At 71.3% G+C, this 56,635-nt stretch carries 56 protein-coding genes and 1 tRNA gene (1 of these 57 cut by a window edge); 36 read left to right on the forward strand and 21 right to left on the reverse strand.

Annotated features, from left to right (window positions below):
• Positions 1-269: 269 nt before the first annotated feature.
• Positions 270-731 carry a hypothetical protein gene (locus DEI98_RS18615; protein WP_181422760.1) on the reverse strand — a complete coding sequence of 154 codons (462 nt, stop codon included), beginning with the start codon at positions 729-731 and terminating at the stop codon, positions 270-272.
• On the opposite strand from DEI98_RS18615, the gene DEI98_RS06875 reads away from it, so the two are divergent.
• The 4 genes from DEI98_RS06875 to DEI98_RS06890 are packed head-to-tail and all read left to right on the forward strand — an operon-like array spanning position 723 to position 4,210.
• Positions 723-1,538 carry a carbohydrate ABC transporter permease gene (locus DEI98_RS06875; RefSeq protein ID WP_164941182.1) on the forward strand — a complete coding sequence of 272 codons (816 nt, stop codon included), beginning with the start codon at positions 723-725 and terminating at the stop codon, positions 1,536-1,538. The two genes, DEI98_RS18615 and DEI98_RS06875, sit on opposite strands and share 9 nt — an antisense overlap.
• Positions 1,539-1,587: 49 nt before the next feature.
• On the forward strand, positions 1,588-2,913 hold the full coding sequence (locus DEI98_RS06880) for an alpha-L-fucosidase (protein WP_110865413.1): 1,326 nt from the start codon (positions 1,588-1,590) through the stop codon (positions 2,911-2,913).
• Positions 2,913-3,257: an L-rhamnose mutarotase gene (locus DEI98_RS06885; protein WP_110865414.1), complete on the forward strand. Its 345-nt coding sequence runs from the start codon at positions 2,913-2,915 to the stop codon at positions 3,255-3,257. The genes DEI98_RS06880 and DEI98_RS06885 overlap by 1 nt, the downstream gene beginning before the upstream one ends.
• On the forward strand, positions 3,254-4,210 hold the full coding sequence (locus DEI98_RS06890) for an aldo/keto reductase (protein WP_110865415.1): 957 nt from the start codon (positions 3,254-3,256) through the stop codon (positions 4,208-4,210). The genes DEI98_RS06885 and DEI98_RS06890 overlap by 4 nt, the downstream gene beginning before the upstream one ends.
• 93 nt (positions 4,211-4,303) lie before the next feature.
• On the opposite strand, the gene DEI98_RS06895 is transcribed toward DEI98_RS06890, so the two are convergent.
• The 6 genes from DEI98_RS06895 to DEI98_RS06920 all read right to left on the reverse strand — a co-directional run bounded on the left by DEI98_RS06895 (position 4,304) and on the right by DEI98_RS06920 (position 7,870).
• Positions 4,304-4,579, reverse strand: a complete 276-nt coding sequence (locus tag DEI98_RS06895; protein WP_110865416.1) for a GlsB/YeaQ/YmgE family stress response membrane protein — start codon at positions 4,577-4,579, stop codon at positions 4,304-4,306.
• A gap of 96 nt (positions 4,580-4,675) precedes the next feature.
• The gene (locus DEI98_RS06900; RefSeq protein WP_111092777.1) at positions 4,676-5,353 is read right to left on the reverse strand and encodes a FadR/GntR family transcriptional regulator; all 678 of its coding nucleotides are present in this window, start codon (positions 5,351-5,353) and stop codon (positions 4,676-4,678) included.
• A gap of 100 nt (positions 5,354-5,453) precedes the next feature.
• Positions 5,454-6,227, reverse strand: coding sequence for an SDR family NAD(P)-dependent oxidoreductase (locus DEI98_RS06905; protein WP_220037072.1), 774 nt, complete (start codon positions 6,225-6,227; stop codon positions 5,454-5,456).
• The gene (locus DEI98_RS06910) at positions 6,227-7,075 is read right to left on the reverse strand and encodes a fumarylacetoacetate hydrolase family protein (protein WP_110865417.1); all 849 of its coding nucleotides are present in this window, start codon (positions 7,073-7,075) and stop codon (positions 6,227-6,229) included. Before DEI98_RS06910 ends, DEI98_RS06905 begins: the two co-directional genes overlap by 1 nt.
• Positions 7,076-7,117: 42 nt before the next feature.
• Entirely contained in the window at positions 7,118-7,462 is a 345-nt protein-coding gene (locus tag DEI98_RS06915; RefSeq protein WP_111100313.1) for an amidohydrolase, read from the reverse strand.
• A gap of 138 nt (positions 7,463-7,600) precedes the next feature.
• Entirely contained in the window at positions 7,601-7,870 is a 270-nt protein-coding gene (locus DEI98_RS06920; protein ID WP_017888006.1) for a glutaredoxin family protein, read from the reverse strand.
• 81 nt (positions 7,871-7,951) lie between these two features.
• Between DEI98_RS06920 and DEI98_RS06925 the strand changes: the two genes are divergently transcribed.
• The 6 genes from DEI98_RS06925 (at position 7,952) to DEI98_RS06950 (ending at position 14,131) form a co-directional block, all read left to right on the forward strand.
• Positions 7,952-9,673, forward strand: a complete 1,722-nt coding sequence (locus DEI98_RS06925; protein ID WP_111100314.1) for an adenosylhomocysteinase — start codon at positions 7,952-7,954, stop codon at positions 9,671-9,673.
• Entirely contained in the window at positions 9,670-11,055 is a 1,386-nt protein-coding gene (locus tag DEI98_RS06930; protein WP_258370758.1) for an amidohydrolase family protein, read from the forward strand. Before DEI98_RS06925 ends, DEI98_RS06930 begins: the two co-directional genes overlap by 4 nt.
• The gene (locus DEI98_RS06935) at positions 11,052-11,570 is read left to right on the forward strand and encodes a cupin domain-containing protein (protein ID WP_111100315.1); all 519 of its coding nucleotides are present in this window, start codon (positions 11,052-11,054) and stop codon (positions 11,568-11,570) included. Before DEI98_RS06930 ends, DEI98_RS06935 begins: the two co-directional genes overlap by 4 nt.
• 83 nt (positions 11,571-11,653) lie before the next feature.
• Complete coding sequence (locus DEI98_RS06940) at positions 11,654-12,475, forward strand: ABC transporter substrate-binding protein (RefSeq protein ID WP_111095325.1); 822 nt, start codon at positions 11,654-11,656, stop codon at positions 12,473-12,475.
• Between the two features lie 4 nt (positions 12,476-12,479).
• On the forward strand, positions 12,480-13,358 hold the full coding sequence (locus DEI98_RS06945; protein ID WP_071404033.1) for an amino acid ABC transporter permease: 879 nt from the start codon (positions 12,480-12,482) through the stop codon (positions 13,356-13,358).
• Complete coding sequence (locus DEI98_RS06950; protein WP_111100316.1) at positions 13,355-14,131, forward strand: amino acid ABC transporter ATP-binding protein; 777 nt, start codon at positions 13,355-13,357, stop codon at positions 14,129-14,131. Before DEI98_RS06945 ends, DEI98_RS06950 begins: the two co-directional genes overlap by 4 nt.
• On the opposite strand, the gene DEI98_RS06955 is transcribed toward DEI98_RS06950, so the two are convergent.
• Entirely contained in the window at positions 14,128-15,093 is a 966-nt protein-coding gene (locus DEI98_RS06955) for an NAD(P)H-quinone oxidoreductase (RefSeq protein ID WP_111100317.1), read from the reverse strand. The two genes, DEI98_RS06950 and DEI98_RS06955, sit on opposite strands and share 4 nt — an antisense overlap.
• Before the next feature lie 148 nt (positions 15,094-15,241).
• Between DEI98_RS06955 and DEI98_RS06960 the strand changes: the two genes are divergently transcribed.
• Together DEI98_RS06960 and DEI98_RS06965 are read left to right on the forward strand one after the other, a co-directional pair.
• Entirely contained in the window at positions 15,242-15,649 is a 408-nt protein-coding gene (locus DEI98_RS06960) for a hypothetical protein (protein WP_071404030.1), read from the forward strand.
• Positions 15,649-16,137, forward strand: coding sequence for a hypothetical protein (locus DEI98_RS06965; protein WP_111100318.1), 489 nt, complete (start codon positions 15,649-15,651; stop codon positions 16,135-16,137). Before DEI98_RS06960 ends, DEI98_RS06965 begins: the two co-directional genes overlap by 1 nt.
• 93 nt (positions 16,138-16,230) lie before the next feature.
• Here DEI98_RS06965 and DEI98_RS06970 read toward each other — a convergent pair whose 3' ends face one another.
• The 4 genes from DEI98_RS06970 to DEI98_RS06985 form a co-directional block, all read right to left on the reverse strand.
• Entirely contained in the window at positions 16,231-17,109 is an 879-nt protein-coding gene (locus DEI98_RS06970) for an aldo/keto reductase (RefSeq protein ID WP_071244093.1), read from the reverse strand.
• A gap of 67 nt (positions 17,110-17,176) precedes the next feature.
• Positions 17,177-18,424: an FAD-dependent oxidoreductase gene (locus tag DEI98_RS06975; protein WP_111100319.1), complete on the reverse strand. Its 1,248-nt coding sequence runs from the start codon at positions 18,422-18,424 to the stop codon at positions 17,177-17,179.
• 141 nt (positions 18,425-18,565) lie between these two features.
• The gene (locus DEI98_RS06980; RefSeq protein ID WP_111030703.1) at positions 18,566-19,033 is read right to left on the reverse strand and encodes a DUF6264 family protein; all 468 of its coding nucleotides are present in this window, start codon (positions 19,031-19,033) and stop codon (positions 18,566-18,568) included.
• A gap of 10 nt (positions 19,034-19,043) precedes the next feature.
• Complete coding sequence (locus DEI98_RS06985; protein ID WP_017887994.1) at positions 19,044-19,916, reverse strand: CoA ester lyase; 873 nt, start codon at positions 19,914-19,916, stop codon at positions 19,044-19,046.
• A gap of 185 nt (positions 19,917-20,101) precedes the next feature.
• Here DEI98_RS06985 and DEI98_RS06990 point away from each other — a divergent pair, with 185 nt between their 5' ends.
• Both DEI98_RS06990 and DEI98_RS07000 read left to right on the forward strand, forming a co-directional pair.
• Positions 20,102-23,929 (forward strand): ATP-binding protein, encoded by a 3,828-nt coding sequence (locus tag DEI98_RS06990; protein WP_111100320.1) that lies wholly within the window; start codon positions 20,102-20,104, stop codon positions 23,927-23,929.
• A gap of 302 nt (positions 23,930-24,231) precedes the next feature.
• Entirely contained in the window at positions 24,232-24,816 is a 585-nt protein-coding gene (locus DEI98_RS07000) for a CDP-alcohol phosphatidyltransferase family protein (protein ID WP_051596961.1), read from the forward strand.
• 94 nt (positions 24,817-24,910) lie between these two features.
• Here DEI98_RS07000 and mscL read toward each other — a convergent pair whose 3' ends face one another.
• The 3 genes from mscL to DEI98_RS07015 all read right to left on the reverse strand — a co-directional run bounded on the left by mscL (position 24,911) and on the right by DEI98_RS07015 (position 26,359).
• Entirely contained in the window at positions 24,911-25,405 is a 495-nt protein-coding gene (gene mscL, locus DEI98_RS07005) for a large conductance mechanosensitive channel protein MscL (RefSeq protein ID WP_111092766.1), read from the reverse strand.
• 77 nt (positions 25,406-25,482) lie between these two features.
• Positions 25,483-25,773, reverse strand: coding sequence for an FmdB family zinc ribbon protein (locus tag DEI98_RS07010; protein ID WP_111100322.1), 291 nt, complete (start codon positions 25,771-25,773; stop codon positions 25,483-25,485).
• 1 nt (position 25,774) lies between these two features.
• Positions 25,775-26,359: a 5-formyltetrahydrofolate cyclo-ligase gene (locus DEI98_RS07015; RefSeq protein ID WP_111024332.1), complete on the reverse strand. Its 585-nt coding sequence runs from the start codon at positions 26,357-26,359 to the stop codon at positions 25,775-25,777.
• 114 nt (positions 26,360-26,473) lie between these two features.
• On the opposite strand from DEI98_RS07015, the gene galU reads away from it, so the two are divergent.
• The 5 genes from galU (at position 26,474) to DEI98_RS07040 (ending at position 31,572) form a co-directional block, all read left to right on the forward strand.
• On the forward strand, positions 26,474-27,364 hold the full coding sequence (galU, locus tag DEI98_RS07020) for a UTP--glucose-1-phosphate uridylyltransferase GalU (protein WP_027466560.1): 891 nt from the start codon (positions 26,474-26,476) through the stop codon (positions 27,362-27,364).
• 87 nt (positions 27,365-27,451) lie between these two features.
• Positions 27,452-28,111, forward strand: a complete 660-nt coding sequence (locus DEI98_RS07025; protein ID WP_111100323.1) for a GNAT family N-acetyltransferase — start codon at positions 27,452-27,454, stop codon at positions 28,109-28,111.
• Positions 28,112-28,229: 118 nt separating this feature from the next.
• The gene (locus DEI98_RS07030; RefSeq protein ID WP_111100324.1) at positions 28,230-29,348 is read left to right on the forward strand and encodes a hypothetical protein; all 1,119 of its coding nucleotides are present in this window, start codon (positions 28,230-28,232) and stop codon (positions 29,346-29,348) included.
• 73 nt (positions 29,349-29,421) lie between these two features.
• A tRNA-Ala gene (locus DEI98_RS07035) sits at positions 29,422-29,497 on the forward strand.
• Positions 29,498-29,694: 197 nt separating this feature from the next.
• Positions 29,695-31,572 (forward strand): hypothetical protein, encoded by a 1,878-nt coding sequence (locus DEI98_RS07040; RefSeq protein WP_146243458.1) that lies wholly within the window; start codon positions 29,695-29,697, stop codon positions 31,570-31,572.
• Between the two features lie 156 nt (positions 31,573-31,728).
• On the opposite strand, the gene DEI98_RS07045 is transcribed toward DEI98_RS07040, so the two are convergent.
• Positions 31,729-32,112, reverse strand: a complete 384-nt coding sequence (locus DEI98_RS07045) for a hypothetical protein (protein WP_071405149.1) — start codon at positions 32,110-32,112, stop codon at positions 31,729-31,731.
• 105 nt (positions 32,113-32,217) lie between these two features.
• On the opposite strand from DEI98_RS07045, the gene DEI98_RS07050 reads away from it, so the two are divergent.
• Entirely contained in the window at positions 32,218-33,276 is a 1,059-nt protein-coding gene (locus tag DEI98_RS07050; RefSeq protein WP_181437970.1) for an amidase domain-containing protein, read from the forward strand.
• Positions 33,277-33,381: 105 nt separating this feature from the next.
• On the opposite strand, the gene DEI98_RS07055 is transcribed toward DEI98_RS07050, so the two are convergent.
• From DEI98_RS07055 to DEI98_RS07070, 4 genes are all read right to left on the reverse strand, one after another.
• Entirely contained in the window at positions 33,382-34,593 is a 1,212-nt protein-coding gene (locus tag DEI98_RS07055) for a hypothetical protein (protein ID WP_258370759.1), read from the reverse strand.
• A 159-nt stretch (positions 34,594-34,752) separates the two neighbouring features.
• On the reverse strand, positions 34,753-36,633 hold the full coding sequence (locus DEI98_RS07060) for a glycoside hydrolase family 2 protein (protein ID WP_111100327.1): 1,881 nt from the start codon (positions 36,631-36,633) through the stop codon (positions 34,753-34,755).
• 90 nt (positions 36,634-36,723) lie between these two features.
• Complete coding sequence (locus DEI98_RS07065) at positions 36,724-37,179, reverse strand: MaoC/PaaZ C-terminal domain-containing protein (RefSeq protein WP_027466555.1); 456 nt, start codon at positions 37,177-37,179, stop codon at positions 36,724-36,726.
• A gap of 20 nt (positions 37,180-37,199) precedes the next feature.
• Positions 37,200-38,672 (reverse strand): CHAD domain-containing protein, encoded by a 1,473-nt coding sequence (locus DEI98_RS07070; protein ID WP_111100328.1) that lies wholly within the window; start codon positions 38,670-38,672, stop codon positions 37,200-37,202.
• Between the two features lie 128 nt (positions 38,673-38,800).
• Here DEI98_RS07070 and DEI98_RS07075 point away from each other — a divergent pair, with 128 nt between their 5' ends.
• Entirely contained in the window at positions 38,801-40,141 is a 1,341-nt protein-coding gene (locus DEI98_RS07075) for a phosphotransferase (protein WP_258370760.1), read from the forward strand.
• Positions 40,142-40,216: 75 nt separating this feature from the next.
• Here DEI98_RS07075 and DEI98_RS07080 read toward each other — a convergent pair whose 3' ends face one another.
• Entirely contained in the window at positions 40,217-40,567 is a 351-nt protein-coding gene (locus DEI98_RS07080; RefSeq protein ID WP_027466553.1) for a DUF1844 domain-containing protein, read from the reverse strand.
• A 314-nt stretch (positions 40,568-40,881) separates the two neighbouring features.
• Here DEI98_RS07080 and infC point away from each other — a divergent pair, with 314 nt between their 5' ends.
• The 15 genes from infC to tyrS form a co-directional block, all read left to right on the forward strand.
• On the forward strand, positions 40,882-41,556 hold the full coding sequence (gene infC / locus DEI98_RS07085) for a translation initiation factor IF-3 (RefSeq protein WP_081827403.1): 675 nt from the start codon (positions 40,882-40,884) through the stop codon (positions 41,554-41,556).
• Positions 41,557-41,616: 60 nt separating this feature from the next.
• On the forward strand, positions 41,617-41,811 hold the full coding sequence (rpmI, locus tag DEI98_RS07090; RefSeq protein ID WP_017887976.1) for a 50S ribosomal protein L35: 195 nt from the start codon (positions 41,617-41,619) through the stop codon (positions 41,809-41,811).
• Between the two features lie 27 nt (positions 41,812-41,838).
• A complete protein-coding gene (gene rplT, locus DEI98_RS07095; RefSeq protein ID WP_017887975.1) occupies positions 41,839-42,222 on the forward strand; it encodes a 50S ribosomal protein L20 in 384 nt (127 codons plus the stop codon).
• Positions 42,223-42,287: 65 nt separating this feature from the next.
• Entirely contained in the window at positions 42,288-43,139 is an 852-nt protein-coding gene (locus DEI98_RS07100) for an RNA methyltransferase (protein WP_071405146.1), read from the forward strand.
• Positions 43,140-43,235: 96 nt separating this feature from the next.
• The gene (pheS, locus tag DEI98_RS07105; protein WP_071405145.1) at positions 43,236-44,276 is read left to right on the forward strand and encodes a phenylalanine--tRNA ligase subunit alpha; all 1,041 of its coding nucleotides are present in this window, start codon (positions 43,236-43,238) and stop codon (positions 44,274-44,276) included.
• Positions 44,276-46,768: a phenylalanine--tRNA ligase subunit beta gene (gene pheT, locus DEI98_RS07110; protein WP_111100329.1), complete on the forward strand. Its 2,493-nt coding sequence runs from the start codon at positions 44,276-44,278 to the stop codon at positions 46,766-46,768. Before pheS ends, pheT begins: the two co-directional genes overlap by 1 nt.
• A gap of 77 nt (positions 46,769-46,845) precedes the next feature.
• A complete protein-coding gene (locus tag DEI98_RS07115; RefSeq protein WP_111100330.1) occupies positions 46,846-47,943 on the forward strand; it encodes an N-acetyl-gamma-glutamyl-phosphate reductase in 1,098 nt (365 codons plus the stop codon).
• Positions 47,940-49,139 (forward strand): bifunctional glutamate N-acetyltransferase/amino-acid acetyltransferase ArgJ, encoded by a 1,200-nt coding sequence (gene argJ, locus DEI98_RS07120; RefSeq protein WP_181437972.1) that lies wholly within the window; start codon positions 47,940-47,942, stop codon positions 49,137-49,139. Before DEI98_RS07115 ends, argJ begins: the two co-directional genes overlap by 4 nt.
• Positions 49,139-50,191: an acetylglutamate kinase gene (gene argB, locus DEI98_RS07125; protein ID WP_111100331.1), complete on the forward strand. Its 1,053-nt coding sequence runs from the start codon at positions 49,139-49,141 to the stop codon at positions 50,189-50,191. Before argJ ends, argB begins: the two co-directional genes overlap by 1 nt.
• Positions 50,188-51,411 carry an acetylornithine transaminase gene (locus DEI98_RS07130; RefSeq protein ID WP_111100332.1) on the forward strand — a complete coding sequence of 408 codons (1,224 nt, stop codon included), beginning with the start codon at positions 50,188-50,190 and terminating at the stop codon, positions 51,409-51,411. The genes argB and DEI98_RS07130 overlap by 4 nt, the downstream gene beginning before the upstream one ends.
• Positions 51,408-52,331: an ornithine carbamoyltransferase gene (gene argF / locus DEI98_RS07135; protein ID WP_071405139.1), complete on the forward strand. Its 924-nt coding sequence runs from the start codon at positions 51,408-51,410 to the stop codon at positions 52,329-52,331. Before DEI98_RS07130 ends, argF begins: the two co-directional genes overlap by 4 nt.
• Positions 52,332-52,349: 18 nt before the next feature.
• Complete coding sequence (locus tag DEI98_RS07140; protein WP_111100333.1) at positions 52,350-53,546, forward strand: argininosuccinate synthase; 1,197 nt, start codon at positions 52,350-52,352, stop codon at positions 53,544-53,546.
• A 70-nt stretch (positions 53,547-53,616) separates the two neighbouring features.
• Complete coding sequence (gene argH / locus DEI98_RS07145) at positions 53,617-55,053, forward strand: argininosuccinate lyase (RefSeq protein ID WP_111100334.1); 1,437 nt, start codon at positions 53,617-53,619, stop codon at positions 55,051-55,053.
• Entirely contained in the window at positions 55,050-55,748 is a 699-nt protein-coding gene (locus DEI98_RS07150; protein ID WP_111092756.1) for a DNA-3-methyladenine glycosylase, read from the forward strand. The genes argH and DEI98_RS07150 overlap by 4 nt, the downstream gene beginning before the upstream one ends.
• A gap of 63 nt (positions 55,749-55,811) precedes the next feature.
• Positions 55,812-56,635, forward strand: partial view of a tyrosine--tRNA ligase gene (gene tyrS / locus DEI98_RS07155; protein WP_111047955.1) — the 5' portion only. 490 nt of this gene lie beyond the right edge of the window; the window shows 824 of its 1,314 coding nt (coding positions 1-824); it begins with the start codon at positions 55,812-55,814; its stop codon lies beyond the right edge, outside the window.

A 56,635-nucleotide genomic window follows, 5' to 3' on the forward strand; every position in this document is an offset into this window, starting at 1 on the left:
CAGGAGACGCATCCCGGCCAGTGGGGACTTGAGCCAGAAGTGGTCCGGCTTGCCCTCCCTATAACGTTGGGAGTCTGGGGCCGCGGAACGGACCCTTGGCGGATGGTCTCAGCGGCAAGTACCGGAGAAGAACTCTTGGTCACTCTCAGGAACACAAGAGACGACCACCTGCTGGGCTCACTGACCGTGAGTAAGCGCCTCGAGATGGTCACAAGATTCGATACCCCGGCAGGTTGTATTCGCTACCGGGATATCGAATCTGCGGATGGCTAGATGCCAGCCTCCTTCTTGTTCGGGTACCAGCACCGCTTGCCACATGAGCTGCAGTGGAAACGGTGAGAGGCGACGTTGGAACCGACGCCAAGCACCTTGTGGATCTTATAGGTGGGGTCATCTACGACCAGGTCCTCGATCTTCACAGATCCCGAGCCGTTGTAACCCTTGTACCTACCAACTAGATAGGAGGTGCCCTTCGCGCCCCCGGTCAGGCGGAAGAGGGAATGCGCCATTTCCTTGGGCTCCTTGAACGCACCGCGTTGCTGCTGGCTCGTCACGGTACCGCTCAGAGTGGGCTTACCTGCTGCCGGCACAGTCTGAATCTTGTTTTGAGCCGAGGGGTACCCGGCATACATGTCCCAGTAAACGAGAATGCTGCGGCTCCAGCTCTTCTTCCCGCCGCCGGTCTGACCGCGCTGCCCCGCACACACCGGCAGACCGGCCGGGTGCGCCACGCGGTGGGCTACGTGCTGCTCTGTCTGGTGGCCCTGCTGTTCGTCTCGCCGCTCATCTACATGGTGGCGACGAGTCTGAAGCCGTCGGCCGACGTGTTCACGACCCCGCCGACGCTCTGGGGCTCGTCCATCGAGTGGGGCAACTACGCACAGGCGTTCACGTACCTGCCGTTCGCCCGGTTCATCCTGAACGGTGTCTTCGTCGCCGCGGCCGGCACGGCGATCAACGTCGCCGTCGCGGTGCTGTCCGGCTACGCGTTCTCGCGACTGCGGTGGCGCGGCCGGAACACGGTGTTCGTCCTGTTCCTGGCGACGCTGATGATCCCGCAGGACGTCCTCGTCATCCCGATGTACGTGATGATGCAGGGCTTCGGGTGGGTCGACACGTTCCAGGCGCTCATCATCCCGTGGGCGTTCACGGCACTCGGCGCGTTCCTGGTGCGGCAGTTCTTCCTCACCGTGCCGCAGGAACTCGACGACGCCGCCCGGGTGGACGGTGCCGGAGCGATCCGGACGTTCTTCTCGGTGATGCTCCCGCTGGCCCGGCCGACGATGGCAGTCCTCGCCGTGTTCTCGTTCATCGCGTACTGGAACTCGTTCCTCTGGCCGCTCGTCATCGTCAACGACGTCGAGGCCCGTGGCACCATCCCGCTCGGCCTGCAGCAGTTCTTCGGGCAGCAGGGCTCCGAGTGGAACCTCGTGATGGCGGCCTCGGTGATCTCGATGCTGCCCACGGTGGTCCTGCTGATCCTGCTCCAGAAGCACCTCGTCAAGGGGATCGTCACCAGCGGTCTCGGCGGCCGGTGACACCGCCGACCGTCCCCCCTCGCCCTCCACTGAAAGGAACACTGGCCTCATGACCATCACCGCACCTGCCGAGCCGCAGACCGCGACCGACTCCGCGGGGTTCCCCGCGTGGTTCTCCCACGACCGGTTCGGCATGTTCATCCACTGGGGGCTGTACGCCCTGCCGGCACGGCACGAGTGGGTGAAGAACCGCGAACGGATCACCGACGAGGACTACCAGAAGTACTTCGACCACTTCGACCCGGACCTGTTCGACGCCGCGGACTGGGCACGTCGGGCACGGCAAGCGGGGATGAAGTACGTCGTCCTCACCACGAAGCACCACGAGGGCTTCTGCCTGTGGGACACCGCCCTGACCGACTACAAGTCCACGAACACCCCGTTCGGCCGCGACATCGTGCGCGAGTTCGTCGACGCCGTCCGTGCCGAAGGGCTGCGGGTCGGCTTCTACCACTCGCTCATCGACTGGCACCACCCGGACTTCACCGTCGACGGCGTGCACCCCCGGCGCGACGACTCGCCGGAGGAGATCGAGGCGTTCAACGAGGGCCGCGACATGTCGCGCTACCGCGAGTACCTCCACGGTCAGGTCGAGGAGCTGCTCACCGACTACGGGCAGATCGACTACCTGTTCTACGACTTCTCGGACCGGGACAACGACCACGAGGACATCTGGGGCGGCAAGGGCCGGGACGAGTGGGGGTCCGAGGAGCTCATGGCGCTGACGAAGCGGCTGCAGCCCGGCATCATCGTGAACGACCGGCTCGACATCCCCGGTGACCTGGTCACCCCCGAGCAGTACCAGCCCGACAAGCCGATGGAGGTCGACGGCGTCCCGGTGCCGTGGGAGGCCTGCCAGACGCTGAACGGCTCGTGGGGCTACGACCGCGACAACCTGAACCTGAAGCCGGTCGACCTGCTCGTCCGCATGCTCGTCGACGGCGTCTCGAACAACGGGAACATGCTGCTCAACATCGGCCCGACCGGTCGCGGCGAGTTCGACGGGGTCTCGCGGCAGACACTCGACGGCATCGGGACGTGGATGCACCAGCACGCTCGCTCGGTGTACGGGGCGGGGCCGTCGCGGTTCGTCGCCCCGCGGAACACCGTCTACACACAGAACGGCAACCGCCTGTACCTGCACCTGTTCGCGTGGCCGTTCGAGCACGTACACCTGCCCGACCTCGCCGGCCGGGTGGCGTACGCGCAGCTGCTCAACGACGCATCGGAGATCCACTTCCGCGAGATCCCGCCGGGCACTCGGGCGCAGAACACCGGGCTCGGCGGTCAGCCCGCCGGCACGCTCACCCTGACGCTGCCGATCGTGCGGCCCGACGTCGCCGTGCCCGTCGTCGAGCTGTTCCTGCGCGACTGATGCAGCGGATCCTGACGCGGACGCGACTGCGGGCCGGGAACGAGGCGGCGTACGACACCGTGCACGCCTCGGTCCCGCCCGCGCTCGCGGCGCGACTGCGCGAGGCCGGCGTGCACGACTGGACGATCTGGCGGGACGGGCTCGACCTGGTCCACCTGATCGAGGTCGAGGACCACCGGGCGATGCGCCGGGCGCTCGCCGACGACCCGGTCAACGCCGAGTGGCAGGAGACGATCAACCCGCTGCTCGAGGCGGACGACGACTACTCGGGCGACGACGACGGGGTCCCGCGGGTCTGGTCGCTGGCGGACCAGGTGCACCACGCGGATCAGGTGGACCCGTGACCGATCTCGACCTGGACCGTGGCCCGTTCTGGTTCGGCGGGGCCGGCATCGGCAACCTGCTCCGTCCGGTGTCCGACGACGACGCCCGCGCCACGGTCGACGCCGCGTGGGACGCCGGGGTGCGCGGGTTCGACACCGCCCCGCACTACGGCCTGGGCCTGTCCGAACGGCGGCTCGGGGCGGCGCTCGCCGGACGGCCCCGGCAGGAGTTCCTCGTGTCGACGAAGGTCGGGCGGGTGCTCGTGCCCGGGCGCGGTGACGGCGACGACCTGGCGTCCGGGGGTTTCGCGGTGCCGGACGACACCGTGCGGCAGTGGGACCCGTCGCCGTCGGGCGTGCGGCGCTCGCTCGACGAGTCGCTCGGCCGCCTCGGGCTCGACCACGTCGACGTCGCCTACCTGCACGACCCGGACGTGTACTCACTCACCGACGGTCTGACCCAGGCGCTGCCGACGCTCGCCGAGCTCCGCGACGAGGGCGTCGTGCGGGCGGTCGGCGTCGGGTCGAACTCCGTCGAGGCGCTGTCGGCGGCCGTCGACACCGGGCTCTGCGACGTCGTCATGCTCGCCGGGCGGTACACCCTGCTCGAGCAACCGGCGGCGGCGCTCGTCGACCGGTGCGCGTCGCTGGGCGTCGCGGTCGTGGCGGTCGGCGTCTACAACTCGGGGCTGCTCGGGCAGGAGCGCCCTTCGGCGGGTGCGACCTACGACTACGCCGAGGCCTCCGCGCAGCTGCTCGCGCGGGCGAATTCCGTCGCCGACGTCTGCGAGCGCCACGGGGTCACGCTGCCCGAGGCCGCGCTGGCGTTCCCGCGTCGGGCCCCGGCGGTCGCGGCGATCGCGCTCGGGGTGCAGTCCGCCGACCAGGTGCGCTCGAATGTCGCCCGGGCCGCCGCCGTCGTGCCCGAGGCGCTCTGGGACGACCTGCGTGCAGCGGGCCTGCTCGCGATGTGACGCCACGTACGACGAAAGTCACCCCGAACCACGCGTCTGCGTGGTTCGGGGTGACTTCGGTGGTGCGCCGGTCGGACCGGCAACACGTGGTGCCTAGCGGCGCGAACCGCGGCCGGCGACGCGCGTGTAGATGAACAGCACGATGATGGCGCCGATGATCGAGCCGATGATGCCGGCGGGCTGGAAGAAGCCGTCGTTCCCGTCGTGGTTGAAGATCAGGTAGCCGAGGAACCCGCCGACGAACGAGCCGACGATGCCCAGGACGATCGTCATGAGGATGCCGATGTTCTGCTTGCCGGGGATGATCAGCCGGGCGAGAGCGCCGGCGATGAGTCCGATGATGATCAAGCTGATGATGAGACCGAGCACGGTGTCCTCCTCGTGGGTGCGGTTGCCGCGGCATGGTTGCCGGAGTCAGGGCCGAGGACCGACACAACTCCGAGGTTCCTGGGAGGATTGTCGGGTTCAGTCGAGGGAGCGCCGCAACCAGCGCTCGACACCTTCGACGTGGGACACGACGAGGGCCTGCACGAGCTGCGGATCCCGGCGGCGGATGGCGTCGACGATGGCCGCGTGCTCGTCGAGGGTCCGCTGCACCGAGCCGTTCTGCGTCAGTCCGCGCCACACCCGCACCCGTACCGTCTTGCTCGACAGGGCGTCGAGCAGCCCGGACAGGTACTGGTTGCCGCCGATGCCCGCGATGGTCGAGTGGAACAGCAGGTCGTGGGCGACGAGGTCCTCGACGCCGGTGTCCTCGCCGACGGACTGCATCAGGGTCGCGAGTTCGTCGATCTGCTGCGCCGTGGCACGGGCCGTCGCCAGGACGGCGGACGCCGGTTCCAGGATGCGGCGCACCTCGAGCAGGTCGACGAGCGACCGGTCGTGGTGCATGTCGACGACGAACGACACCGCCTCGAGCAGGACGCCCGGTTCGAGCGACGTCACGTAGGTGCCGTCGCCGCGTCGGACGTCGAGCACGCGGATCAGCTCGAGCGCCTTCACCGCTTCACGGAGGCTGTTGCGGGACAGCCCGAGCGACTCGCTCAGTTCCTTCTCGGGCGGGAGGCGCTGGCCGGGTTGGAGCTCGCCGCTCACGATCATCTGCTGGATGCGTGCGATCGCATCGTCGGTTAACGACGCCACGTCACCACCTCCTGTGGATCCGGCCGCGTGCGCGGCGGGACGTCCCGACGATACCCGGGACGGGCCTCCAGGCCGGTGCGGCGGAGCCGCGGGGCGACCATCAGGCCGGCCGCAGCCGGAGCGCCTGCATCCCGCCGTCGACCGCCAGCTCGACGCCCGTCGTCGACCGGGCGAGCGGGCTCGTCAGGTAGGCGACCGCCTCGGCGACCTCCGCCGCCTGCACCAGGCGTCCGTGCGGCTGGCGTGCCTCGAGCGCGGCGCGTTCGGCGGCCGGGTCGTCCGCGGACGACAGGAGTCGCGCGATCCACGGGGTGTCGGCGGTGCCGGGGTTGACGGCGTTGACGCGGATGCCCTCGCGGACGTGGTCGGCGGCCATCGCGCGGGTGAGTGCGGAGATCGCCCCCTTCGTGGCGGAGTAGAGCGCCCGCTGGGGCAGCCCGGCGGTGGCCGCGACGGAGCATGTGTTGACGATGCTCGCGCTGTCCGACGCTCGGAGGTGGGGGAGCGCGGCGCGGGACAGGCGAACGGCGCCGAGCACGTTGACCTCGTACACGCGGCGCCACTCGTCGTCGGAGTTGTCCTCGACCGTCCCCTGGGCGCCGATGCCGGCGTTGTTCACGAGCACGTCGAGACCGCCGAGCTGGTCGACGGCCGACGCGACGGCGGCACGGACGGACTCGTCGGACGACACGTCGCAGGTGACGGAGACGAGTCCGTCGGCGGCGGACGGTTGCAGGTCGAGCACGGCGACCGCTGCGCCGCGCTCCTGCAGCGCGGCCGCGATGGCCGCGCCTATGCCGGAGGCGCCGCCGGTGACGATCGCGCGGAGACCCGCGTGGGTGCTGGGCATCCCGGTCGCGGTGGTGCCGGTCATCAGGCTGCTCCCACTGTCTGGCGCTGCGAGCCGAGCCCGTCGGCGGTGAGCTCGACCACGTCGCCGGGCTGCAGGTACGGCGCGTGTCCGGCCAGGGCGACCCCGGCCGGGGTGCCGGTGCTGATGACGTCGCCCGGGTACAGCACCATGAACTGCGACAGGTACCGGACGATCTCGACGGGTCGGAAGATCATGTCCGCCGTGGTGCCGTCCTGCCGCACCTCGCCGTTGACGGTGAGCCGGAGTGCGAGCGCCGCCGGGTCGACCTGGTCGGGGGTGACCAGCCACGGGCCGAGCGGGTTGAACGTCTCGCAGGACTTCCCCTTGTCCCACTGGCCGCCGCGCTCGAGCTGGAATGCGCGTTCGGAGACGTCGTTGGCGATGGCGTAGCCGGCGATGCAGGCGCTCGCGGCCTCGTCGGAGTCGCAGTAGCGGGCGGTCTGCCCGATGACGACGGCGAGTTCGATCTCCCAGTCGGTCTTCTCGCTGCCGCGGGGGATCAGGACCTCGTCGTCCGGGCCGATCACCGTCATCGGGTCCTTCATGAACACGATCGGCTCGGTCGGGATCTCGGCGCCGGTCTCGGCGGCGTGGTCGCGGTAGTTCAGGCCGATGCAGACGACCTTGCCGGGACGGGCCACCGGTGCTCCGCGGCGGAGACCCTCGGCGTCGGGCAGCGCTCGGAGGTCTCCGGCGCTCCGCGCGTGCTGGACGCGGGCGACCGGGTCGGACGCCAGGAAGGCCCCGCCGATGTCGGTCGTGATCGGGCGGAGGTCGAGGACCTCGCCGTCGGTGTCGACCGCGACGGGGATCTCGCCGCCCGCGGGGCCGAGTCGTGCGAACTGCATCGTTCCTCGCTCTCCGGCTGCACCGGCGCAACCAGAGACATCCTATGTCTGCTCCGGGTTGCCGACAAGGTCGCCGGTGCTGAGGGTCCTCCCATGCAGGTACGTGCGCTCCGCCGTCCCGCTCAGCACCGACTGCCGTTCGTCCGCGGTCAGGTCCACCCAGCCGACGACCCCGGCGACCGGCTCGGGCTGCTCGAGGAGCCAGGCGGTCTCGCCGGGGTCGTGCACGGCCTGCACGACGATCGTCCGGGTGACGTCGGTGCTCCGGGCGGCGGCGCGGAGGTCGTCCACGTCGAACCGGCGGCGGATCGGAGCGACCGAGTCGTCCATCCAGGGGTACGGCCGGTCGGCGGGATCCCACAGGTGGTGGTGAGCGTCGATGATCACGCGCTCATGATGCCTGATTCATCCGATGTCCGCCCGGGGGGTGCCGGTGCGGCGACCGCTGGCGCTCAGCGACACCTCACGCGCCACAGTGCCCGTGAGGTGTCGCTGGGTGCGTGGAGTCGCAGCGGCCAGTGGCGATCAGACGACGCCGGAGGCCTCGAGCTCTGCTCGCAGCTCGGCGTCGGACGGCTCGACGAAGTGCTTGCCGTTGGGCAGCACCACGACGGGGATGTTCTTCCGGCCGCTGATCGCCTCGGCACGGTCGGCCGCGGACAGGTCCTGCTCCACGTCGACGTACTCGTAGTCCACGCCGAGGGTGTCGAGCAGCGCCTTGGACCGACGGCAGTCGCGGCACCAGTCGGCGCCGAACATGGTCACGCGGTCGGGGGCAGTCGTTGCATCGCTCATGTGCAGAGAGTACGTCGGAGCGCCCCCGGGCATTCCCGGAGCGCCGCCGGACCCGCGCCCCGCTCGCCCTACGATTGGCACATGCCGCCAGCACCCGATCCCGCGACGCTGGCCTGGGCCTCGGCGGCCGTCCGGCGCTTCGCCGCCGCGACCAACCTGCTCGTCGCCGCCCGCCGGTTCCGCATCGTCGGCGGTGACCCCCGTGACGCCGCGGCACTGCGGCACCTGCTGACCGCACTCGGGGCGCGCGAGGCCGAGCAGCCGAACCACCAACACCAGCACCGGCAGCACCCGTCCGACCTCGTCGACCAGCTCTGGTGCCTCGGCACGCCCGAGGAGTCGACCCCCGCGGTCGAGCAGGCCGCCGACCGCCCGCGGGGCACCACGCTGGTCGTCGTCGACGCCGGCCGGTACCTGCCCGCCGTCGACGAGGACGCCTTCGGTCCCGTCACATCGGCCCGCCCCGGCGTGCTCGCCGTCCCGATGCTCTCCGACGACGTCTTCCTGGTGTCCACCGGCCGCGACCTCGAAGACGACCCCGCAGCGGACGCCCGCTTGCGCTGGGCACGACGTTCCATGCCGGTCGCCCGCTCGGTCGCCGCGGAGCTCCGCGACGGCGGACTCCTGCGCGGCACCCGCATCGGCGTCGCGATGTTCCTCGAGCCCAAGACGGCGGTGCTGAGCCTGCTCCTCCGTGACGCCGGCGCCGAGGTCGTCGTCTACGCCCACGCCGACGAGACCGACGACGCCGTCGCCGAGGCACTGCGGTCCGCCGGCCTGGCGGTCTTCGCGAGCAGCACGGCGACGCTCCCCGAGCAGAAGCAGCTGGCCCTCGCGATGCTCGACACCGCGCCGCACATCCTGCTCGACGACGGCTCGCACGTCATCCGGCTCGCCCACCAGGAACGCCCCGACCTGCTGCCGACGATGCTCGGAGCCGCCGAGGAGACCACGAGCGGCCTGCGACCCCTGCGTGTACTTGCGGCGCGTGGCGAGCTCGGCATCCCGGTGATCGCGGTGAACGACGCCCGCACCAAGACGTTCTTCGACAACCGGTACGGCACCGGGCAGTCGACGGTGTTCGCGGTGCTCGACCTGGTCGACGGGCTCGCGTCCGGCACACACCGGGTGATCCCGGGAGGCGCGGCGGTCGTCGCCGGGTTCGGGCACGTCGGCGAAGGGGTCGCCCTGGTGCTCACAGCCCTCGGGTTCCGGGTGACGGTCGCCGAGACCGACCCGGTCCGCGCCCTGCAGGCGCGGTTCGCCGGGTACGCCGTGGCCCCGCTCGTCGAGGCGGTGTGTGACGCCGACCTCGTGATGAGCGCCACCGGGGTGTCGCACACCATCGACCTCGAGGTGCTCCGTGCCTGCGCGGATGGTGCGGTCCTCGCCGTCGCCGGCGGGGTCGACCAGGAGATCGCCGTCGACGGCGCGCTCGCCGCCGGGGCCCGGCGCCAGGACGTGGGCCCGAAGGCCGAGCGGTTCGTGTTCCCCGGGTCCGACGGTGGGCCGATCGTGCTCGACGACGGTGGCTGCATCAACATCACCGCGGCCGAGGGCAACCCGGTCGAGATCATGGACCTGTCGTTCGCCGTGCAGCTCGGCGCCGTCCGGATGCTCCTGGAACGCGGCGACGAACTGGAGCGTGCCGTCGTGCCGATCGACCCCGCGGTCGACGACGTGACCGCCCGCGCGGCGCTCGCCGCCTTCGGGAGCCGACCCGTGCCTCCCGGCCTCCCCGCTGAGCACCCGGCGGACCGCGAGCCGGACGTCCGGACGCACCGTTTCGGAGACCCGGCGTGAGCGCCCGACAGCACCCGGTCACGGTGCACTCGGCGCGCGTCGTCGTCCCGATGACGGCGCCACCGATCGCGGACGGCGCGGTCGCCGTGCAGGACGGCCGGATCCTGCACGTCGGCGACCGGTCGTGGGTCATCGACCAGCTCACCGGGTCCGACGCGACCTTCACCGAGCGGCAGTGGCGTGGCGCGCTCCTGCCCGGACTCGTGAACGCGCACTCGCACCTCCAGTACACCGGCATGGCCAGTGTCGGCCAACGGCAGTACAGCGGATTCGAGGACTGGGCCGCAGCGTTCAACGTCGACTACGCCGAACCGCACGACTGGCGGGCCGAAGCCGCGGACGGTGCACGGGCGTCGATCCTGGCCGGCGTCACGAGCATCGCGGACATCGTCACCGACATCGAGGCCTCGACCGCGCTGCAGGACGCCGGGCTCGGCGGCATCGCGTACTGGGAGGTGATGGACTGGGAGAACGACGCCTGGCAGTCGCACGGTCGCGACCAGGTGCTCGACGAACTCGACCGGATCCCCACGACGCCCGGAGCCGGCCTGTCCCCGCACGCGCCGTACTCGCTCGAGGTCGCCCCGCTGCTCGAGCTCCCCGACATCGTGCGGCAGCGCGGTCTGCGACTGCACCTGCACCTCGGTGAAGCGGCATTCGAGGGGGAGCGCACCGCCCTCGGTCCGGTCCCCGGGCTCGACGGGGTCGACGGCGTCGGCCACGGGAACGACTGGCACCTGGCGAACGTGCCGTCGTTCCGGGCGCTGCGAGCCCTGGGCTTCGGTGCGAGCGCGACCGCGTTCGTCGACCGTCTCGGCGTGCTCGGGCCGGACTGCCACATCGCCCACGGCGTGTACATGACCGCCGCCGACCGGGCGCTCCTGCGTGCCCGTGGCACCGCGGTGGCGCTGTGCCCCCGCTCCAACGCCGTCATCGGCCTCGACCCGCCGCCCGTCGCCGACTACCTGCGCGAGGGCAGCCCGATCGCCATCGGCACCGACTCCCTGTCGTCGTCGCCGTCCCTCGACCTGATGGCCGACGTCACCGCGCTGCACCGGATCGCCCGCGCCCAGGGCTACGGGCACCGTGACCTGCACGAGCGGCTGCTCGCGGCGGCGACCCTCGGTGGTGCGCACGCGATGGGCCTCGCCGTCGGGCCGGACCGCATCGGGCACCTCGCCGTCGGGGCGCGTGCCGACCTGGCGGTCTTCGACGTCGACGCCCGGACCGTGCCGGACGCGGTCGCCGAACTCGTCGAGGACGGCGCCGGTCGGGCGGCCGCCACCGTGATCCGTGGAGTCGTCCGCGCCGCGGCGGGCGTCGTCACCGAGCCGGCTTCCCCGCACATGGACATTCCCGCACCGCACCAGGAGGAACGATGACCGAGTCCGCACCCCGCCCCGGCACGGCCGCACGCCGAACCGTCACCGGTGAGCTGATCGAGTGGCTCGACGTGCCGAAGCGCGCGATCGCCCTCGGCATGGAACCGCACCCCGAGGGTGGCTGGTACGTCCGCACCTGGACCTCGCCGGCGACGGTCACCACCCCCGCGGGGGAGCGTCCCGCCGCCACCCTGATCCACTTCCTGCTGCCCCCGGGCGAGGCCTCCGCCTGGCACCGGGTCACGAGCGACGAGATCTGGATGTGGCACGGGCCGGACACCGTCGACCTGCAGCTCGGCGGCGACGGTGACGTCCCCGAGCCCGGTGCGACGATCACGCTCGGCCCGGACGCCGGACGCGACCGGGTGAACGACGCGCAGGCGTTCGTGCGCGGCGGGGTGTGGCAGCGGACGATCCCGGGCGACGGCGAGGTGCTGCTGAGCTGCCTGGTGTCGCCGGGCTTCTCGTTCGACGACTTCACGATGGCCGACGACGGGGACCCCGCCGCCGAGTAGCACCGCGACACGGTTTCGCGTTGGTATCCCACTGCGAAGTACACTTCGACCTGCCCCCACCCCCCTCGCACGAAGGCCCGACCGTGACCCGTCACCTCCGCTTCACCCTCGCCGTCGCCACCGCCGCGGTCGCCGCCCTCGCCCTGTCGGCCTGCTCCGCCGGGGGCAGCAGCAACGCCGACGGCACCGTGACCGACGGCAAGCTCACGATCGCCACCGGTGACCCCGCGTACTCGCCCTGGGTGGAGGACAACAAGCCGCAGTCCGGCAAGGGCTTCGAGTCCGCCGTGGCCTACGCGGTCGCGAAGGAAATGGGCTACAGCAAGTCCGACGTCGTGTGGAAGCGCAGCACCTTCGACAGTGCCATCGCGCCGGGCCCGAAGGACTGGGACCTCAACGTCCAGCAGTTCTCGATCGACGCGAAGCGCAAGAAGGCCGTCGACATGTCGAGCGCCTACTACACGACGACCCAGGCGGTCGTGACGACCTCCGGGTCGAAGGCCGCCGGCGACACCACGATCGCTGCCCTCAAGCAGGACGCGATCGGCGTCGCGACCGGTTCGACGAGCATCGCGAGCGTCAAGGACGTCCTCGGTGTCACGCCGCAGGTGTTCAACTCCAACGACGACGCCGTGCTCGCGCTCAAGTCCGGGCAGATCGACGCGATCGTCACCGACCTGCCGACGGCGTTCTACATGGCCTCGGCCCAGGTCGACGACGGCACCGTGTCCGCGCAGTTCCCCGACGACGGCAAGGGCGACCAGTTCGGCTTCGTCCTGCCGAAGGACTCGGAGCTGACGAGCAAGGTCGACAAGGCCCTGAAGACCCTCGACGACGACGGCACCCTGCAGGACCTGCAGACCAAGTGGCTGTCGTCGGAGACCGGCACGCCGGTCCTGAAGTAACCGCATGACCCTGCCAGCAGGGGCCGGCACCCCGGTCGCCGCACCCGCGCCGAGCCAGGTCGAGCTCGAGCGTCGGCTCTACCGCCGCCAGCGTGGCCGTCGCTCGGTCGTGGTGTCGGTCGTCTCCACCCTGGTCGTGCTCGCCGTCGTGTACTTCGGCGTCGTGAACACCCCCGGCTGGGCGGCGGTGCAGCAGTCGTTCTTCGACCCGCAGACCGCGGTCGACACGTTCCCGGACATCCTGCTGGGCCTCTGGCTGAACGTCCGGATCCTGTTCTTCAGCGCCATCGGCGTCGCCGTGTTCGGCACGCTGCTCGCGGTCGTCCGCGGCCTGCGCAACCCGGTGTTCTTCCCGCTGCGGATGCTCGCGACCGGCTACACGGACCTGTTCCGCGGCCTGCCGCTCATCATCGTGCTCTACCTGGTCGGCTACGGCATCCCCGGGCTCGGGGTGTTCCCGCGGCTCCCCGCCGAGGTCTGGGGCACGATCGCGATCACCCTGACCTACTCGTCGTACATCGCCGAGGTGCTCCGCGCCGGCATGGAGGCCGTGCACCCCTCGCAGCGCCTGGCCGCCCGGTCGCTCGGACTCTCGCACGCCAAGACACTGCGGCTCGTGGTGCTGCCGCAGGCGATCCGCAAGGTCACTCCGGCGCTGATGAACGACTTCGTGTCGATGCAGAAGGACGTCGGTCTGGTGTCGATCCTCGGGGCCGTCGACGCGGTCCGCTCCGCCCAGATCGCGCAGGCCGAGACCTACAACTTCACGCCGTACTTCGTCGCCGGGCTGCTGTTCGTGGTGATCAGCCTGCCGCTGATCCGCGTCACGGACGCGATCGCGCGTCGCCAGCAGCGGCGCGAACAGATCGGAGGGACCGTATGAGCGAGGCCGACCTGGAGGCCCGTGGTGCGTCCGGTACGGACGCCGCGGTCCTCGAACTGCGCGGGTTGCGCAAGGCCTTCGGCGAGCACGAGGTCCTGCGCGGGATCGACCTGACGGTCCACCGCCGCCAGGTCATCTGCGTCATCGGGGCCTCGGGCTCCGGCAAGTCGACGCTGCTCAAGACGGTCAACCTGCTCGAGGGCATCGACGACGGCGAGATCCTGCTGCAGGGCACGGACATCGCCGACCCGCGCGTCGCCGTCGACGCCGTTCGGGCGCGCATCGGCGTGGTGTTCCAGCAGTTCAACCTGTTCCCGCACATGAGCGTGCTCGACAACGTCACGCTCGCCTCCCGCCAGGTGCACGGCATCGGACGGGCCCAGGCCGAGGAGACCGCGCGCCGCCTGCTCGACCGGATCGGTCTCGGCTCGTTCGCCGATGCGTACCCCGACCGCCTGTCCGGTGGGCAGCAGCAGCGCGTCGCGATCGTCCGGGCGATCGCGTCGGACCCGGAACTCCTGCTGCTCGACGAGGTCACGAGCGCCCTCGACCCGCAGCTCGTGGGCGAGGTGCTCGACCTGGTCACCGAGCTGAAGCGGCAGGGTTCGACGATCCTGATGACGACGCACGAGATGCACTTCGCGCGGAACGTCGCCGACCGGATCGTGTTCCTGCACCGCGGCGAGGTCGTCGAGCAGGGATCCCCCGCCGACGTCCTCGACCACCCGCAGCACCCGGCGCTCGTCGAGTTCCTCGCCCGCGTGCACGCCTAGGGCGTCAGCAGCACCTTGCCGATCACCTCGCCGTCGCGCACGCGGCGGTGGGCTTCCTCGACCTCGGCAAGGGGCAGCACCGAGTCGATGACCGGGCGCACCCGGCCGTCGGCGACCAGCGGCCAGACGTTGTAGCGGACCGCCTCGACGATGGCGGCCTTCTCGGCGAGCGGCCGTGCGCGCAGGGTCGTGCCGCTGATCGTCGCGCGCTTCCGCATCAGCACCCCGAAGTCGAGCTCGGCGGTGCGGCCGCTGCCCGAGGCGATGACCGCGATGTGCCCGTTCGGGGCGAGGGCCTGCAGGTTCCGCTCCAGGTAGGACGGTCCGACGACGTCGAGCACGACGTCGACGCCGACACCGTCGGTGAACGCCATGACGCGCTCCACGAAGTCCTCGGTGCGGTGGTCGACCACCAGGTCGGCGCCGAGGTCACGGGACGCGGCGACCTTGCGGTCGCCGCCGCTCGTCGCGATCACCGTCGCACCGAGGGCCTTCGCCCACAGCACCGCGTGTGACCCCATACCGCCGGTACCGCCGTGCACCAGGAGCGTCTGCCCCGGCCGGAGCCCAGCGAGCATGCCGATGTTGGAATAGACGGTGCAGGCGGCCTCGGGCAGCCCGGCCGCCTCGACCAGGTCGACGCCCTCGGGGACCGGCAGCACCTGGGTGACCGGCGCGACGACGAGCGACGCGTACCCGCCGCCGGAGAGCAGCGCGCACACCCGGTCGCCCACCGCCACGGTCGTGACGCCCGCACCGACGGCCCGCACCGTGCCGGAGACCTCGAGCCCGAGGATCTCCGAGGCCCCGGGCGGCGGCGGGTAGTTCCCCGCGCGCTGCTGCAGGTCGGCGTTGTTGACGCCGGCCGCGGCGACCTCGATCAGGACCTCGTCCGTGCCGGGTTCCGGGTCGGGCAGGTCGGTGACGGACATGGAAGCGTCGTCGAACGTGATGGCTCGCATGCCCTCGACGGTACGCGCCACGTGCCTCCGGCCGGGTGCCGGTCGCCCACAACCCGGCCGGTCTCCCTGTGGATGTTCCCTGTACGCTCGATGACGGATCTGCACCTCATCCGGGGGAGTGCGGACAGATCGAGGGGGACTCTCCACCATGCCCAAGAAGCTCATCGCGCTGGCCACCGCCGGCCTCGCACTCACGCTGCTCGCCGGTTGCTCGACCGGGCCGTCCAAGGCCGAGCAGTGCACGCAGTTCGAGAAGACGGTCAAGTCCGCCGCCCAGGGCGTCCAGTCCGAGGCCGCGAACCTGCAGTCTGACCCGGACGCCGCCGTCACGAAGCTCAAGGAGCTCGACGAGAAGATCTCCGACGGCGTCGACGACCTGTCGGACGACGACCTGAAGGCCAAGGGCGACGCCTTCGAAGAGGCGTACGGCGACCTGGTCGACGACATCGAGGACATCGCCGACGACCCGCAGTCGGCCGACGTCTCGGCCCTGACGAAGTCCAGCACCAAGGTGCAGGACGCCGGCAACGCGTTCCAGAAGGAGTGCAACTCCTGATGCGCCGCACCCTCACCGCGCTCGCCACCGCCGGCCTCGCGCTCACGCTGCTCGCCGGCTGCTCGGGCGGCGACGGCGGTTCGTCCGACGGCGGCTCCTCCGGCGGTGACTCGGGCTCGTCCAGCGCCCCGTCGGCCTCGAAGACCGCCGCCGCGGCACCCGCCCAGACCAAGCAGGAAGCCTGCTCGCTGCTCGAGAACGAACTCGCGTCGTTCCTCAAGGAGCAGGGTTCCAGCTCTGCCCCGGCCGAGCCGAAGGCTCGTGCGGCGCTCATCGACGAGTTCGTCCAGCGCATCGACTCGGCGCTGACGAAGGTCTCGAACGACCAGGTGCACGACACGTTCGAGGACTTCTCCGGCGCGGCCAAGGGCTACAGCTCGGCCATCCGCTCCGGCGCGGCCGAGGACTCCACCGAGGTCACGAAGGCCCAGTCCGAGGTGCAGACCACGCTCGACCAGGTCTCGGCGGTCTGCCCCGCCAAGAGCTGAGCGGGCGCACGCCCGGCCACGCACGACGACGCCCCGCCGCTCCTGGACCAGGAGCGGCGGGGCGTCGTGCTTCCCCCGTCGGGGGAACGGGCGTCAGACGGCCGCGGGCTGCGAGGCGTCGAGGCGTGCGACGTCCTCCGGCCGCAGCCGCACGGTCGGCGCCGTGATCGAGTTCAGGATGGACTGCGGCCGCGACGCACCGGGGATCGGCACGACGACGTCGCTCTTCTGCAGCTCCCACGCCAGGGCGATGACCTGCGGGGTGACCCCACGGTCGCGGGCGATGTACGCGAAGTCCTCGAACGCCGTGCCGAGGTCCGCCGCGCTCCCGATGCCACCGAGGGGGCTCCACGGCAGGAACGCGATGCCGAGCTCGTCGCACAGCTCGAGTTCCGGCTCGCTCGACCGGAACTTCGGCGAGTACTGGTTCTGCACCGACGCCAGGCGTCCGCCGAGCACCTCGTTCGCGGTGCGGATCTGGTCCGGGTCGGCGTTCGAGATGCCCGCCATCCGGATGACGCCCTCGTCGAGCAGCTCGGCGAGCGCCCCGATCGAGTCAGCGTACGGCACTGCCGGGTCGGGGCGGTGGAACTGGTACAGGCCGATCTGCTCGACGCCGAGCCGCTTCGCCGAGGCCTTCGCCGCCTCCTTCAGGTACTCCGGGTGCCCGTTCTGTGCCCAGTTGCCGGCTTCGGGGCGCAGGTGTCCGCCCTTCGTCGCGATGAGGACGTCCGAGGTGTCGTCGTGGAACTCCCGGACGGCCCGCGCGATGAGCTCCTCGTTGTGCCCCACCTCGTCGTGGCCGCCCAGGTGGTAGGCGTCGGCGGTGTCGATGAGCGTGACACCGTTCTCGAGCGCTGCGTGGATCGTGGCGATGGACTGACGCTCGTCCGGTCGGCCCTCGATCGACATGGGCATCCCGCCCAGACCGATGGCACTGACGGACACGTCTCCGATGACTCGTTGCTTCATCGGCCCAGCATGCGCCCGCCCCCGACGCCGACGCCCAGTTCCCGCACCGACGCGCCACGAGCCCCCGTCACCGACGAGCCCACGACGGCGCGTGTTCCGGCAGCGGGCCGAACGCGATGCCGCGGGCGTAGAGGCCCCGGACCGGCGGGACCCAGCGCGCGAGCAACACGGGGAGCAGCGGCGGACCGTCCTGCAGGTGCCCGGCGAAGGCCCGCTCGAACACGACCCGGTGCAGCACCGCCTGCGCGGCCTGCACCAGGGCTGCGGGCGGGGTCCGGCGACGCTGGACGGCTGCGAGCGCCCGGTCGAGGCCGTCACCGCGGAGCCCCCGTCGGAGCGCCGGCACCAGGATCGTCGCGGTCGCCACCGCGTCCTGCACCGCGAGGTTGATGCCGACCCCACCAGCGGGCGACATCGCGTGCGCGGCGTCCCCGATGCAGAGCAGCCCCGGGCGCCACCACCGGCGCAGGCGGTCCATCCGGACGTCGAGCACGTGCACGTCGTCCATCGAGGCGATCGCGTCGACCCGGTCCGCGAAGTCCGGTCGGAGCCGCGCCACACGGGACCGGAAGGCCGTCACCCCCGCTGCGCGCAGGGCCGCGTCAGAGCCCTTCGGCGCGAAGTACGCGACCTGGTGGGAGTCCGGCCGCGGGAAGCTCAGCAGCACGTCCCGGTCCGAGAACGTGGGGGTGAGGGCGCTCGCCGCGTCCCCGGGGTGCCGGGGCAACCGGAACCACCAGGTGTCGAACGGCACCCGGAACGCTCGTGGCACGAGGCCGGCGGCGCGACGCAGCACCGAGTTCCGCCCGTCGCAGGCGATCACGACGTCCGCGCGGAGTTCCTCGGGTTCGCCGGTCCCGTCCCTCGACCGCAGGTGGACCCCGGTCACGACACCGTTCTCCTCGATGAGCCCGGTCGCGGCGAGGCCCATCGAGATGCCGAACGACGGTTCCCGACGGGCGGCGGTCACGAGCAGGTCGAGCAGGTCCCACTGCGGCACCATCGCCACGTGGTCGTACGGCGGTGCGAGACGCGAGAAGTCACCGAGCAGCAGCCGTGAGCCGTCCGGCATCGGCAGCGAGAAGTCGTCGAGGCGTGACTGCGGCAGCGCCCGGAACGGTGCTCCGAGGCCGAGTTCGTCGAGCAGCCGGATGGTCGAGGCGTGCACCGTGTCGCCCCGGAAGTCCCGGTTGAAGTCGTCGTGCCGCTCGAGCACACGCACGTCGACGCCGGCGCGGGCGAGCAGCAGCCCGAGCACGACCCCTGCGGGGCCGCCACCGACCACCGCGACCGTCGTCCGCGACACCGTCACCATGCTCCGGACGCTACCCCGCTCCGGACTGGAGGCGCGTGGCGGCCCCGCCCCGCGCCTCCAGGCCGGAACGCACACGCGTTCTCGGACCCGGCACGCGTCGGACGACGGCGTCCGGTCGGAAGGGTGGTGTCGGTGCGCCGGTCAGGCGCTGGCGGACACCGACGACGAGGCAGAACCGCTGTCGACGGCGTTCGCGAAGACGACCCCGCCCCACACGATGACGACGATCGCGAGCACGAAGCCGATCGCGGCGATCCACCACGAGGGCTTCCGCCGGATCCACGCGCCGATCGACAGCACGATCGTGGCGACCCCGATGACGAAGGCGCCACCGACCGCGATGGCCGCGCCACCGAAGTACCCGCCGGGCGTGCAGCCCGACGAGGCGTCGCACTCCGCCGTGGCCGAGGCGATCGCGACGATGCCGACGACCGCCGTGATCGCGGTCATGACGGCACCGAACACCAGGAGCAGCACCGTCGAGATCCGGTCGGCGAGCTTCGCCGGCGGGAACAGCGTGGTGCCGCCGCGCTCCCACGCCGCGCGCTGCGCGTCCGTGGGGCCGGAGGAGGACTGCGGCGGAGGGCCGGGGACGTTGGACCAGGTCATGCGTGCAGTCCTACCGCGCCTCGACCCCGAACGCCTGTGCGAGCCGCTGGATCTTCTGCGCCCGACCGAGCCGCGGCAGGTCGGAACCGTCGCGGATGACCCGGCCGCGGGCCTCGAAGTCGTCGAGGAAGTCCTGCGCCCAGGCGACGTCGGTCGGCGTGGGGGAGATGACCTCGTTGATGACGGGGAGCTGCTCGGTGTCCAGGCAGAGCTTGCCGGTGAGGCCGAGCGACACGGCCACCTGCGACTGCTCGCGGAGGATCGGGTGCGACGACCCGACCGTGGGGCCGTCGATCGGGCCCGGCAGGTCGCCGACGCGCGAGGCGACGACCAGCTTCGACCGCGGGTACGCCATCGCGAGCGTGTCGGCGCTGGTCCCGGTGTCGCGGCGGTAGTCGCCGGAACCGAAGGCCAGGCGGAACGCGCCCTGCGCCTTGGCGATCGACACGGACTCCTCGATGCCCAGGGCCGACTCGACGAGGGCGATCACCGGCGTCTGGCCGCCGAGCCGGTGCCAGGTGTCGGTGACCTGGGCGGGGGACTCGGTCTTGGCGAGCATGACGCCCTGCAGCCCGGGCAGGCCGCGGAGCTCCTCGACGTCGTCCGCCCAGAAGTCCGTCGTGACGTCGTTGATGCGCACCCAGGCCTCGCCACCGCCGGCCAGCCAGGCGGCGACGCCCTGCCGGGCCGAGGGCTTCGCGGCGGGGTCGACGGCGTCCTCGATGTCCAGGATGATCTGGTCGGCGCGGGAGCGCTGGGACTTGTCGAACCGGTCGGTGGCGGTGCCGGACACCAGCAGCCACGACCGTGAGATCTCGGCGGGGACCGATCGACGCCGGTTCGGCGTGGGGGCGGACGGAGCGGTGCGGTCGTCGATGGCCATGCCCCGTTGGTACCACACCGGACGGGGCCGCCGTCGGATCGGGCGCGCCGCACGTCGGGTCGGACGGTGGCGCACGTCGGGCCGGACGGCGGTCACGTCCGTGCGGAAACCCCGAAACCTCGGTTCATTGCCAGAGAGGCCGTCCGGTTCCGCCTACAGTGTCGGATGTGTGGCGAGCGGACAGGGTGACCGACGGTGAGGACGACGTGAACGACGACGTCCCCGTCGAGGGTGCCCGCGCGCGCCCCGACGACGATCGAGACGAGCAGCAGGACGTGGACCAGGAACGGACCGACGACGAGCCGGACCGCACGCTCCGCCCGGAGTTGCAGATGACGAGCCCGCAGGCGATCAGCCTCGGCGACCCGCGGCTGCAGGCCGGCAACGCGGCCGAACCGACGTGGGACGGCTGGCGCACCCAGCTGACCGGCGTCGGCGGCACGAGCCCGCTCACGCACTTCAGCGACCACCCGCGCGCCCGCATCGAGCTCTCGACCACCCACCCGGGCGGTCTCGCGCAGTTCATCACCGGCAAGACGACCCTGCTGTCCAGCCTGATCCGCGACGAGGTGGCGCTCCGTGCCGCCCGCGTGGCCGCCGGACACGTCGAGGCGAAGGGCACCGAGCTGGCCACCGTGCGCGGCATCGACGCCGTGAAGCTCGGCATCGGCATGGCCGACTGGAAGCACGGCGACGAGCAGTTCCGCGGCCCGGTGCTCCTGCGCCCCCTGGCGATCCGCCGACACGGACGCGACTTCGAGGTGCGCCTGCTCGGCGAACCGGTGCTCAACCCGGGCCTCGCCGACGCGCTGCACGAGCAGTTCGGGGTCATCCTCGACGCACAGTCCTTCGTGGCCCTCGCGCAGCAGGACGGCTCGTTCACGCCGAACCCCGTCATCGACCGCCTGCGTGGCCTGACCGCGCACATCCCCGGCTTCTCGGTGCACGCACGCCTCGTGGTGTCCACCTTCGCCGAGGTCGCCACCGGCATGGTCGAGGACACCGGTGACCTGTCGCACCCCGTGCTCGACGCCCTCGCCGGCAACCCGAGCGCGAAGTGGCAGGTCGAGCAGTCCTACCACCCGGTCGAGCAGACCCCGTCGGACGAGCGCAGCCCGGAGACCGACACGCTCCTGCTCGACGCCGACGACGAGCAGGAGAACGTGATCGCGCAGATCACGGCCGGCAACTCCATCGTCGTGAAGACCCTGCCCGGCACCGGTGGCACGCAGACCATCGTGAACGCCCTGGGCGGCCTGGTCGCCGCGAACAAGCGCGTGCTCGTCGTGAGCCCGCGCCGCGCCACCCTGCGGGGCATCGCCGCCCGCTTCGGCGAGGTCCAGCTGCCCGGGGTCGCGGTCACGCCGTCGACCCTGCGCCGTGACGTCGTCCGTGCCATCGCCCGGAACGAGAAGGCCGCGCGTCCGAACCTCCGCGAGGTCGACGACGCCCTGGTCCGCCTGCGCAAGGTGCTCAAGGACTACCGGGGCTCGCTCACCCGCAAGGACCCCGACTTCGGCGTCTCGGTGCTCGACTGCCTGGTGGAGCTGTCGCGCCTGTCGCTGCTGCCCGTCGCCCCGTCGACCACCGCGCGCCTGTCGAAGTCCTCCGTCGCGAGCATGGTCGAGGGCCGCTCGCGCGTCGCCGAGACGATGGTCAGCGCCGCGAACCTCGGTGAGTTCCGCTACGGCCCCGACGACTCGCCCTGGTACGGCGCGAAGTTCGGTTCGAGCGACGGCGCCCAGCGTGCGCACCGCATCGCGAAGGACCTCGACGCCGACGGCCTGCCGACCCTGCTCCGCCGCGCCCACGACCTGGTGAGCTCGACGCACATGCGCCAGTTCACGACCATCAACGAGCTCGGCATCTACCTGCGCCTGCTCACCGAGATCCGTGACACGCTCGACCGCTTCCTGCCGGTGGTCTTCGACCGCTCGGTGTCCGAGCTCGTGGCCGCCACCGCGCCCCGCGGCGAGGGTGCCCCGATGTCGTCGACGAACCGTCGCCGGCTCAAGAAGCTCGCCCGCGAGTACGTCCGTCCGGGCGTGCACGTGTCCGACCTGCACGAGGCCCTGACCCGCGTCCAGCAGCAGCGGGTGCTCTGGCAGCGCTACGTCGCCGCCGGCGTGAACCCCGAGGTGCCCACCGGCATCGCCGACGTCCAGGTGCTGTTCTCGAACGTCGCCGAGGACCTCGCGCGCCTCGACGAGCCGCTGGGTCGCACCGAGCGTGACCGCCAGCTCGCGAACACCCCGGTCGACCAGCTCGTCCCGACCATCGCCGAGCTCGCCGCCGAGTCCGACGTCCTGCACAACCTGCAGGAGCGCACCGAGCTCATGCAGACCCTGCGCGACCTGCAGCTCGAACCGCTCATCACCGACCTGGCGAACCGGCACGTGCCGGACGTGCAGGTGCCGGCCGAGCTCGAGCTCGCCTGGTGGCAGTCCGCCCTCGAGACCATGCTCGAGTCCGACCGGGCACTGCTCGGCGCCAACACCGACATGCTCGACCGGGTCGAGGCCGACTTCCGCCTGGTGGACGACGCCCACGCGGCCGGGGTCTCCCAGGGCCTGGCGTGGCAGCTCGCCGAGAACTGGAAGGTCGGTCTCGTCGACTGGCCCGAAGAAGCGACCGCGCTCAAGACCCAACTCCGCGACGGCGCGATCACCTCGCGCCTGCTGCAGGACTCCGCACCGCACCTGTCCCGGTCGATCGCACCCGTCTGGCTCGCCAGCCCGTACGAGGTGCCGCAGATCGCCGACACGATGCCCTTCGACACCGTGATCCTGGTCGACGCCGGCGCCGTGACGATCGCCGAGACCGTCGGTGCCGTCCGACGTGCCCGCCAGACCGTCGTGTTCGGTGACCCGGTCACCCAGACGCCGTCGCCGTTCCGCATCGCCGTGGACCCCGAGCACCGGGCGCTGCAGGTCGACGAGGGCACGCTCGACGCGTTCCACGCCGACTCCGCCCTGGCGAAGCTCTCCACTCTGCTGCCGACCCTGTCCCTGTCGCGGTCGTACCGCGCCGGCGGCGAGGACCTGGCCGAGCTCGTGAACCGTCGCTTCTACGGCGGCAAGATCGAGTCCCTGCCGTGGGCCGGCTCGTTCCTCGGCCACGGCTCGATCGCGCTCGACTACGTCAGCGACGGCAAGGCCGTGCCCGACCCGGAGTCCGGTGCCGTCGAGAGCGTCGATGCCGAGGTCGACCGCGTGGTCCGGCTCGTCATCGACCACGCCCGCACCCGTCCGACCGAGTCGCTCATGGTCATCACCGCGTCGGCGAAGCACGCCGTGCGCGTCGAGCAGGCCGTGCTGACCGCCGCGCAGGGCCACAAGGACCTGACCGAGTTCGTCATCGGCGACCGTGCCGAGCCGTTCATCGTGGCGACGCTCGAGCAGTCGGTGGCGCAGAGCCGCGACCGCGTCGTGTTCTCCATCGGCTACGGCCGCACCCCGCACGGCCGCGTCCTGCGCGACTTCGGTCCGCTCGGCAAGCCCGGCGGCGAGCGGCTGCTGGCGGTCGCGATGACCCGTGCGCGTCGCTCGATGGTCATCGTCACCTGCTTCCAGCCCTCGGACATCGAGGCCGAGCGCATGGGCCACGGCACCGTCGCCCTCGCCGAGATCCTGGCCGAGGTGCGTGCCCGCACCACCGCCGAGTACGTGCCGGACGACTCCGACCCGCTGCTCGTCGACCTGGCCCGGCGCCTCGAGATGCGTGGCATCCCGGTGGCGCTCGGACACCGCGGCAAGCTCGGCCTCGTCGCCGCGCACGGCGGGGTCTGCGTCACGATCGAGACCGACGCTTCGCTGGTCAAGGGATCGCTGCGCGAGTCCCTGCGCCTGCGCCCCGAGGTCCTCCGCCGACTCGGCTGGCACTACGTGCGCGTGCACGCGTTCCAGCTGTTCTCCGACCCGGACCGCGTCGCCGACACCGTCGCGTCCGTGCTCGGTGTCGACCGCGGTGCCACGCAGGAGATCTCGATACCGCCGATCCCCGCCCGCCGATGAGCCGCCGGGCCTCGCGGCCCGCCGGTCCGGTGACGCCGGAGACGGACCAGCTGGTGGGCACCTGGACGCGAGTCGACGACGCGTCGTCAGCCGTGCCTCCCGTCCGTCCCGCCGCTGACGGACGCGAGACGGCGGACCAGCCGGGAGGCCCGGTGCGGCGCCGCAGACGCGTCACCACCCAGCCGGTGGCGGGCTACGACCCGACGCCGCCGCCGGAACCGGCGCGGCACCGCGACGGTGAGAACGACGACCAGCTCCGGCGCGACGTCCCCCCGCACTGGTAACCGGTAGCCTGGCTCGTGATGACTGACACCGCGCGACAGCGCCCCGACTGGCAGACCTGGCCGAACCTGATCACGCTGTTCCGCCTCGTGCTGATCCCGGTGTTCATCGGCCTCGTCGTCGCCGGCCACCCGGGGTGGGCGCTCGTCGCCCTCGTCGTGATCGGCGTGAGCGACTGGGCGGACGGCTTCATCGCGCGCAAGTTCGACCAGGGCTCCAAGCTCGGCAAGGCCATCGACCCCGTCGCCGACCGCCTGGCCATCATCGCGATCGTGCTGTCCCTGGTGCTCGTCGGCCTGCTGCCCTGGTGGGTGGTGGCCGTCGTCGTGCTTGTCGACCTGGTGCTCGTCGTCCTGTCGAGCGTGCTGTTCCACGGCAACCCGGACCTCGACGTCACGTGGACGGGCAAGATCCGCTCGGCCCTGCTGTTCGTCGGGCTGCCGGTGCTGCTGTTCTCCGCGGTGCACACCGTCGACGAGAACGCGCCGTGGGTCCGGGTCGTGGCCCTGGTGTTCGTGTACCTCGGCACCGCGGGGCACGTGCTCGCCGGCGCGCAGTACGCCGTCGCGATGTTCGCGAAGCGCCGCGCGGTCCCCGCCGCCTGACGGGCCCCCGCGCAAAACACCGGTGTTCACGCTGCGCACCGCGGTTTGCGGGTGTGCGGAGCGGGAACACCGGTGTCGTGCGAAGGCGCCTGGGCTAGAGCTTCGTCGAGCCGCCGATGCCGGGCCCCTCGGGAGCGTTCGACGGGGCGATGTGCGCGCCCGTGCTGGTCGCGCCGCCGTTCTGCGGGCGGAGCAGGTCGCGGATCTCGAGCAGCACCTCGACGTCGGTCGGGGGGACGTCCTGCGGGGTCTGCTCCTCGTCGTTCTTGACGCGCTCGAACGCCACCTTCTTCAGACGGTTGACCGGTACCACGAGCACGAAGTAGACCACCGCGGCGATGATGACGAAGTTCAGCACCGCCCCGATGATGGCGCCGAAGTAGAGCGTGGCGTGGTCACCAGACACCGTGGGGATCCGGACCTTCAGGGCGTCGTCGAGGCTCGAGGCGTTGAACACCGCACCGATGAGGGGGTTGATCAGCGCCTGGACGATCTTGTTGACGATCGCGGTGAACGCCGCACCGATGACGACTGCGACGGCCAGGTCGATGACGTTGCCGCGGAGCAGGAACTCCTTGAAGCCCTTCATGCGAGGGTCTCCTTCCGGGTCGAGGACGGCCGCCGAGTGGCGACGCGCCCCAACCTATCCGGAGAGCGCAGACCCCGTCAGGACGCGGCGGGCTTCGAGTCGCTGGGCTTCGACTCGGCCTTCTTCGCCGGCTCGGACTTCTTCGGCTCGGACTTCGCCGGGGCGCTCGACGAGCCCTCGGACTTCGGGGCCGGGCGCGAGTCGGTGCGGTAGAAGCCGCCGCCGTTGAAGGTCACGCCGACCGGGGAGAACACCTTGCGCAGGACGCCGCCGCAGACCGGGCACTCCGTCAGGGTGGCGTCGGAGAAGGACTGCTTGATGTCGAACGCGTTGTCGCACTCGGTGCAACGGTACGAGTAGGTGGGCACGTCAGCTCCGGAACGTGATGATGCGCGACGGCGTGATGATGCCGTCAACGGGTTCGTCGTGGGGTTCGCGCGGGACCTCGTCGAGGTACTCCGCGTCGAAGATCACAGCATAGACGGGCGGACGGTTCGCCATGGACCCGAGGGTCTTGTCGTAGTAGCCGCGCCCCCAGCCCATGCGGACGCCGTCGTGCCCGACCGCCGCCGCCGGGGCCAGGATCGCGTCGACGTCGTTGATCGCGAGCGGGGACAGGACCTCGCCGACGACCTCGGGCAGGCCGAGCAGGCTCTCGGTCTCGCTCTCGCCGTCGCCCACGGCCCAGTCGAGCAGGCCGTCCTCGCGGGTGATCGGCAGCAGCACGCGGATGCCCTGCCCGAACGCCCAGTTCAGGAACGGCCGGACGTTCGGCTCGTCCGGTGCGGACAGGTACAGGGCGAGGGACGTCACCTGGCGCTCCTCGACGAAGCGCTGCAGGGTCGCGGTCAGGGTCTCGGTGTCCGCGTCGCGTTCGGTCGTGGTCCGGGTGCGCCGCCGCTGCCGGAGTTCGGCTCGCAGGGCGCGCTTCTCGTTCCCGAGATCGGCGATCATGCGCAGGAGTCTACCGAGGGGCACGGTTGCGGCTTCCCGCCGGGAACACGCGGGGTCCCGTGTCCCCCGGAGCGACGACATGCCCTCGAAAGGGGGATCGGATACGGTCTGAGCATGGGCTTCCAGATTTCGAAGGCGGTGATCCCGGCCGCAGGGCTGGGTACCCGCTTCCTCCCCGCGACCAAGGCGATGCCGAAGGAGATGCTCCCCGTCGTCGACAAGCCGGCCATCCAGTACGTGGTGGAAGAGGCTGTCGGTGCCGGGCTGACCGACGTGCTGATGATCACCGGGCGCAACAAGAACGCGCTCGAGAACCACTTCGACCACGTGTCGGAGCTCGAGGAGACCCTCCGCAAGAAGGGCGACCACGAGAAGCTGCAGAAGGTGAACCAGTCGACGGACCTCGCCGACATGCACTACGTGCGACAGGGTGACCCGCTCGGCCTCGGCCACGCGGTGCTCCGCGCGAAGATGCACGTCGGCCGCGAGCCGTTCGCCGTGCTCCTCGGTGACGACATCATCGACGCTCGTGACCCGCTGCTCCAGCGCATGATCGAGGTCCAGGGCGAGAAGAACGCCACGATCGTGGCCCTGCTCGAGGTCCCCGAGTCGCAGACGCACCTGTACGGCATCGCCACGGTCGAGCCGACCGACACCGACGACGTGGTGAAGATCACCGGCCTCGTCGAGAAGCCCCCGCAGGGCGAAGCGCCCTCGAACCTGGCCATCATCGGCCGCTACGTCATCCGTCCCGAGGTCTTCGACGTCCTCGAGAAGCAGGAGCCGGGCAAGGGCGGCGAGATCCAGCTGACCGACGCGCTCATGAAGATGGCGAGCGCCGAAGAGTGGACCGGCGGCGTGTACGGCGTCGTGTTCCGTGGACGCCGGTACGACACGGGTGACAAACTCGACTACATCAAGGCGATCGTGCAGCTCGCCTCGGACCGCGATGACCTCGGCCCCGACCTCAAGTCGTGGCTGAAGGAGTTCAACGCGGGCGAATAGTCGGCCATCCCGCTCGGGTCCGGTGATCACGGACCCGGGCGGGACACCCCGTCCCGCACCGGGGCGGGACCCCGGAGGAACCCAGCGATGACGACGATCCCGACCCTGTCCCACGGGCGGGTCACCATCCGGCCCCTCCGGCTCCGCGACACCCGCGACCTCGACGCGGCACTCGCGACGAACCGTTCGTGGCTCCGCACCTGGGAGGCCACGAACCCCTCCGGACACGTCTCCACCGACGTCCGGGGCAGCATCCGCGCGCTCCAGGCCAACGCCCGCGCGGGACTGGGACTCCCGTTCGCGATGGAACTCGACGGCCGTTTCGTCGGGCAGCTCAACGTCTCCGGCATCTCCTACGGCTCGCTCGCGAGCGCCTCCATCGGCTACTGGGTCGTCGAGGACGCCGCCGGCCACAACGTGACGCCGATCTCCGTCGCCCTCGCCGTCGACCACTGCTTCCGCTCGCTCGGCGTGCACCGGATCGAGATCTGCATCCGGCCGGAGAACGCCCCGAGCCTGCGCGTCGTCGAGAAGCTCGGCTTCCGGTACGAGGGACTCCGTCGCCGGTACATCCACATCAACGGGGACTGGCGCGACCACTTCTGCTTCGCGCTGGTGGCGGAAGAGGTCCGCGGGGGCGTCCTCGACCGCTGGGTGCAGGGGCAGGTGCCGCCCGGCGTGGGGGCCGTGCCGCTCGCCGCACGCGACGAGGCGGCGATGCCGCTGGACACGACGCCCCGCATCTGACGTCCCACGTCTGACGGGCCTGGAGGCGCGGCTCGCCTCCCACGGATTCCGCCCCGACACGCGCAACACGCGTCCGGCAATGACGCGGCGCGGGAACCGCCACCCCTACCGTGTTCGCATGGCAGGAATCGGCTCGTGGGGTGGCGGCATCGTCCTGCTCGTCGCGGCCGTCCTCTGGCTCGTCTACCTGATGCCGTCGTGGGCCGCCCGCCGCCAGTACCTGGCCACCGAGCGGAACGCCATCCGGCTGCAGCAGACCCTCCGGATCCTCGCGCAGACCGCCGAGCTGCCGGACGAGGTCCGCATCGAGATGAACGCGAAGTCCCTCGCCCAGGCGCAGCGCGTCGCCCGGTCCGAAGAGGCCAAGCGCACCGCCATCGTCCGAGCCCACGAAGCCGCGCGGCAGCGTGAGATCACCCGCCGCCTGGCCGAGCAGGCACCGGTGCTCGAGCGGGCGTCCGCCGTGCCGGCCCTGACCGCGATGCGCATGCGCCGTTCCCGGCTCGGGGCGACCCTGTTCGGCACGCTCGGCGTCGTCATCGCCCTCGTGGTCTTCGTCGCGGCACCGTCGCTCTGGCTCGTCGGTGTCGCCGGACTCGTCGCCGCCGGTGGGTCCGCAGCGGTCCTGGCCCAGCTGCACCAGGTGGCGACGGCGCGGAAGCAGCGTCTCGCGGCCGCCGAGACGGGCGCGACCCGCGCCTCCCGGCCGGCCACCGCCTGGACGGACCCGGCGCCGCCCCTGTCGACCGAGCAGCCTGCCGAGCCCGCAGCAGACCGCTCCTGGACCCCGAACCACGTTCCGAAGCCCCTCTACGTGGAGCGGCCGGCTGCTCCGGCCGTCTCGCCCGAGTCGTCGGCGGAACTCGCTGCCCGCCTGAAGGAGCGCGTCGCCGCGGCCAAGGCGGAAGCCGAGGCCGAAGCTGCCGCGATCCGCGCCGGGGAGTCCGACCCGTCGCTGGCGCGGGTGTCGCGGATGCGACCCGAACTGGAAGAGGCTGCGGCGTCGCTGTCCGCGCACGACCAGGGGCGTCTGGCCGAGCGGCTCGGGCTCCGGGCCCCCGCCGCCCCTGCCGCGTCGGCCGGTGTTGCTCCCGGAGCTCCTGCTCCCGGCGCTCCTGCTCCCGCCGACGAGCCTGCCGGGCCGCCGAGCAAGTGGGCCGGCATGGGTGTCCTCGACGACGACGCGTACCAGCAGGCCGACCTCGACGCGATCATGCGACGCCGCCGCGCGGTCTGACCCGCGGCACGCCCGAAGGGCCACCTGCGATTTCGGCTGGGCCGAACGAGGGTGCTAGTGTGGTCGAGCACTTGGGGCTATGGCGCAGTTGGTAGCGCGTCTCGTTCGCAATGAGAAGGTCAGGGGTTCGAATCCCCTTAGCTCCACCAGGTAGCAACCACGAGAACGGCCCGGAACCCACAGGTTCCGGGCCGTTCTGTCGGTGGCGGACGTGTCGAGGGGACCGTCCTCCACAGGCCGAGTCAGGTGGATCGTTCGACACAGTTCACGGACAGGGGTGGTGTGTTGTCCAACGCACCGCCCTAGACTCCCCGTGCGCCGACCGGCGCGGGGAACGGGGGAACACATGCGCTTCAGGACCGCTATTGCATCGTTCGGCACGGTGCTCGCCGTCGCGGCCGGGCTCGCCGTCGTCGGGCCGGTCGCACCGGCATCGGCAGCGGCACCGACGACGGGGCGTTTCACGCCGGTCGCACCTGCGCGGGCCTGGTCCGGCACGGCCACGAGCACGGCGACCACGGTGACCCTCGGCGGCAGGAACGGCATCCCCGCTTCGGCCACCGCGGTCGTGCTCACCGCGACCGTGAACGCGCCGAGCGCCGCCGGGTACGTCAGCGTTGCACCGGCCGGCAGCACGGCGAGCCCCGCGATCCAGAACTTCCGCCGGGCGCAGCCGATCTCCGGCACCACCACGGTCGGGCTCACCTCGGGCAAGGCCCAGGTGAAGGTGTCCGCGGGCAAGGCCACCGTTTCGCTCGACGTTGCGGGGTGGTACGGCACGAGTACATCCGGTTCCACGTACACGCCGCTGCCGCCGACGAACGTGCTGAACGGGACGGTGTCCACCGCGGCGAAGAAGATCGTGGTCGCGGGGAAGGCGGGTGTCCCGGCGAACGCCACCGCAGTGGTGCTCCAGACCGACGTCTCCCGCCCCGCAACGAGTGGTCGGCTGCGGATCACCCCGTCCGGCAACAACGCCGGGGTCGTCTCGTTGATGTACGAGAAGGGCATCACCGTCGCCAACACGACCACGGTCAGGCTCTCCGGCGGCGCCGTGCAAGCGCGAGTCTCCTCCGGATCCGCACGGGTGCTCGCCGACGTGGTCGGGTACTACGCGCCGAACGCCAACGGTTCGGTCTTCGTCCCCGCGCACCCGGTCCGAGCTGCGACCGTCGCTGCCGGGACCACCGCGAAGAAGGTCACCGTCGCCGGCACCGCAGGTGTCCCGCGCAATGCGACCGCTGCGGTCATCAACGCGAAGGTCGGCAAGGGAAGCACCGGGGGATCACTCCGCGTCGTCGGTGCGGGGCTGGCCTCGAGCGTGCCGACGCAGGTCTACGCCAAGGGGCAGACGATCGGGAACGCCTTGATCGCGCCGCTCGCAGCCGGAGGGCAGGTGCAGGCGAAGGTGTCCGGCGGGACTGCGACGGTCTACGTCGACGTCGTGGGGTACTTCCTCGATGGATCGACGGGTTCGGGGACCGGCGTGGACATCTCCTGGCCGCAGTGCGGCAAGACCGTCCCCACCGACCAGTCGTTCGGGATCGTCGGGGTGAACGGTGAACGCGCCAACACGACGAACCCCTGCTTGCAACAGCAGCTCGGCTGGGCCGAGGCCTCCGCCGGCGGCACCGCCCAGCCGACGACGCAGGTCTACTCGCTCTTCACGAACCCCGGGGCACGGGCAGCCTCGGTGTGGCCGACGTCGAACCTCGCGCCGAACGGCCAGACAGTCGCTATGCCCACGGCGTACGGCACCTGCACACCGCAGTCCGGTGCGCAGTCGACCTGGAAGACGACGGCAGCGTGCTCGTACATGTACGGGTACGCCCGCGCCTACGAAGCAGCCAACACCCGCGGAGTCACCAATCCTGGTCAGTACCGCTGGTGGCTCGACGTCGAGACCGGGCTGTCGTACGTCACCTCGGACGCCGGGCAGAACCGTGCGGCGCTCGAGGGCATGACGAAGGCCCTGCAGGACGCGGGAGTGACCCAGATCGGGGTCTACTCGACCTCGTACCAGTTCAACAAGATTATGGGGACCGTCCCGGCATCGAGTCCGCTCCGGCCGCTGCCGAGCTGGATCGCGCTCGGTGCGGCCCGACTCGACCAGGCTCAGGCGGCCTGCTCCGGCGCTCGTCTGCTCGGTGGACCCATCAGGATGACGCAGTACGTCACGCCGTTCGGCTCGACCGTGATCGACCGCGACTGGTCCTGCAGCTGACGCAGGGGCACGCGACCTGCGACGGTTCGCGAGCGGATCGGCGCGCATCATAACGGCGAGCGCGAGTCGCAGACGGGCGGGAGGCCCGGTGCCAGCTGGCACCGGGCCTCCCGCCCGTCTGCGGGTCGCGTCGGACCCGGCCCCGACGTCGACGTGTCAGCCGGCGATGCTCTCCGTCAGCACGCCGGACTGCGCGAAGGTGGTGTGGATCGCGTTCGCGGCCTGCTCGAAGGCACGGTTGCCGCGGGAGATGCCGAGCGCTCCACCCTTGATCGCGGACTTGCCCGAGCCGCGCAGCAGTCGGGCGACCGTGCGGCCGTCCGGGGCGATCATGATCTGCACGTCGAGGCGGGTGTGGAACGTGCGGTCGTTCGCCATGCCGCCGATGAGGAGCGTCAGGCCGAGGCTGCCGCGGGTCGCACGGAGTGCCCCCTGCTCGGCGTCGTCGACGGTGTAGCCCTCGCGTGACAGCGCCTCACGCACCTGGGCACGGGCGGTCTCGGGGTCGGTGGCGACGAAGAAGTCGTGGCTCTCGGGCATGTGTGTTCCTTCCGAACGGGTCCGCTGGGACACGGAGGACGCTCGCCCCCGAAGACGATCATGCCGTGTCGGAACGACGGAGGTGTCGCTTACGCTGGTCGTGTCATGACTGCCTCGATGAACCGCCGCGCACTCCTGTCCCTCGCCGGCGTCGCCGGGATCGGGCTCGCCGTCGCGGCGTGCTCCTCCGGCAGCGACAAGGGCGGCGACTTGGGCAAGGGTTCGGGCGGCGGGCGCGGGAGCTCCGGGGGTGCGGACGCATCGTCCACCCCGACGGCGAAGCCCGTCGCGAAGGCCGTCACTCCAGCGCAGGTCCCGCTCGCCGGTGGCGTCACGATCACCGTGACGGGGACCGGACTCGCCGCCGTCAAGGGCGTCACCGTCGGCGGTGTCGCTGCGCGCGACGTCACGGCGACCGCGTCGAAGGTGACCTTCACGGCCCCGCACCAGGCGATGTACACCGCCGGTGACGCCGACGTCGCGCTCTTCACCGCGGTGATCGAGCCCACCGCGTCGGCGAACCAGTCCTCTGACGGCAACGGCAGCGCCGCGAACGACGGGCAGAGCGGCGCCACCCAGGACACCGCGACGACCACGCCGACCCCGACCGCCGCCACGACACCCGCTGCGGGCAGCGCGGTCGCTTCGACCACCCTGGCCTACGCCGCACTGACCGACGTCGACCGGCAGCTCGCGTACGCGATGCGGTACTGGAAGGACTACAACCTCGCCGAGTACGGCACGATGAACCCGATCGGCGGCGACTGCGCGAACTACGTTAGCCAGACGCTCATCGCCCGCGGGTGGGAGCAGCGGTCCGACTGGTACAACCGGTCAGCCGGTGCCGAGCACAGTGCGACGTGGACCTACTGCCCGACGATGGACCCGTGGCTCGAGACCAACGCGGCCGAGTTCGGACTCACCCGGCGTTCGTCGGACGAGCGCGACAAGGTGAAGGTCGGCGACATCGTGTTCTTCGACTGGAACGCCAACGGGTCACCGGACCACACCACCATCGTGTCCGAGGTCTTCACCGAGCCCGACGGCACCATCCGCATCAAGTCGGCGAGCCACAACCAGGACGGCCCCTACCGCGACCTCGACGAGATGATCACGGTGCAGCACCCCGGCGGATCGGCCTGGTTCCACACGTTCGACGTGTAGCGCTGTCGCGGCCCGCAAGACACCGGTGTTCGCGCGTCGCACCGCGGTCTGCGCGTGTTCAACCGGCGAACACCGGCGTTTTGCAGAGCCGACGACCAGCGCCGCTCACGGGTACCCGAGGAACCACAGCAACACGATGGCGAGCGGCTGCAGGCACACCCCCACGACCAGCCACGTCACCGCCCGCCGCCGTGTCCCCACGAAGACGTCCGACCCGAGCAACGGCGCCATCGGCATGAGCAACCGCGGCAACGACTGCTGCGGCAGGAACACCGCCACCAGGTACAGCCCGTAGGAGGCTGTGAACGCGAGGACGTCGGTACCCAGGGCCCGGGTGCTCCTGCGCGAGAAGAACCACACCGCGCCGGCGAGCACCACGACGACGAGCACGATGCCGAGCGGCCCGAGCCACGTCGACGCCATCGTGAACCACGGCGTCAGCGGCGCGAAGTGCTGCCGCCCGACGAACCCCACCCACCACGACAGCTCCGTGTCCAGGTACGCGTTCGGTCGCCCGGTCACGGCCGTCGCGATGACGGGCCACGCAAGTCCCGCAGCCGCGACGACCAGGCCGGCCACCGCGATCGCGATCCGGTCCCGCCACGGGAACGCGTCCTGCTGCCGGCGCCAGGCCCGCCACCGCAGGACCAGGTGCACGGCCAGTGCCAGCGCCAGCGCGAGGACCCCGGGTTTCGTGAACGCCGCCACGACACCGAGCGGCGCGATCAGCCAGTACCGTCGCCGGACCAGGGCGAGCAGGGCACCGAACAGCAGCACGAGCAGCAGGCTCTCCGCGTAGGCGACCTGCAGCAGGAACCCCGTCGGCGCGAACGCGAACAGGGCCGTCGCCCAGCGGGCCCGGTGCGAGCACCCGACGGCGAGCACCAGCCGGTACAGCAGCACGCAGGCACCCGCTCCGGCGATGGACGCCACCACGACCCCGGCGACCCAGAACGAGGCGCCGGTCAGCGTCATCAGGATCCGCACGACCGCGGGGAACACCGGCAGGAACGCCCACGCGTTCGGCAGGACGTGCCCGGAGTCGTCGACCGGCAGCGTTGCCGGGTACCCGTGCTCGGCGATGGTCCGGTAGAACGAGGCGTCCCACGAGCCCGAGAACGTGAAGAACGAGGGATCCTGCCGGTACGAGGCGAACGGCCAGCCGTTCGCGGTCGCCAGCAGGTACACGGTCGCCAGCAGCACCGTGCTGACCACCCGCGAGCCCGCCCAGATCAGCAGCGGCGCGGTCCAGGCGCTGCGCCGTCCGGTCAGCAGGCTGCGGAACCCCCGCCGGGAGGCCCGGCTCGCTTCCGCCACGCTCGTCACCCGCCCGATCTTCCCAGATCGCAGGCCGCGCCCCGCATCGCGGGCCGCCACCCGCCCGGCGCGAGGCAACCCGTGCGCATCGTGAGCAGGAATGGTCGGGTCCGTCTGCCGGGCCCGACCATTCCTGCTCACGAAGTGCGGGCCTCCCGGCTAGCGCCCCGTGACCGCGCGACGGATCTGCTCGATCGGGACCTTCGGGGAGCGGTCTGCGTTGAGCAGGCCGTTCGTCTCCTGCATGGTGTCGGTGAGCTGCGTGTAACAGGACCCGGCGAGGAACGAGCTCGCGCGGATCGCGTCGTACAGCGCGGTGATGCGGGCCACCCAGTCGTCGCCGTCAGTGGCCGACGTGTACCCCCAGCCGTCCTCGCGCTGGACGCCCGGCTGGTAGTTCACGCCGCCGAACTCGGTGAGCATGACCGGCTGGCCGAGGTCCTCGGCGCCGCCGACCAGGATGCGACGGTCCGCCGGGCCGATGCCACCGAGGAGTCGGGTCCGTGCGGTCTCGTCCGCGTAGGTGGCAGCGAGCCGGGGTCCGTCGCCCTCGTAGTCGTGGATCGTGACGATGTCGGAGTTCGTGTGCTCCCACCCGTCGTTGGAGATCACCGGACGCGTCGGGTCCAACGCCCGCGTGACGTCGGCGAGGGCTCGGGCGTAGGCCTGCTGGGCGGGGTCGGTGGCGATGTGCTGCACACCCCAGCTCTCGTTGGCGGGCACCCACGTGACGATCGACGGGTGCGACGCGTCACGCTCGACGGCGTCCATCCACTCGCGCATCAGACGCTGCACGGCGCGGGGGGAGAACGCGTAGGCGCCGGGGGCCTCGCCCCACACCATGAGTCCGAGCCGGTCGGCCCAGTACAGGAACCGGGGGTCCTCGATCTTCTGGTGGTTGCGGGCCGCGTTGAAGCCGAGCTCCTTGATGAGTTCGACCTCGCGGCGGAGTGCCCGGCGGGACGGGGCGGCGATGTGGGACTCGGGCCAGTAGCCCTGGTTCAGGACGCTGCGGACGTCGTGGCGTCGGCCGTTGAGCAGGAACGCGCCGCCGTCGACCCCGACCGTCCGGATCCCGAAGTAGCTGGCGACCGCGTCGAGCGCGACCGTGCCCACCGTCGTGCCGTTGCCGGAGCGCGCCAGCAGCATGACCGTGGCGTCGATCAGCCGGGGCGTGTCCGGCGTCCAGTGCAGCTCGTCCTCGGCCTGTCCGTTCGTCTGCCGCGCGATCGGCACGACCACGTCGAACTCGTCCCCGGTCTCGCCGACGGTGGTCTCGACCGTGGCGAGGTGCTCGTCGCGGTCGTCCCAGCGGGCCTCGACGCGCAGGCGTTCGCCGCCCGTGCGGTGACCGTCGAGCCGGACCGTCAGACGCATGGTCGCGTGGTCGACGTTCGTCCAGCGCAGGGAAGCGATCGAGGCGGTCGGCACGGCCTCGAGCCAGACCGTCTGCCAGATCCCGGTGGTCCGTCGGTACCAGATCGCGTGCGGGTCCTCGTGCCAGTCCTGCTTGCCGCGTGGCTGGGTCAGGTCGTGCGGGTCGTCCTCGGCGCGGACCACCAGGGTGTGCACGGCGTCGGGGTCCGTGGTCAGCGCCTCGGTGACGTCGAAGGAGAACGGGGTGTGGCCGCCCTCGTGCTCGCCGATGAACTGCCCGTCGATCCAGACGCGGGCGCGGTGGTCGACGGCGCCGAAGTGCAGCACGAGTCGAGGGGCGCCGGTGCCGAACCCGGCGGCGTCGATCTCCGAGCGGGTGATCGCGCGGGAGTACCAGACCACGGGGTTGAACCCGGGCTCGTCGATGCCCGAGGCCGGGGACTCGGGCGGGAACGGGACGACGATGTCCCGGGCGTCGGTGAAGCCGGTGCGCCAGGCGTCGTCGTCGCCGTCGTTCCGGAACGACCACGTGCCGTCGAGGTCGGCCCACGCCGTGCGGAGCATCTGCGGCCGGGGGTACGTGCCGTCCTGTCGCGAAGCGAGGGGGAGGCCGGGGGCGGAAGCGGAGTCAGGTGCGGCCACGATGCCGTCGAGCGTGCTCATGCGTCCATGCTCCCGTGCTGGTACATCGTTGTAAAGAGGGAGTCGGGATTGCGCAGAGCAGGTTCCGCAGGGCGCTCGTCGAGCGGCCGCTCAGTCGATCGCGGCGTCGCGGGTGAGCACCATGACGTCCATCCGTCCCTGCTGGACGACCACGCCGTGCTGGTTCCGCAGGGCCACCGCTCGTTCGACGATCCCGGTCGTGCCCGAACTCGTCAGCCGGGTGCCCAGGACCTCGACGGTGCAGGTGACGGTGTCCCCGATGAACACGGGCTCGGTGAACCGCCACTGGTCGATCCCGAGCAGTGCCACCGCGGACCCCTCGAAGACGCCCGTGCGCGCGATGAGCCCGAGGCACAGCGAGGTGCCGAGCAACCCGTGCACGATCCGCTGCCCGTACCGGGTCTTCCCCGCGAACTCGACGTCCGTGTGCACCTGGTTGTTGTCGTTCGTCCACGAGGCGAACGACACCACGTCCGCTTCGGTGATGGTGCGCCCCGGCGTGGTGAAGGTCTGTCCGGCAGCGAGGTCCTCGAAGTAGTGCGGCACGGCCCGATTCTCGCACCCGGTCAGAGCCGCGCGAGCAGCTTCCGCGATCGGTGGAGGCCCTGCGTGCTGGCCGCCTGCTCGGTCGTCGCCAGGACTCCGTACCCGAACGTGTCCTCGCCGTGCTGCGCTGCCACGGCTGCCAGCCGTCGGTACGCATCGGCTGCGTGTGCGGCGTCGAGCGTCTCGCCGAGGGTCTCCTGCACCCGTCGCAGTCGACCGAGCCGGCGCTTCCCGACGTCGGGCACGTCACCGGCCGCCTGCAGGGCGTAGCGCAACCGGCGCGTGGCCTTCCGGACCTCGTGCAGGGTGTCGAGGTCATCGCTGGGATCACCCAGCAGCCGACCGACGCGTGCCCGCTCGTGCCGGATGCGCCTGGTGGCGAACGCGGCCGCATCGTCGTCCGCGTGCGGGCCGGCCGGCGCGCGCAGCAGCAGGTCGTCGAGGGCGTCGAGCGTCCGGAACCAGGCATCGGAACGCAGCGCTCGCCGGAGTTCGGCCGCAGCGACGCTGCGACGTTCCGCGGTCTCCGAAGCGATACGGTCGAGGGTCTCGGCGTCCACGTACCCGTCGGGGGCGTGTGCCGCCGACCGGGACAGGCCGGCGTGCAGCACCTCGGCGTCGCGAGCGGTCCCGGCGATCCGTCCGGTCTCGGCCAGGGCGGCACGGAGGTCCTCGGTCGCCTGACGGTCGAGCGCGCCGCGGAACGCCGCGAGCACGCTCCGCAGGCGGCGCAGCACCTTCCGCAGGTCGTGCACGGCCTCGGGCTCGTCGGCTCGTACCCGGGGGTCCGCCGCGACGAGGTCACGCCGCAGGGCATCGAGCACCCGGAGGACGAACCCGGCGGCGGTGTCCGGCCGGGGGCGCTTCGCTCGGCCGCGTCGGCGTTCCGGCGCCGGCTCCGGGCCCCGGGGGAGCGGTACCGACGAAACGTCCACCGGGTCCGTCGCCGCGTCGTGCAGCGCTCGTTCGGTCGCTCGTGCCGTGGCACCGTCGCGTCCGTCGTCCGTCAGGGCCCACCACCGCGACGACCGCAGCACGGTGGTGTCCGGGTCGCCGTCGTCCACGCGCACGTCGGCGACCTCGGCCCGCACCCGGCCGTCCCTGCCGCGGAGGGTCACGAGCGTCGTGGTGGTGTCACGGACCAGGACGGTCCGCAGTGGACGACCACGCAGGAACACCTCGACGGCGTCGCGTGGGGGACCGTCGGACGCAGCGTCGAGCGGTTCCGGACCGACCCCGTGGGCACCCCGGTCGATCGTCCAGGTGCCGTCCGGCGAGCGTGTGAGCACGACACCCTCGGCGGCGAGCACCCGGTCGTCGGAGTCCCACACCGTCTCGCGCGCCGTCACCGCTTCGTGACGGCGGACGTCGGCGGCGAACGGCTCGAGTGCGGGGAGCCTGCGGTCGTCGAGGATCCGCCAGGTCCGGCGGGGGTCGGGGAGCGCAGGTGCAGCGTCAGCGGCGGGGGGAGGAGCGGCAGCGGATCGGGGCATGCCGCAAGTGTCGTCCGACGCACCCGTGTCAGACCGGGGGCATCGGGGCTCTGTGGACGGAGCCCGGCCCGGCCCGTCCTGTGGGGGACTCGGCACCTCGCCAGGCCCCGGCGCGTAGGTTCCGCTGCATGAGCGACGGAGCACCCAGCGCCCCCGACACCCGCGCAGACACGAGCGCAGACACCCGCGCAGACGCCAGCGCCCCCGACACCAGCGCCCCGGACACCAGCACGCCAAGCGACCGCGACCTCGAGTCCTGGATCGCCGACCGCCGCTGGTACGCCTCGAAGGGGTCCGTGCCACACCTCCGGACGATCTCGACCGACGACGGGACCCGGCTGGTGCTCGACGAGGCACCCACGGTCCCCGTCCTCTACCAGTCGCCGATCACCAGCGGCCCCGACGGCACGGTCGTCGACGCCACCACCGATCTCGCGTGGGTGTCGGCACTCGCCGCACGCATCGACGCGGCACCGGACAGCCTCAGCCCGATCGGCCGGGTCACCGCCGCCCGCGTCCTGACGGGTGAGCAGTCCAACACCTCGGTCATCTGCGACACCGAGTCCGGCGACCGCGTCATCATCAAGGTCTTCCGCGTGCTGCACCACGGCGACAACCCCGACGTGACCACGCAGCTCGCCCTCACGGCGGCGGGCAGCACGCGTGTGCCGCGGGTCTACGGCGCCCTCCGCGCCGACTGGCCGGACGTCGGACGCCCGGACGGCACGGCGACGGGGCACCTCGCCTTCGCCCAGGAGTTCCTCCCCGGGCTCGACGACGCCTGGCGCGTCGCCCTGCAGGAGGCGCAGGCCGGCACGCCGTTCGGTGACCGCGCCGAGCAGCTCGGCACCGCGCTCGCCGACGTGCACCGCACCCTCGCCGGAGCGCTGCCGACGGAACCGGCCGACGCGCCCCGACGGGACGCCGCCGTCGCCACGATGCACGCCCGACTCGACACCGCCGCCCGCGAGGCCCCGGCCGTCGCCGACCACGCCGACGCCATCCGCGCGGTCTACGCCCGTGCCGCCGACGCGACGTGGCCGGACCTGCAGCGCATCCACGGTGACCTGCACCTCGGACAGGTCCTGTCGGCACCGGGTCCCCGTGGCTGGGTCTTCCTGGACTTCGAGGGCGAACCCCTCCGCCCCCTCGACGAACGCTCGCTGCCGGACGTCACCCTGCGCGACGTCGCGGGCATGCTCCGCTCGTTCGACTACGTCGCGGGTGCGCTGGCGCACGACGCCGAACCGGTCGACGCGGCCGCCTGGGCGGCCGAGGCGCGGGCACGCTTCCTCGAGGGCTACCAGCGGGGCACCGGCGCGGACCTCACCGCCCACGGCGCGCTGCTCGACGCCTTCGAACTCGACAAGGCGGTCTACGAGGTCGTCTACGAGACCCGCAACCGACCCGACTGGGTCGGCATCCCGCTCGCGGCCGTCGCGCGCCTGGTCGGCGACAGCGGGTCCTGACCGCGACCCACAAACGGACGGGAGGCCCGTGGCGACACCGCCACGGGCCTCCCGTCCGTCTTCGGGTGACGTCGTCTAGTTGACGGGTCCCGTGTACTTCTCGCCCGGTCCGGCGCCGATCGGGTCCGGGATCGCCGATGCCTCGCGGAAGGCGAGCTGCAGCGAACGCAGCCCGTCGCGGAGCGGACGGGCGTGGTGGTCGCCGATCTCGGTCGCGGCTGCGGTGACGAGGCCGGCCAGCGCGGTGATGAGCTTCCGCGCCTCGTCCAGGTCGGTCTGTTCCTGCGGGTCGTCTGCCAGGCCGACCTTGACGGCCGCGGCACTGAGCAGGTGCACCGCAACGGTGTTGATGAGTTCGACCGCCGGCACCTCCGCGATGTCCCTGGCGGCGTCGATGCCGGTGTCGTCGATCGGGGTGTCGCTCACGGTGCTCCTCTGCTAGGCTTGCTCGCGGCAGATGCTGTCCGTGTGCCGTCAGTTCCCTTGACATCAGTTCTCCTGAGATCAAGATCCTCGACAACACCCGGACGGTGTCACGAAAGAGGAGTCTCTCCCACCCGCGGCCGCGTTCCACCAGGCTACCGGGTCACCACCGCTCCGCGAGTGCACGTGTTGCACCCGTCGGTCGGATCCCACGGATCCGATGCAGGGCGGCTGCCGAACGGGTCGACATCCCGTGCGTCAGATCTCCTCTCTCGTGCTGTCGTCCAGGGCAAACGCCCCGGACGGCCACCACCTGATTGAAGGAGCTCCGCATCACCGATCCCCGTACCAACGACCGAATCCGCGTTCCCGAAGTCCGACTCGTCGGTCCGCAGGGTGAGCAGGTCGGCGTTGTCCCGATCGCCATGGCACTGCGTCTCGCGCAGGAAGCCGAACTGGATCTGGTCGAGGTCGCGCCGAACTCGAAGCCGCCCGTGGCCAAGATCATGGACTACGGCAAGTTCAAGTACGAGGCCGCTCAGAAGGCCAAGGAAGCCCGTCGCAACCAGGTGAACACGGACCTGAAAGAGGTCCGTTTCCGCCTGAAGATCGACGTGCACGACTACGAGACGAAGCGCAAGCGTGCCGAGGGGTTCCTCCTCGGCGGCGACAAGGTGAAGGCGATGATCCTCTTCCGTGGCCGCGAGCAGTCGCGTCCGGAGCAGGGTGTCCGTCTCCTCCAGAAGTTCGCGGAAGAGATCGCCGAGTTCGGTGTCGTCGAGTCGCGTCCGACCCAGGACGGTCGCAACATGACGATGATCATCGCCCCGCTCAAGAACAAGTCCGACGTCAAGGGCGAGCAGAACGCCAAGCGTGCTGCACAGAAGGCCGAGCGTCGTGCCACCGAGCACGCCGCGAAGGGCAAGGACGAGGCCGAGGCCGGTTCCACGTCCGAGGCAGCTGCGGAATCCACGGACGCCGCGGCCGAATAGGTCCCCGGACCGAACCCGCAACGACGCGGCCCCCCATCCATCCCACGGAAAGGCACCACCATGCCCAAGCAGAAGACCCACTCCGGGTCGAAGAAGCGCTTCAAGGTCACCGGTACCGGCAAGATCATGAAGCAGCAGGCCGGTATGCGTCACAACCTCGAGGTCAAGAGCTCCAAGCGCAAGGCCCGCCTGAACGAGGACCAGGTCCTCTCCAAGGGTGACGCGAAGAACGTCAAGAAGCTCCTCGGCCACTGAGCCCCCGGATCGTAAAGGAATAGTGCAATGGCACGAGTAAAGAGAGCGGTCAACGCCGCCAAGAAGCGCCGCGTCATCCTCGAACGCGCCGAGGGCTACCGCGGCCAGCGTTCGCGCCTGTACCGCAAGGCCAAGGAGCAGGTCACCCACTCCCTCGTCTACGCGTACCGCGACCGTCACGCGAAGAAGGGCGAGTTCCGTCGCCTGTGGATCCAGCGCATCAACGCTGCGTCCCGTGCGAACGGCCTGACCTACAACCGCCTCATCCAGGGTCTCAACCTGGCCGGCGTCGAGGTCGACCGTCGCATCCTCGCCGACCTCGCGGTGAACAACCCCGAGACCTTCACCGCGCTCGTCGAGACCGCGAAGAAGGCCCTCCCGGCCGACACCTCGGCCCCGAAGGCTGCGTAGTCAGTTCTTCTGCTCGCGAAACCCCCGCCGCACGGCGGGGGTTTCGTCGTTCCTAGACTTGGGTCGTGAGCGATCTCCTCGAGAACCCCCGTGCCGGACGCGTGAAGGCCGTTGCGGCCCTGGCCAAGAAGGACGTCCGGGCCGAGACCGGCCTGTTCCTGCTGGAAGGGCCCCAAGCCGTCCGCGAAGCGCTGGAGTACGCCCCGGAGCTCCTGCGCGAGCTCTACGTGACGCCGACCGCCGCAGCCCGCTACGGGCTGGACGACGCGCCGGTGGACACCTGGTTCGTGACCGAGCAGGTGCTCGACGCGATGGCCGACACGGTCACCCCGCAGGGCGTGGTGGCGGTGTGCCAGCAGTTCCCGACGTCGGTGAAGGACGTCTTCCCGGACCGCGCTGCGGCCGCCGCCGACCGGGAGGCCCGTGATGCGTCCGACGAGCAGGCCGCGTTGCCCGGACTGGTCGCCATCCTCGAAGAGGTGCGGGACCCGGGGAACGCCGGCACGATCATCCGGGCCGCCGACGCGGCCGGCGCCGACGCGGTGGTGCTGACCGGACGCTCGGTCGACCCGTACAACCCGAAGGTCGTCCGGTCGACGACCGGGTCCCTGTTCCACGTCCCGGTGTCGGTCGGCGTGACCCTGGCCGACACGATCGAGCGGGCGAAGGCCCTCGGCTACACGGTGCTCGCGGCGGACGTCTCGGGCGACGACCTGCCGGTGGTCCGCGCTGAGGGGATGCTCGACGGTCCGACCGCGTGGGTCTTCGGCAACGAGGCCCGCGGACTCACCGCCGACGACCTGGCGCTCGTCGACCGGGCCGTCAAGGTGCCGATCTACGGGCAGGCGGAGTCGATGAACCTCGCCACGGCCGCGTCGGTGTGCCTGTACGAGTCGGCCTTCGCGCTCCGGAGCTGACGCTCCTCCCTCCCCAGGCCGGTCGTCGGCATCGGTCATCCACCGTCCGCTCGGTGCAGGTGGGTGGTATCCCGACGGCCGGTAGGCTTGGGTCTCGTGTCAGAACCTCTCGAGATCAGCGAATCGGCCGTCGCCGACGCGGTGGACGCGGCCCTCGCCGCCGTCCGTGCCACGACGACGGTCGCCGAACTGAAGCAGGCCAGGGCCGAGCACACCGGTGAGCAGTCACCGTTGGCGCGGATGAACGCATCGATGCGCAGTGTGCCGCCGGAGCAGAAGGCCGCGGCGGGCAAGCTCGTCGGGCAGGCCCGTGGGCGGGTGAACGCGGCGATCGCCGAGCAGGAATCCGTCCTCGCGGTGGCCGAGGAACACGCACGGCTCGAAGCCGAGCGCGTCGACGTCACCGCGTTGCCGGTCCACCGCGCCACCGGCTCCCGCCACCCGCTCTCGCTGCTGAACGAAGCCGTCGCCGACATCTTCGTCGGCATGGGGTGGGAAGTGGCAGAAGGCCCCGAGCTCGAGCACGAGTGGTTCAACTTCGACGCCCTGAACTTCGACCAGGACCACCCGGCCCGGGCCATGGCGGACACGATCTTCGTCGAGCCCGTCGACCGGCACCTGGTCATGCGCACCCACACTTCGCCGGTGCAGGTGCGGTCGCTGCTGTCGCGTGACCTCCCGCTGTACGTGATCGCACCGGGTCGCGTCTACCGTGCCGACGAGCTCGACGCCACGCACCTGCCGGTCTTCACCCAGGTCGAGGGCATCGCGATCGACAAGGGCCTGACGATGGCGCACCTGCGCGGCACGCTCGAGCACTTCGCCCGGCAGATGTTCGGCGCCGAGGCGCAGATCCGGCTCCGCCCGAACTACTTCCCGTTCACCGAGCCCAGCGCCGAGATGGACGTCTGGCAGCCGAACGCCAAGGGTGGCGCGCGGTGGGTCGAGTGGGGTGGCTGCGGCATGGTGAACCCCAACGTCCTGCGTGCCGCCGGCATCGATCCAGACGAGTACCAGGGCTTCGCGTTCGGCATGGGCATCGAGCGGACACTGCAGTTCCGCAACGGCCTGAACGACATGCGTGACTTCCTCGAGGGCGACATCCGCTTCTCGCAGCAGTTCGGAACGGTGGTCTGATGCGCGTCCCACTCCGTTGGCTCGGTGAGTCCGTCGACCTCCCCGAGGACGTCACCCTCGAGCACGTCCACGCGGCGCTCGTGTCGGTCGGCTTCGAGGAAGAGGACGTCCACACCTTCGACCTGACCGGCCCCATCGTGGTCGGTCGGGTCCTCGAGCGAGTCCCCGAGCCGCAGAAGAACGGCAAGACCATCAACTGGTGCCAGGTGGACGTCGGCGAAGCCGAGCCCCGCGGCATCGTCTGCGGCGCGCACAACTTCGACGTCGGCGACCTCGTCGTCGTCACGCTGCCCGGGGCGGTCCTGCCAGGGCCGTTCCCGATCGCCGCCCGCAAGACCTACGGGCACGTGTCCGACGGCATGATCGCCTCGGCCCGCGAGCTCGGGCTGGGCGACGAGCACGACGGCATCCTGCGCTTCGCCGACCTCGGCATGGACCCCACCGTCGGTGCCGACGCCATCGCGCTCCTCGGCCTCGACGACGCCGCGGTCGAGATCAACGTCACGCCCGATCGCGGCTACGTGCTCAGCATGCGCGGGGTCGCCCGTGAGTACGCGCACGCCACCGGAGCCATCTTCCACGACCCCGTCGACCGCGTCGCGCCGCGTGCGGCCGAGGGCTTCCGGGTCACGATCGACGACCAGGCCCCCATCCGGGGTCGGGCCGGAGCGTCGACGTTTGTCACGCGCGTCGTGCGCGGGACCGACCCGGCCGCCAAGACACCGTCCTGGATGGTGTCGCGCCTGTCGCTGGCCGGGGTGCGCTCGATCTCCCTGCCCGTCGACATCACGAACTACGTCATGTTCGAGCTCGGCCAGCCGCTCCACGGCTACGACCTGCAGACCATCGCGGGCGGCCTCGGCGTGCGTCGGGCGACCGCTGGCGAGACGCTCGAGACCCTCGACGGCACGGTCCGGAAGCTCGACCCCGAAGACCTCGTCATCACCGACGACGACGGTCCCGTCGGCCTCGCCGGCGTCATGGGCGGAGCCCGCACCGAGATCTCGGCGAGCACCACCGACGTCCTGATCGAGGCCGCCGGGTTCGACCAGGTCTCGATCGCCCGCACCGCTCGTCGCCACAAGCTCCCCAGCGAGGCATCCCGTCGCTTCGAGCGCGGGGTCGACCCGCAGGTGGCCGAGGCCGCGGCGAACCGTGCCGTCGAGCTCCTCGTCGAGCTCGCCGGCGGTACCGCTGACGCCCTCGGGTCGACGCTCGTCGACACCGAGCCGCGGGCGACCGTGACGATGCGGCTCTCGCGTCCGGCCGAGCTCGTCGGCGTCGAGTACACCGACGCCGAGGTCATCGACACGCTCCGTGCGATCGGCGCCACGGTCGAGACCGACGGTGAGCAGCTCGCGGTCACCCCGCCCACCTGGCGTCCCGACCTGACCGACGACACCACCCTCGTCGAAGAGGTCGCGCGCATCGTCGGCTACGACCGGATCCCGAGCGTGCTGCCGGTCGCGCCGCCCGGCCGGGGCCTGACCCGGCACCAGCAGGCTCGTCGTCGGGTCGCCTCGGCGCTGGCCGCGGCGGGCCTGACCGAGGTCGTCACGGCACCGTTCGTGTCGGCCGCCATGCAGGACGCCTACCCGGGGATCGACCCGCAGGGCGGACCGAGCGTCGTGCTCGCGAACGCCCTGGACAGCGAGCAGAACCTCCTGCGCCGCAGCGGCGTCCCGGCCCTGGTCGACGCCGCCCGTCGCAACGTGTCGCGCGGGCTCGTGGACGTCGCGCTCTACGAGACGTCCCGGGTGTTCCTGCCGGTGACGGGCGTGACGCTGGGCACCGACGAGGTCCCGGCGGGCGCTGCCCGGCCCGACCGCGCGACGCTCGAGGCGCTGGACGCCTCGCTGCCCGCCCAGCCCTTCCACGTCGCCGCACTGCTCACCGGCCACCGGGTCGTCAAGCAGCCCGGCACCACGGCAGAACCGTTCGGGATCGCCGACGCGATCGACGCTGCCCGCCAGGTCGCCTGGGCCGTCGGTGTGGAACTCACCGTCGCGCAGACGACCCACCCGTCCCTGCACCCGGGCCGTGCCGCGTCGCTGCTCGTCGACGGCACGGTCGTGGGCGTCGCCGGTGAGCTCCTGCCCGAACTGGCCGAGGCCGCCGTCCTGCCCCGGGTGGTGGCGGTCGTCGAGCTCGACCTCGACGCGCTGGTCGCCGCGGCCCCGGAACTCGTCGCGGTCGCGCCGATCGTCTCCTACCCGGCGGCCACGCAGGACCTCTCGCTCGTCGTCGATGCCGGCGTGCCGGCCGGTGACGTGCTGGATGCGGTGCGCTCTGGCGCCGGAGACCTGTTGGAGTATGCTCGGCTCGTGGATGACTACCGGGGCTCCGGCGTGGACGAGGGACAGAAGTCCCTGACGTTCGCCCTGCGCTTCCGTGCCACGGACCGCACGCTGACCGCTGCCGAGGCCACCGAGGCCCGTGACGGCGCTGTCCGACGTGCCGGCGAGCGATTCGGGGCGACCCTGCGCGACTGACCCACACGGGATCAGCACCGCCCGGGGTCGCCGCCTCCGACTCTCTCGACGACCAGTCCGACCAAAGGTGGAATCCCATGTCCGTATCCGTCGCCGTGGCGGGAGCCTCCGGCTACGCGGGTGGTGAGCTCCTGCGCGTGCTCTCCGCCCACCCCGAGTTCGAGGTCAGGACGGTGACGGCGTTCTCGAACGCCGGACAGCCCCTGATCGCGACGCAGCCGCACCTCCGTTCCCTGGCGCACCTGACGCTGGCGGAGACGACGGCCGAGACGCTGCGCGGACACGACGTGGTGTTCCTGGCGCTGCCGCACGGCCAGTCGGGTGCGATCACCGCGGAACTCGGCGACGACGCGCTCGTCATCGACTGCGGCGCGGACCACCGGCTGACGGACCCGGCGGCGTGGGAGCGGTTCTACGGCGGTGACTACTTCGGCGCGTGGACGTACGGTCTGCCCGAGCTCCTGCTCGCGGCGCCCACCCCGGGTTCGGCCGATGAATGGCGCGAGGTCGACGACATCGCATCGCAGGGCAAGCAGCGTTCCGCCCTGGTCGGCACGAAGCGCATCGCGGTCCCCGGCTGCAACGTCACCGCGGTGACGCTCGGCATCCAGCCGGGCATCCAGGCCGGCCTCGTCGAGTCCGACGACCTCGTCGCGGTGCTCAGCGTCGGCCCGAGCGGTGCCGGCAAGAAGCTGGCCACCACCTACCTGGCCTCCGAGATCATGGGGTCCGCCAGCGCGTACGCCGTCGGCGGCTCGCACCGGCACGTCCCCGAGATCCAGCAGAACCTGCAGGTCGCGGGGGCCGCCGACGTGACGATCTCGTTCACGCCGGTCCTGGTCCCGATGTCGCGGGGCATCCTGGCGACCACCACCGCGAAGCTCTCGCCCGGCGTCAGCGCACGCGACGTCCGACTCGCCTGGGAGCAGGCGTACGCCGACGAGCCCTTCGTCCACCTGCTGCCCGAGGGCGAGTTCCCCCGGGTCGCGGACACGATCGGTGCGAACACCGCGCTCGTCGGCATCGCCGTCGACGAGGCCGCCGGCCGCGTCGTCGCGGTGACCGCGCTCGACAACCTCGCCAAGGGCACGGCCGGCGCCGCCGTCCAGTCGGCGAACATCGCCCTCGGTCTCCCCGAGACCACGGGCCTCAGCGTGGACGGAGTCGCACCGTGACCGACGCAGGCACGATTACCCAGACCGAGCCGGGCCTCCAGGGCGTCACCGCGGCAGCGGGCTTCCGCGCCGCCGGTGTCACCGCAGGCCTCAAGACCAGCGGCAAGCCGGACGTGGCCCTCGTCGTCAACGACGGCCCCGACGCGGCCGTGGCCGCCGTCTTCACCAGCAACCGAGCCCAGGCGCACCCCGTCATCTGGTCCCGCCAGGTCGTCGGGGACGGCGTCGCCCGTGCCGTCGTCCTGAACTCCGGCGGCGCGAACTGCTTCACCGGCCCGTTCGGCTTCCAGACCACGCACCTGACGGCCGAAGCCGTGGGCGACGCCCTCGGGATCGGAGCCGGCGACGTCGTCGTCTGCTCCACCGGGCTCATCGGTGTGGGCGACCAGACCTTCCGCGACAACGTGCTCCGTGGCGTCGACCTGGCGAGCACTGCACTCAGCAGCGACGGCGGCCCGGACGCGGCGACCGCGATCATGACGACGGACACGAAGGCCAAGCAGTCCGTCGTGACCGAGGACGGCTGGACCGTCGGCGGCATGGCCAAGGGCGCCGGGATGCTCGCCCCGGGTCTCGCGACGATGCTCGTCGTCATCACGACGGACGCCGTGCAGACGCCGGACCAGCTCGACCAGGCGCTCCGCGCCGCCACCCGCATCACGTTCGACCGGGTCGACTCCGACGGTTGCATGTCCACGAACGACACGGTCGTGCTGCTGTCGTCGGGTGCGAGTGGCGTGACGCCCGAGGTCGGTGACTTCCAGGAAGCCCTGACCGCGGTCTGCGCCGATCTGGCCCGCCAGCTGCAGCAGGACGCCGAGGGTGCGAGCCACGACATCGCGATCGAGGTCGTGCACGCCGCGACGGAGGACGACGCCGTGACCGTCGGCCGGAGCGTCGCCCGGAACAACCTGTTCAAGGCGGCCGTCTTCGGCAACGACCCGAACTGGGGCCGGGTGCTCGCAGCGATCGGCACCACCGACGCCGAGTTCGACCCGTACGCGGTGGACGTCAGCATGAACGGCGTCCGGGTCTGCCACGCGGGCGCACCCGACGAGCCGAGCGACTCCGTCGACCTGACCCCGCGTGACACCCACGTGCGCATCGACCTCGGTGTCGGCACGCACTCGGCCACGATCCTGACCAACGACCTCACGCACGACTACGTGCACGAGAACAGCGCGTACTCCAGCTGATGGCGGCGGACACGAACGGGGCCGGTACGCCCCTCACGAAGGAAGAAGAACACGAGTTCGCCGCGGTCAAGGCCGCGACGCTCATCGAGTCGCTGCCCTGGCTGAAGCGCTTCTCGGGCAAGGTCGTCGTGGTCAAGTTCGGCGGCAACGCCATGGTGAACGAGGACCTGAAGCGCGCCTTCGCCGAGGACATGGTCTACCTGCGCTACGCCGGCCTGCACCCCGTCGTCGTGCACGGCGGGGGGCCGCAGATCTCCGCCGCCCTCAAGGAACAGGGCATCGAGTCCCAGTTCCGCGGCGGCTACCGCGTCACGACGACCGAGGCGATCACCGTCGTCCGCGACGTCCTGGCCGGCGAGGTCAACCGCGAGATCGTCGACTTGGTGAACGAACACGGCGAGGGCCTGGCCGTCGGCGTGTTCGGCGACGGCGGCTCGTTGTTCACCGGCGAGAAGAAGGGCGTCGTCGTCGACGGGCAGGAGTACGACCTCGGCCACGTCGGGGACATCACCCACGTCGACCCGTCCGGTGTGCTCGCCGCGATCGAGGCCGGCCGGATCCCGGTCGTCTCGAGCATCGCGATCGACGACGCGCACCCCGACCAGGCACTCAACGTGAACGCGGACGCTGCGGCGGGTGCCCTGGCGATCGCGCTGCGGGCCTCGAAGCTCATGATGCTCACCGACGTTCCCGGCCTGTACCGCAACTGGCCCGACCGTGACTCGATCGTCGACCTCATCGCCGTCGACGAGCTCCGCGAGCTCCTGCCGAGCCTCGAGTCGGGGATGATCCCGAAGATGACCGCGTGCCTCGACGCCGTGGTCGGCGGGGTCGGCGGTGCGACGATCATCGACGGCCGGATCCCGCACTCGATCCTGCTCGAGGTCTTCACCCTGCGGGGTGCGGGCACCGAGGTGATCCCGGACCCGAGCCGACGAACCGAGAACCAGATGACCCACGCCGAGATCGGCCGTCGCGTCGCGTCGCCGTCGATCGACAGCAGTACCGGCCAGCACGTGGCGGGTACGAACGAGAAGGGACACCAGCAGTGAGCACCGAGACGCAGACCGAGACCTGGAACGACCGGTTCGGGGCGTCGCTCATGCGATCCCTGACCCCGCCGAAGATCATGCTCGAGCGCGGCCAGGGCTGCCGCGTCTGGGACGTCGAGGGCAACGAGTACCTCGACTTCCTCGCCGGCATCGCGGTGAACTCGCTCGGCCACGCGCACCCCGCCCTGGTGGAGGCGATCGCCGACCAGGCCGCGAAGCTCGTGCACGTGTCGAACTACTTCGCCACCCCGCCGCAGCTCGAACTCGCCGAGCGCCTCAAGCGCATCACCGGCGCGGGTGACGCGGGCCGCGTGTACTTCGGCAACTCCGGCGCCGAGGCGAACGAGGCCGCGTTCAAGCTCGCTCGCCTCAACAAGGGTGCGGACGGCACCAAGACCCGGATCCTCGCGCTCAAGCAGGGCTTCCACGGCCGCACGATGGGCGCGCTCGCGCTCACCGGCAAGCCCGCGCTGCAGCAGGACTTCCTGCCGATGATCCCGGGTGTCGAGCACATCGACACCTCGATCGAGGCGCTCGAAGCGTCGATCGACGACTCCGTCGCAGCCCTGATCCTCGAACCCATCAAGGGCGAGGCCGGCGTGGTCGACCTGCCAGAGGGCTTCCTGCTGGCGGCACGCCGACTGACCGCGGAGCACGGCGCACTGCTGATCCTCGACGAGATCCAGACGGGTGTCGGCCGGACCGGCAACTGGTTCGCGTTCCAGGGCCACGGCGTGACGCCGGACGCGATCACCGTCGCGAAGGGCATCGCCGGTGGCTTCCCCATCGGCGCCCTCGTCACGTTCGGCTGGGCGTCCGACCTGTTCTCGGCCGGCCAACACGGGTCGACCTTCGGCGGCAACCCGCTCGGCACCCGCGTCGCGAACGCGGTGCTCGAGGAGATCGAGCGTGCGGAACTCGTCGCCGGCGCAGTGGTCAAGGGCGAGCGGATCCGTGACGGCATCCGCGCCATCGGTTCCCCGCTGGTGGAAGAGGTCCGTGGCACCGGCCTGCTCATCGGCGTCGGTCTGACCGGTCCGATCGGCCCGGCCGTCAACGCAGCCGCCCTCGAGCGCGGCCTCATCATCAACGCCCCCAACGAGTCGAGCCTGCGCATCGCGCCGCCGCTCATCGTGTCCGACGCCGAGATCGACGAGTTCCTGTCGATCCTCGCCCAGAGCCTCGCGGCCGTCGCCGCAGCGCAGGAGCCCACCGCATGACCCGCCACTTCCTCCGCGACGACGACCTGAGCCAGGCCGAGCAGTCCGCGATCCTCGACATCGCCGACCGCATGAAGGCCGACCGCTGGGCGGAGAAGCCGCTGGCCGGTCCGCAGAGCGTCGCAGTGATCTTCGACAAGTCGTCGACCCGTACCCGGGTGTCCTTCCACGTCGGCATCTCCGACCTCGGCGGCAGCCCGCTGATCATCTCGACGGCGAACAGCCAGCTCGGCGGCAAGGAGACCCCGTCGGACACGGCCCGCGTGCTCGAGCGCATGGTGTCGGCGATCGTGTGGCGCACCTACGGTCAGGCCGGGCTCGAGGAGATGGCCGCCGGCACGACGGTCCCCGTCGTCAACGCGCTGTCCGACGACTTCCACCCCTGCCAGCTCCTCGCCGACCTGCTCACCATCCGTGAGCACCGCGGCGCCCTCGCCGGGCAGACCGTGGCGTTCATCGGCGACGGTGCGAGCAACATGGCGCAGTCGTACCTGCTCGCCGGGGCGACAGCGGGCATGCACGTCCGCGTCGCCGCCCCCGCCGAGTTCTCCCCGTCGGCGCAGGTCGTCACCGACGCCGAGGAACGCGCCGCCGTGACGGGCGGCTCCGTCCTCGTGGTGACCGACCCGGTTGCCGCGGTCGCGGGTGCCGACGTGGTCGTGACCGACACCTGGGTGTCGATGGGCAAGGAGTCCGAGAAGCAGTCGCGCCTCGACACCTTCGCGGGGTACCGCGTCGACGACGCGCTCATGGCGCACGCCGCCGACGACGCCGTCTTCATGCACTGCCTGCCGGCCGACCGGGGGTTCGAAGTGACCGCCGACGTCATCGACGGCCCGCGCAGCATCATCTGGGACGAGGCGGAGAACCGTCTGCACGCCCAGAAGGCGCTGCTGGCCTGGCTGCTCGCCAACGACTAGCCGACGGATCGGACACCAGTGGCTGACCGCGTCGTCCTCGCGTACTCCGGCGGTCTCGACACCTCCGTCGGGATCGGTTGGCTGCGCGACGCCACCGGCAAGGACGTCGTCGCACTCGTGGTGGACGTCGGCCAGGGCGGCGAGGACCTCGAGGCGGTCCGGCAGCGTGCGCTCGACTGCGGCGCCGTCGAGTCGCTCGTCGTCGACGCCAAGGACGAGTTCGCCGACGAGTACATCGTGCCGGCGCTCCGGGCCAACGCGCTCTACCAGAAGCGGTACCCGCTCGTCTCGGCACTGAGCCGCCCACTCATCGCGAAGCACCTCGCGCTGACGGCGAAGCAACTCGGTGCCGACAGCGTCGCGCACGGCTCCACCGGCAAGGGCAACGACCAGGTCCGCTTCGAGGCAGCCGTCGCGGCGATCGCACCGGACCTGCGGACCGTCGCACCGGTGCGGGACCTCGCCCTGACCCGCGACCGCGCCATCGTCTACGCGCAGGAGCACCGGCTGCCGATCCAGCACTCGGAACGGGAGCCGTGGTCGGTCGACCAGAACGTGTGGGGCCGAGCGGTCGAGACCGGGCTCCTCGAGGACCCGTGGACCGCCCCCGCCGCCGACCTCTACGCGACCACGCAGGACCCGGCGCTCCCGCAGCAGCCCGACGAGGTCACGATCACCTTCGACCGCGGTGTCCCGGTCGCCCTCGACGGGCAGCGGTTCAGCGTGCTGCGCATGGTGCAGGAGCTCAACGCGGTCGCCGGCAAGCACGGCGTCGGGCGGATCGACGTCGTCGAGGACCGGGTGGTCGGCATCAAATCGCGCGAGGTCTACGAGGCACCGGCCGCGATCGCGCTCATCGCCGCGCACGAGGAGCTCGAGAGCCTCACCCTCGAGCGCGACGTCGCCCGGTTCAAACGCGGCGTCGAGTCCGAGTGGGCCGACCTGGTCTACGACGGCCTGTGGTTCGGCGGACTCAAGCGCAGCCTCGACGCGTTCGTCGAGCACACCCAGCAGCACGTCTCCGGCGACGTCCGGTTGCGGCTGCAGGGCGGGCGTGCCACCGTGACGGGCCGTCGGTCGGAGCAGAGCCTCTACGACTTCGACCTGGCGACGTCCGACACCGGCGACGCGTTCGACCAGTCCGTGTCCAGGGGGTTCATCGAGCTCTGGTCACTGCCCAGCAAGATCTCCGCCCGCCGCGACGCGGCGAACTGACCGACAGCAACCCCGCACCGACCAACAGCCCCCGGCCCGACCCAGCACCGACGAAACGACGCAGGACGACATGACCGACGAGAAGACCGACGCCACCAACACCGGTGCCCTCTGGGGCGGCCGCTTCGCCGACGGCCCGAGTGCGGCACTCGCCGCGCTCTCGAAGTCGACGCACTTCGACTGGCAGCTCGCGCCCTACGACATCGCGGGGTCCCGTGCCCACGCCCGGGCGCTGCACACCGCGGGCTACCTGACCGCCGACGAGCTCGATCGGATGCTCGCCGGCCTCGACCGGCTCGAAGCGGCGCACGCCGACGGCACACTGCAGCCCGACGACTCCGACGAGGACGTCCACGGCGCCCTCGAACGCCTGCTCATCGCCGACCTCGGTCCTGAGCTCGGCGGCAAGCTCCGCGCGGGTCGCAGCCGCAACGACCAGATCGCCACCCTCGGCCGCATGCACATGCTCGACCACGGGCGGCGCATCGGCCGACTCGTGATCGACCTCGTCGACGCGATCACCCAGCAGGCGACCGAGCACCCGGGCGCGATCATGCCGGGGCGCACGCACCTGCAGCACGCGCAGCCGGTGCTCCTGGCCCACCACCTGCTCGCGCACGCCTGGCCGCTCGTCCGCGACCTCGAGCGTTTCCGCGACTGGGCCGGCCGCGCGAGCGTCAGCCCGTACGGTGCCGGTGCGCTGGCAGGGAGTTCGCTCGGCCTCGACCCCGCCGCGATCGCCGCGGAGCTCGGCTTCGACCGTCCGGCGGACAACTCGATCGACGCCACGGCCGCCCGGGACGTCGTCGCCGAGTTCGCGTTCGTCCTCGCGCAGATCGGCATCGACGTCTCGCGCCTGTCGGAAGAGGTCATCCTCTGGAACACGAAGGAGTTCGGCTTCGTCCGGCTCCACGACGCCTTCTCGACCGGCTCGAGCATCATGCCGCAGAAGAAGAACCCGGACATCGCCGAGCTCGCCCGGGGCAAGTCGGGGCGCCTGATCGGCAACCTGACCGGGCTCCTCGCGACCCTCAAGGGACTGCCGCTCGCGTACAACCGCGACCTGCAGGAGGACAAGGAGCCGGTCTTCGACTCCGTGGCCACGCTCGAGGTCCTGCTGCCCGCGTTCACCGGCATGATCGCGACCCTGACCTTCGACACCGACCGGATGGCCGAGCTCGCGCCGCAGGGCTTCTCGCTCGCGACGGACGTCGCCGAGTGGCTGGTCCGGCAGGGCGTCCCGTTCCGCGACGCGCACGAGGTCTCCGGCGCGCTCGTCCGGTACTGCGAGGAGCGCGGCATCGAGCTCGACGAGCCGACCGACGACGAGTACCGGTCCGTGTCCGAGCACCTCACGCCCGACGTCCGTGCCGTCCTGACCATCGAGGGCAGCGTCGCATCGCGCTCCGGCGTCGGGGGCACTGCACCCGACCGGGTCGCCGAGCAGCTCGCGTCCGTCACCCGTCGCGTCCGCGACCTGGCCGAGGGCGCGCCCTTCTCGCGATGACCGAGGGGATCGCCGCGCTGCTCGCCGAGCCCGCCCCGATCGCCGCGCCGGCCCTGCTCGGTGCGACGATCGCTGGGCGCGGCGTGGCGCTCCGCATCACCGAGGTCGAGGCCTACTCCGGCCCCACCGATCCCGGATCACACGGTCACCGGGGGATGACGGAGCGCAACCGCCACCTCTTCGGGCCGCCCGGCACGCTGTACGCCTACCGCTCGTACGGCATCCACACCTGCGTCAACGTCGTGAGCGGGCCTGCCGGCACCTCGTCGGGCTCCCTGCTGCGCGGTGCGCAGGTCGTCGAAGGTCTCGACGTCGCGCGAGCGCGTCGCGGGTCGAAGGTCGCGGACGTCGCCCTGGCACGCGGGCCCGGCAACCTCGGTGGTGCGCTCGGAGCGGTCCTCGGACAGGATGACGGCACGTCGCTCCTCGACGGGTCCGGCCCGTTCGTGCTCACCCTGGCACCCGGCCTGGAGGCCCGGCTCGCCTCCGCCGGACCGGCCCACGTGATCGACGAGCTCCTGTCCGAGACCCTGGCCGGTCCGCCCGCGGGCGCTGCGGTCCCACGGATCTCCCGCGGGCCGCGCACCGGCGTCGGCGGCATCGCCGGCGGGTTGGGGTACCCCTGGCGCTTCTGGCTGACGGGTGACCCCACGGTCTCGACGTACCGGCGGCACAAGGGTGCCCTCGACTCGTGAACCCGGCCACGGGCCTCCCGGCCGCCGCGCCTGCCGGACGTCCGTCGCCGCTACGATGGCGGGGTGTCCAGTGATACCGCTCAAGACGTCCTGACGCGCCAGCAGAACGACCCCGCCTTCGACTCGGTGTGGGACGAACTGCAGTGGCGCGGTCTGGTGCAGGTCTCGACCGACGAGACCGCGCTGCAAGAGGCCCTCGACGGTGAGCCGATCACGTACTACTGCGGGTTCGACCCGACCGCGCCGTCACTGCACTGCGGCAACCTCCTGCAGCTCCTGACCATGCGGCGGCTGCAGCTCGCGGGGCACAAGCCGCTCGCGTTGGTGGGTGGTTCGACCGGTCTCATCGGCGATCCGCGTCCCACGGCCGAGCGCACGCTGAACACGCCGGAGACCGTGGCGGAGTGGGTGTCCCGGCTGCAGACCCAGGTGTCCCGGTTCCTCAGTCCGGACGGCGACAACGGCGTCCGGCTGGTGAACAACCTCGACTGGACCGCCCCGTTGTCCGCGATCGACTTCCTGCGCGACGTCGGCAAGTACTTCCGCGTCAACTCGATGCTCAAGAAGGACGCGGTGGCCGCGCGCCTGAACTCCGATGCGGGGATCAGCTACACCGAGTTCAGCTACCAGATCCTCCAGGGGCTCGACTACCGCGAACTCTTCCGGCAGTACGGGTGCACGCTGCAGACCGGTGGCTCGGACCAGTGGGGCAACCTGACCTCGGGCACGGAGCTCGTCCGTCGTGCCGAAGGTGCCACGGTGCACGCCCTCGGGACCCCGCTCATCACGAACTCCGACGGTACGAAGTTCGGCAAGAGCGAGGGCAACGCGATCTGGCTCGACGCCGAGATGACCTCGCCCTACGCCATGTACCAGTTCTGGCTCAA

The organism is Curtobacterium sp. MCLR17_034 (assembly GCF_003234485.1).
Classification (GTDB): Bacteria; Actinomycetota; Actinomycetes; order Actinomycetales; family Microbacteriaceae; genus Curtobacterium; species Curtobacterium flaccumfaciens.

Coding starts and splice junctions, on each gene's coding strand:
- DEI98_RS06880 (WP_110865413.1), top strand. CDS start 1,588: ATGACCATCACCGCACCTGCCGAGCCGCAGACCGCGACCGACTCCGCG.
- DEI98_RS06885 (WP_110865414.1), top strand. CDS start 2,913: ATGCAGCGGATCCTGACGCGGACGCGACTGCGGGCCGGGAACGAGGCG.
- DEI98_RS06905 (WP_220037072.1), bottom strand. CDS start 6,227: ATGACCGGCACCACCGCGACCGGGATGCCCAGCACCCACGCGGGTCTC.
- DEI98_RS06910 (WP_110865417.1), bottom strand. CDS start 7,075: ATGCAGTTCGCACGACTCGGCCCCGCGGGCGGCGAGATCCCCGTCGCG.
- DEI98_RS06920 (WP_017888006.1), bottom strand. CDS start 7,870: ATGAGCGATGCAACGACTGCCCCCGACCGCGTGACCATGTTCGGCGCC.
- DEI98_RS06925 (WP_111100314.1), top strand. CDS start 7,952: ATGCCGCCAGCACCCGATCCCGCGACGCTGGCCTGGGCCTCGGCGGCC.
- DEI98_RS06935 (WP_111100315.1), top strand. CDS start 11,052: ATGACCGAGTCCGCACCCCGCCCCGGCACGGCCGCACGCCGAACCGTC.
- DEI98_RS06945 (WP_071404033.1), top strand. CDS start 12,480: ATGACCCTGCCAGCAGGGGCCGGCACCCCGGTCGCCGCACCCGCGCCG.
- DEI98_RS06950 (WP_111100316.1), top strand. CDS start 13,355: ATGAGCGAGGCCGACCTGGAGGCCCGTGGTGCGTCCGGTACGGACGCC.
- DEI98_RS06955 (WP_111100317.1), bottom strand. CDS start 15,093: ATGCGAGCCATCACGTTCGACGACGCTTCCATGTCCGTCACCGACCTG.
- DEI98_RS06960 (WP_071404030.1), top strand. CDS start 15,242: ATGCCCAAGAAGCTCATCGCGCTGGCCACCGCCGGCCTCGCACTCACG.
- DEI98_RS06965 (WP_111100318.1), top strand. CDS start 15,649: ATGCGCCGCACCCTCACCGCGCTCGCCACCGCCGGCCTCGCGCTCACG.
- DEI98_RS06970 (WP_071244093.1), bottom strand. CDS start 17,109: ATGAAGCAACGAGTCATCGGAGACGTGTCCGTCAGTGCCATCGGTCTG.
- DEI98_RS06975 (WP_111100319.1), bottom strand. CDS start 18,424: ATGGTGACGGTGTCGCGGACGACGGTCGCGGTGGTCGGTGGCGGCCCC.
- DEI98_RS06980 (WP_111030703.1), bottom strand. CDS start 19,033: ATGACCTGGTCCAACGTCCCCGGCCCTCCGCCGCAGTCCTCCTCCGGC.
- DEI98_RS06985 (WP_017887994.1), bottom strand. CDS start 19,916: ATGGCCATCGACGACCGCACCGCTCCGTCCGCCCCCACGCCGAACCGG.
- DEI98_RS07000 (WP_051596961.1), top strand. CDS start 24,232: ATGACTGACACCGCGCGACAGCGCCCCGACTGGCAGACCTGGCCGAAC.
- mscL (WP_111092766.1), bottom strand. CDS start 25,405: ATGAAGGGCTTCAAGGAGTTCCTGCTCCGCGGCAACGTCATCGACCTG.
- DEI98_RS07015 (WP_111024332.1), bottom strand. CDS start 26,359: ATGATCGCCGATCTCGGGAACGAGAAGCGCGCCCTGCGAGCCGAACTC.
- galU (WP_027466560.1), top strand. CDS start 26,474: ATGGGCTTCCAGATTTCGAAGGCGGTGATCCCGGCCGCAGGGCTGGGT.
- DEI98_RS07025 (WP_111100323.1), top strand. CDS start 27,452: ATGACGACGATCCCGACCCTGTCCCACGGGCGGGTCACCATCCGGCCC.
- DEI98_RS07030 (WP_111100324.1), top strand. CDS start 28,230: ATGGCAGGAATCGGCTCGTGGGGTGGCGGCATCGTCCTGCTCGTCGCG.
- DEI98_RS07040 (WP_146243458.1), top strand. CDS start 29,695: ATGCGCTTCAGGACCGCTATTGCATCGTTCGGCACGGTGCTCGCCGTC.
- DEI98_RS07045 (WP_071405149.1), bottom strand. CDS start 32,112: ATGCCCGAGAGCCACGACTTCTTCGTCGCCACCGACCCCGAGACCGCC.
- DEI98_RS07050 (WP_181437970.1), top strand. CDS start 32,218: ATGACTGCCTCGATGAACCGCCGCGCACTCCTGTCCCTCGCCGGCGTC.
- DEI98_RS07060 (WP_111100327.1), bottom strand. CDS start 36,633: ATGAGCACGCTCGACGGCATCGTGGCCGCACCTGACTCCGCTTCCGCC.
- DEI98_RS07070 (WP_111100328.1), bottom strand. CDS start 38,672: ATGCCCCGATCCGCTGCCGCTCCTCCCCCCGCCGCTGACGCTGCACCT.
- DEI98_RS07075 (WP_258370760.1), top strand. CDS start 38,801: ATGAGCGACGGAGCACCCAGCGCCCCCGACACCCGCGCAGACACGAGC.
- rpmI (WP_017887976.1), top strand. CDS start 41,617: ATGCCCAAGCAGAAGACCCACTCCGGGTCGAAGAAGCGCTTCAAGGTC.
- rplT (WP_017887975.1), top strand. CDS start 41,839: ATGGCACGAGTAAAGAGAGCGGTCAACGCCGCCAAGAAGCGCCGCGTC.
- pheT (WP_111100329.1), top strand. CDS start 44,276: ATGCGCGTCCCACTCCGTTGGCTCGGTGAGTCCGTCGACCTCCCCGAG.
- DEI98_RS07115 (WP_111100330.1), top strand. CDS start 46,846: ATGTCCGTATCCGTCGCCGTGGCGGGAGCCTCCGGCTACGCGGGTGGT.
- argB (WP_111100331.1), top strand. CDS start 49,139: ATGGCGGCGGACACGAACGGGGCCGGTACGCCCCTCACGAAGGAAGAA.
- argF (WP_071405139.1), top strand. CDS start 51,408: ATGACCCGCCACTTCCTCCGCGACGACGACCTGAGCCAGGCCGAGCAG.
- argH (WP_111100334.1), top strand. CDS start 53,617: ATGACCGACGAGAAGACCGACGCCACCAACACCGGTGCCCTCTGGGGC.
- DEI98_RS07150 (WP_111092756.1), top strand. CDS start 55,050: ATGACCGAGGGGATCGCCGCGCTGCTCGCCGAGCCCGCCCCGATCGCC.